The 57011-nt window shown below is 51.0% G+C and carries 53 protein-coding genes, 1 tRNA gene, 1 pseudogene, 1 riboswitch and 1 other annotated feature; of the genes and pseudogenes, 27 read left to right on the top strand and 28 right to left on the bottom strand.

What is annotated here, in order from left to right; genetic code table 11:
* The first annotated feature begins 68 nt into the window (after nt 1-68).
* Nucleotides 69-818: a MipA/OmpV family protein gene (locus tag Dpoa2040_RS18030; RefSeq protein WP_168642127.1), complete on the top strand. Its 750-nt coding sequence runs from the start codon at nt 69-71 to the stop codon at nt 816-818.
* 114 nt (nt 819-932) lie between these two features.
* Nucleotides 933-1784, top strand: a complete 852-nt coding sequence (locus Dpoa2040_RS18025; protein ID WP_168642126.1) for an aldo/keto reductase — start codon at nt 933-935, stop codon at nt 1782-1784.
* 47 nt (nt 1785-1831) lie between these two features.
* Here Dpoa2040_RS18025 and Dpoa2040_RS18020 read toward each other — a convergent pair whose 3' ends face one another.
* Together Dpoa2040_RS18020 and gapA are read right to left on the bottom strand one after the other, a co-directional pair.
* Nucleotides 1832-2704 carry a D-hexose-6-phosphate mutarotase gene (locus tag Dpoa2040_RS18020; RefSeq protein ID WP_168642125.1) on the bottom strand — a complete coding sequence of 291 codons (873 nt, stop codon included), beginning with the start codon at nt 2702-2704 and terminating at the stop codon, nt 1832-1834.
* Nucleotides 2705-2872: 168 nt separating this feature from the next.
* Nucleotides 2873-3868, bottom strand: a complete 996-nt coding sequence (gene gapA / locus Dpoa2040_RS18015; RefSeq protein WP_168642124.1) for a glyceraldehyde-3-phosphate dehydrogenase — start codon at nt 3866-3868, stop codon at nt 2873-2875.
* A 349-nt stretch (nt 3869-4217) separates the two neighbouring features.
* Between gapA and msrB the strand changes: the two genes are divergently transcribed.
* The gene (gene msrB / locus Dpoa2040_RS18010; protein ID WP_042873900.1) at nt 4218-4634 is read left to right on the top strand and encodes a peptide-methionine (R)-S-oxide reductase MsrB; all 417 of its coding nucleotides are present in this window, start codon (nt 4218-4220) and stop codon (nt 4632-4634) included.
* Between the two features lie 63 nt (nt 4635-4697).
* Nucleotides 4698-4973, top strand: a complete 276-nt coding sequence (locus Dpoa2040_RS18005; RefSeq protein ID WP_168642123.1) for a YeaC family protein — start codon at nt 4698-4700, stop codon at nt 4971-4973.
* Nucleotides 4974-5018: 45 nt separating this feature from the next.
* Here Dpoa2040_RS18005 and pncA read toward each other — a convergent pair whose 3' ends face one another.
* The 3 genes from pncA to sppA form a co-directional block, all read right to left on the bottom strand.
* Complete coding sequence (gene pncA, locus Dpoa2040_RS18000; RefSeq protein ID WP_168642122.1) at nt 5019-5660, bottom strand: bifunctional nicotinamidase/pyrazinamidase; 642 nt, start codon at nt 5658-5660, stop codon at nt 5019-5021.
* A 57-nt stretch (nt 5661-5717) separates the two neighbouring features.
* Complete coding sequence (gene ansA / locus Dpoa2040_RS17995; RefSeq protein WP_168642121.1) at nt 5718-6737, bottom strand: asparaginase; 1020 nt, start codon at nt 6735-6737, stop codon at nt 5718-5720.
* Nucleotides 6738-6890: 153 nt separating this feature from the next.
* Complete coding sequence (gene sppA, locus Dpoa2040_RS17990) at nt 6891-8741, bottom strand: signal peptide peptidase SppA (RefSeq protein WP_168642120.1); 1851 nt, start codon at nt 8739-8741, stop codon at nt 6891-6893.
* Between the two features lie 266 nt (nt 8742-9007).
* Between sppA and Dpoa2040_RS17985 the strand changes: the two genes are divergently transcribed.
* The 3 genes from Dpoa2040_RS17985 (at nt 9008) to Dpoa2040_RS18450 (ending at nt 12040) form a co-directional block, all read left to right on the top strand.
* The gene (locus Dpoa2040_RS17985) at nt 9008-9559 is read left to right on the top strand and encodes an NAD(P)H nitroreductase (RefSeq protein WP_042870423.1); all 552 of its coding nucleotides are present in this window, start codon (nt 9008-9010) and stop codon (nt 9557-9559) included.
* Between the two features lie 85 nt (nt 9560-9644).
* The gene (locus tag Dpoa2040_RS17980) at nt 9645-11570 is read left to right on the top strand and encodes a DNA topoisomerase III (RefSeq protein ID WP_168642119.1); all 1926 of its coding nucleotides are present in this window, start codon (nt 9645-9647) and stop codon (nt 11568-11570) included.
* A gap of 221 nt (nt 11571-11791) precedes the next feature.
* The gene (locus Dpoa2040_RS18450; protein WP_168642135.1) at nt 11792-12040 is read left to right on the top strand and encodes a DUF1496 domain-containing protein; all 249 of its coding nucleotides are present in this window, start codon (nt 11792-11794) and stop codon (nt 12038-12040) included.
* A gap of 51 nt (nt 12041-12091) precedes the next feature.
* Here the strand turns inward: Dpoa2040_RS18450 and xthA are convergent, their stop codons facing one another.
* Nucleotides 12092-12898: an exodeoxyribonuclease III gene (gene xthA, locus Dpoa2040_RS17970; RefSeq protein WP_168642118.1), complete on the bottom strand. Its 807-nt coding sequence runs from the start codon at nt 12896-12898 to the stop codon at nt 12092-12094.
* 231 nt (nt 12899-13129) lie between these two features.
* Nucleotides 13130-13224: riboswitch (glycine riboswitch) on the top strand.
* Nucleotides 13225-13244: 20 nt separating this feature from the next.
* Between xthA and Dpoa2040_RS17965 the strand changes: the two genes are divergently transcribed.
* Nucleotides 13245-13865: a trimeric intracellular cation channel family protein gene (locus Dpoa2040_RS17965; protein WP_042870433.1), complete on the top strand. Its 621-nt coding sequence runs from the start codon at nt 13245-13247 to the stop codon at nt 13863-13865.
* Nucleotides 13866-14047: 182 nt separating this feature from the next.
* On the opposite strand, the gene Dpoa2040_RS17960 is transcribed toward Dpoa2040_RS17965, so the two are convergent.
* The 3 genes from Dpoa2040_RS17960 to Dpoa2040_RS17950 all read right to left on the bottom strand — a co-directional run bounded on the left by Dpoa2040_RS17960 (nt 14048) and on the right by Dpoa2040_RS17950 (nt 15694).
* Nucleotides 14048-14132, bottom strand: a tRNA-Tyr gene (locus Dpoa2040_RS17960).
* 163 nt (nt 14133-14295) lie between these two features.
* Nucleotides 14296-15147: a formyltetrahydrofolate deformylase gene (gene purU / locus Dpoa2040_RS17955; RefSeq protein WP_042870435.1), complete on the bottom strand. Its 852-nt coding sequence runs from the start codon at nt 15145-15147 to the stop codon at nt 14296-14298.
* Nucleotides 15148-15226: 79 nt separating this feature from the next.
* Nucleotides 15227-15694 (bottom strand): YchJ family protein, encoded by a 468-nt coding sequence (locus Dpoa2040_RS17950; protein WP_168642117.1) that lies wholly within the window; start codon nt 15692-15694, stop codon nt 15227-15229.
* A 222-nt stretch (nt 15695-15916) separates the two neighbouring features.
* Here Dpoa2040_RS17950 and rssA point away from each other — a divergent pair, with 222 nt between their 5' ends.
* The 3 genes from rssA to galU all read left to right on the top strand — a co-directional run bounded on the left by rssA (nt 15917) and on the right by galU (nt 18995).
* Complete coding sequence (gene rssA, locus Dpoa2040_RS17945) at nt 15917-16807, top strand: patatin-like phospholipase RssA (protein WP_168642116.1); 891 nt, start codon at nt 15917-15919, stop codon at nt 16805-16807.
* Nucleotides 16808-16867: 60 nt separating this feature from the next.
* Nucleotides 16868-17884 carry a two-component system response regulator RssB gene (gene rssB, locus Dpoa2040_RS17940; RefSeq protein ID WP_168642115.1) on the top strand — a complete coding sequence of 339 codons (1017 nt, stop codon included), beginning with the start codon at nt 16868-16870 and terminating at the stop codon, nt 17882-17884.
* A 199-nt stretch (nt 17885-18083) separates the two neighbouring features.
* Nucleotides 18084-18995 carry a UTP--glucose-1-phosphate uridylyltransferase GalU gene (gene galU, locus Dpoa2040_RS17935; protein ID WP_042870442.1) on the top strand — a complete coding sequence of 304 codons (912 nt, stop codon included), beginning with the start codon at nt 18084-18086 and terminating at the stop codon, nt 18993-18995.
* Between the two features lie 98 nt (nt 18996-19093).
* On the opposite strand, the gene hns is transcribed toward galU, so the two are convergent.
* The gene (gene hns, locus Dpoa2040_RS17930; RefSeq protein ID WP_013317859.1) at nt 19094-19501 is read right to left on the bottom strand and encodes a histone-like nucleoid-structuring protein H-NS; all 408 of its coding nucleotides are present in this window, start codon (nt 19499-19501) and stop codon (nt 19094-19096) included.
* A gap of 386 nt (nt 19502-19887) precedes the next feature.
* On the opposite strand from hns, the gene Dpoa2040_RS17925 reads away from it, so the two are divergent.
* On the top strand, nt 19888-20487 hold the full coding sequence (locus Dpoa2040_RS17925) for a thymidine kinase (RefSeq protein ID WP_042873901.1): 600 nt from the start codon (nt 19888-19890) through the stop codon (nt 20485-20487).
* Nucleotides 20488-21303: 816 nt separating this feature from the next.
* Nucleotides 21304-21777, top strand: a complete 474-nt coding sequence (locus tag Dpoa2040_RS17920; RefSeq protein ID WP_042870445.1) for a DUF3757 domain-containing protein — start codon at nt 21304-21306, stop codon at nt 21775-21777.
* Between the two features lie 59 nt (nt 21778-21836).
* On the opposite strand, the gene adhE is transcribed toward Dpoa2040_RS17920, so the two are convergent.
* Nucleotides 21837-24539, bottom strand: a complete 2703-nt coding sequence (gene adhE / locus Dpoa2040_RS17915) for a bifunctional acetaldehyde-CoA/alcohol dehydrogenase (protein WP_168642114.1) — start codon at nt 24537-24539, stop codon at nt 21837-21839.
* 554 nt (nt 24540-25093) lie between these two features.
* Between adhE and Dpoa2040_RS17910 the strand changes: the two genes are divergently transcribed.
* From Dpoa2040_RS17910 to oppF, 6 genes are all read left to right on the top strand, one after another.
* The gene (locus Dpoa2040_RS17910) at nt 25094-25738 is read left to right on the top strand and encodes a YchE family NAAT transporter (protein ID WP_168642113.1); all 645 of its coding nucleotides are present in this window, start codon (nt 25094-25096) and stop codon (nt 25736-25738) included.
* A gap of 1097 nt (nt 25739-26835) precedes the next feature.
* On the top strand, nt 26836-28479 hold the full coding sequence (gene oppA / locus Dpoa2040_RS17905; protein WP_168642112.1) for an oligopeptide ABC transporter substrate-binding protein OppA: 1644 nt from the start codon (nt 26836-26838) through the stop codon (nt 28477-28479).
* 102 nt (nt 28480-28581) lie between these two features.
* Nucleotides 28582-29502 carry an oligopeptide ABC transporter permease OppB gene (oppB, locus tag Dpoa2040_RS17900; protein WP_042870455.1) on the top strand — a complete coding sequence of 307 codons (921 nt, stop codon included), beginning with the start codon at nt 28582-28584 and terminating at the stop codon, nt 29500-29502.
* A gap of 12 nt (nt 29503-29514) precedes the next feature.
* Nucleotides 29515-30423 carry an oligopeptide ABC transporter permease OppC gene (oppC, locus tag Dpoa2040_RS17895; protein WP_042870456.1) on the top strand — a complete coding sequence of 303 codons (909 nt, stop codon included), beginning with the start codon at nt 29515-29517 and terminating at the stop codon, nt 30421-30423.
* Nucleotides 30424-30439: 16 nt separating this feature from the next.
* Entirely contained in the window at nt 30440-31429 is a 990-nt protein-coding gene (locus tag Dpoa2040_RS17890; RefSeq protein ID WP_042870457.1) for an ABC transporter ATP-binding protein, read from the top strand.
* Nucleotides 31426-32430 carry a murein tripeptide/oligopeptide ABC transporter ATP binding protein OppF gene (gene oppF / locus Dpoa2040_RS17885; protein ID WP_042870459.1) on the top strand — a complete coding sequence of 335 codons (1005 nt, stop codon included), beginning with the start codon at nt 31426-31428 and terminating at the stop codon, nt 32428-32430. Before Dpoa2040_RS17890 ends, oppF begins: the two co-directional genes overlap by 4 nt.
* A gap of 114 nt (nt 32431-32544) precedes the next feature.
* On the opposite strand, the gene Dpoa2040_RS17880 is transcribed toward oppF, so the two are convergent.
* Together Dpoa2040_RS17880 and cls are read right to left on the bottom strand one after the other, a co-directional pair.
* Nucleotides 32545-32868 carry an HI1450 family dsDNA-mimic protein gene (locus Dpoa2040_RS17880; RefSeq protein WP_042870461.1) on the bottom strand — a complete coding sequence of 108 codons (324 nt, stop codon included), beginning with the start codon at nt 32866-32868 and terminating at the stop codon, nt 32545-32547.
* A gap of 53 nt (nt 32869-32921) precedes the next feature.
* The gene (cls, locus tag Dpoa2040_RS17875) at nt 32922-34382 is read right to left on the bottom strand and encodes a cardiolipin synthase (protein ID WP_168642111.1); all 1461 of its coding nucleotides are present in this window, start codon (nt 34380-34382) and stop codon (nt 32922-32924) included.
* A gap of 205 nt (nt 34383-34587) precedes the next feature.
* Here cls and Dpoa2040_RS17870 point away from each other — a divergent pair, with 205 nt between their 5' ends.
* On the top strand, nt 34588-34764 hold the full coding sequence (locus Dpoa2040_RS17870) for a YciY family protein (protein WP_128569713.1): 177 nt from the start codon (nt 34588-34590) through the stop codon (nt 34762-34764).
* A gap of 88 nt (nt 34765-34852) precedes the next feature.
* Here Dpoa2040_RS17870 and Dpoa2040_RS17865 read toward each other — a convergent pair whose 3' ends face one another.
* Together Dpoa2040_RS17865 and Dpoa2040_RS17860 are read right to left on the bottom strand one after the other, a co-directional pair.
* Nucleotides 34853-36556, bottom strand: a complete 1704-nt coding sequence (locus Dpoa2040_RS17865; RefSeq protein WP_042870464.1) for a methyl-accepting chemotaxis protein — start codon at nt 36554-36556, stop codon at nt 34853-34855.
* 127 nt (nt 36557-36683) lie between these two features.
* Nucleotides 36684-36980: a YciI family protein gene (locus Dpoa2040_RS17860; protein WP_042870465.1), complete on the bottom strand. Its 297-nt coding sequence runs from the start codon at nt 36978-36980 to the stop codon at nt 36684-36686.
* Between the two features lie 206 nt (nt 36981-37186).
* Here Dpoa2040_RS17860 and tonB point away from each other — a divergent pair, with 206 nt between their 5' ends.
* On the top strand, nt 37187-37927 hold the full coding sequence (gene tonB / locus Dpoa2040_RS17855; RefSeq protein ID WP_168642110.1) for a TonB system transport protein TonB: 741 nt from the start codon (nt 37187-37189) through the stop codon (nt 37925-37927).
* Nucleotides 37928-38023: 96 nt separating this feature from the next.
* On the opposite strand, the gene yciA is transcribed toward tonB, so the two are convergent.
* The 4 genes from yciA to Dpoa2040_RS17835 form a co-directional block, all read right to left on the bottom strand.
* Nucleotides 38024-38446 carry an acyl-CoA thioester hydrolase YciA gene (yciA, locus tag Dpoa2040_RS17850; RefSeq protein WP_168642109.1) on the bottom strand — a complete coding sequence of 141 codons (423 nt, stop codon included), beginning with the start codon at nt 38444-38446 and terminating at the stop codon, nt 38024-38026.
* A 52-nt stretch (nt 38447-38498) separates the two neighbouring features.
* Nucleotides 38499-39059: a septation protein A gene (locus Dpoa2040_RS17845; protein ID WP_168642108.1), complete on the bottom strand. Its 561-nt coding sequence runs from the start codon at nt 39057-39059 to the stop codon at nt 38499-38501.
* Between the two features lie 194 nt (nt 39060-39253).
* Nucleotides 39254-40006, bottom strand: a complete 753-nt coding sequence (locus tag Dpoa2040_RS17840) for a YciC family protein (RefSeq protein ID WP_042870471.1) — start codon at nt 40004-40006, stop codon at nt 39254-39256.
* Between the two features lie 114 nt (nt 40007-40120).
* Complete coding sequence (locus Dpoa2040_RS17835) at nt 40121-40483, bottom strand: YkgJ family cysteine cluster protein (RefSeq protein WP_042870472.1); 363 nt, start codon at nt 40481-40483, stop codon at nt 40121-40123.
* 283 nt (nt 40484-40766) lie between these two features.
* Here Dpoa2040_RS17835 and ompW point away from each other — a divergent pair, with 283 nt between their 5' ends.
* The gene (ompW, locus tag Dpoa2040_RS17830) at nt 40767-41396 is read left to right on the top strand and encodes an outer membrane protein OmpW (protein ID WP_168642107.1); all 630 of its coding nucleotides are present in this window, start codon (nt 40767-40769) and stop codon (nt 41394-41396) included.
* 72 nt (nt 41397-41468) lie between these two features.
* On the opposite strand, the gene Dpoa2040_RS17825 is transcribed toward ompW, so the two are convergent.
* The 6 genes and pseudogenes from Dpoa2040_RS17825 to Dpoa2040_RS17795 form a co-directional block, all read right to left on the bottom strand.
* Complete coding sequence (locus Dpoa2040_RS17825) at nt 41469-42209, bottom strand: oligogalacturonate-specific porin KdgM family protein (protein ID WP_168642106.1); 741 nt, start codon at nt 42207-42209, stop codon at nt 41469-41471.
* Nucleotides 42210-42742: 533 nt separating this feature from the next.
* Nucleotides 42743-43552, bottom strand: coding sequence for a tryptophan synthase subunit alpha (gene trpA / locus Dpoa2040_RS17820; protein ID WP_168642105.1), 810 nt, complete (start codon nt 43550-43552; stop codon nt 42743-42745).
* Entirely contained in the window at nt 43552-44745 is a 1194-nt protein-coding gene (gene trpB, locus Dpoa2040_RS17815; RefSeq protein ID WP_371810668.1) for a tryptophan synthase subunit beta, read from the bottom strand. Before trpB ends, trpA begins: the two co-directional genes overlap by 1 nt.
* Nucleotides 44746-44758: 13 nt before the next feature.
* Nucleotides 44759-46144, bottom strand: a complete 1386-nt coding sequence (trpCF, locus tag Dpoa2040_RS17810; protein WP_168642103.1) for a bifunctional indole-3-glycerol-phosphate synthase TrpC/phosphoribosylanthranilate isomerase TrpF — start codon at nt 46142-46144, stop codon at nt 44759-44761.
* 5 nt (nt 46145-46149) lie between these two features.
* A pseudogene (trpD, locus tag Dpoa2040_RS18445) lies at nt 46150-47746 on the bottom strand (bifunctional anthranilate synthase glutamate amidotransferase component TrpG/anthranilate phosphoribosyltransferase TrpD).
* A complete protein-coding gene (locus tag Dpoa2040_RS17795; RefSeq protein ID WP_042870481.1) occupies nt 47746-49308 on the bottom strand; it encodes an anthranilate synthase component 1 in 1563 nt (520 codons plus the stop codon). The pseudogene trpD and the gene Dpoa2040_RS17795 overlap by 1 nt, the downstream one beginning before the upstream one ends.
* A 22-nt stretch (nt 49309-49330) precedes the next feature.
* Nucleotides 49331-49429, bottom strand: a sequence feature (Trp leader region).
* A gap of 298 nt (nt 49430-49727) precedes the next feature.
* On the opposite strand from Dpoa2040_RS17795, the gene Dpoa2040_RS17790 reads away from it, so the two are divergent.
* The 3 genes from Dpoa2040_RS17790 to rluB all read left to right on the top strand — a co-directional run bounded on the left by Dpoa2040_RS17790 (nt 49728) and on the right by rluB (nt 52394).
* Nucleotides 49728-50600, top strand: a complete 873-nt coding sequence (locus Dpoa2040_RS17790; RefSeq protein ID WP_168642101.1) for a PHP domain-containing protein — start codon at nt 49728-49730, stop codon at nt 50598-50600.
* Between the two features lie 91 nt (nt 50601-50691).
* Nucleotides 50692-51312: an L-threonylcarbamoyladenylate synthase gene (locus Dpoa2040_RS17785; RefSeq protein WP_042870485.1), complete on the top strand. Its 621-nt coding sequence runs from the start codon at nt 50692-50694 to the stop codon at nt 51310-51312.
* A 191-nt stretch (nt 51313-51503) separates the two neighbouring features.
* Complete coding sequence (rluB, locus tag Dpoa2040_RS17780; protein ID WP_042870487.1) at nt 51504-52394, top strand: 23S rRNA pseudouridine(2605) synthase RluB; 891 nt, start codon at nt 51504-51506, stop codon at nt 52392-52394.
* 72 nt (nt 52395-52466) lie between these two features.
* On the opposite strand, the gene cobO is transcribed toward rluB, so the two are convergent.
* Both cobO and Dpoa2040_RS17770 read right to left on the bottom strand, forming a co-directional pair.
* Entirely contained in the window at nt 52467-53057 is a 591-nt protein-coding gene (gene cobO, locus Dpoa2040_RS17775; protein ID WP_042870488.1) for a cob(I)yrinic acid a,c-diamide adenosyltransferase, read from the bottom strand.
* A 33-nt stretch (nt 53058-53090) separates the two neighbouring features.
* On the bottom strand, nt 53091-53852 hold the full coding sequence (locus Dpoa2040_RS17770; protein WP_146411286.1) for a YciK family oxidoreductase: 762 nt from the start codon (nt 53850-53852) through the stop codon (nt 53091-53093).
* 283 nt (nt 53853-54135) lie between these two features.
* Between Dpoa2040_RS17770 and sohB the strand changes: the two genes are divergently transcribed.
* Together sohB and Dpoa2040_RS17760 are read left to right on the top strand one after the other, a co-directional pair.
* Nucleotides 54136-55182 carry a protease SohB gene (gene sohB / locus Dpoa2040_RS17765; protein WP_168642100.1) on the top strand — a complete coding sequence of 349 codons (1047 nt, stop codon included), beginning with the start codon at nt 54136-54138 and terminating at the stop codon, nt 55180-55182.
* Nucleotides 55183-55614: 432 nt separating this feature from the next.
* Nucleotides 55615-56100 carry a hypothetical protein gene (locus Dpoa2040_RS17760; RefSeq protein ID WP_168642099.1) on the top strand — a complete coding sequence of 162 codons (486 nt, stop codon included), beginning with the start codon at nt 55615-55617 and terminating at the stop codon, nt 56098-56100.
* 265 nt (nt 56101-56365) lie between these two features.
* Here Dpoa2040_RS17760 and Dpoa2040_RS17755 read toward each other — a convergent pair whose 3' ends face one another.
* A complete protein-coding gene (locus Dpoa2040_RS17755; protein WP_168642098.1) occupies nt 56366-56959 on the bottom strand; it encodes a YolA family protein in 594 nt (197 codons plus the stop codon).
* Between the last annotated feature and the right edge of the window lie 52 nt (nt 56960-57011).

The raw sequence follows: 57011 nt of genomic DNA, 5'->3' as shown, positions 1-57011 counted from the left end.
TAGGACTCCAGCACTGCTATTCTGCTGGACGTGATCAAATACGTAACATTGAATGGGAATCAACCACCGTGAAAAAACACGTATTAACTTTCTTAACGGCGACGCTGGCTGGGATGGTAGCAGCGCCAGCTGCTTTGGCCGATGAGTTTGCACTGGGGCTGGGGGCGGTAGGCGAAACATCAATATACCGCGGCGATAGCGGCCATGTTTATCCTTTCCCCATGGTGAATTATGACAGTGAGCGCTTTTACCTGCGCGGTCTGCAAGGCGGTTATTACCTGTGGAATGATGCGCAAAACAAATTGTCACTGACGGCCTATTACAACCCGTTCGGTTTCAGGCCGGGAGATAGTGATGACGATCAGATGAAGCAACTTGAGCGTCGGCGCGGCACATTGATGGCGGGGTTGGCTTACCGTTATGACGCGCAATGGGGCACGCTGCGTACGATGCTGGCGGGTGATACGCTGGATTACAGCAACGGTTTGGTGTGGGATTCCGCCTACCTTTACCGTTTCAATGACGGCAACTGGAGCCTGACGCCAGGCGTGGGGATTACCTGGTCGAGCGAAAACCAGAACCGTTACTATTATGGTGTTTCCGGCGATGAATCGGCCCGTTCCGGACTGCGTAATTACCAGCCAAATAGTGGCTGGTCGCCCTATGTCGAGTTGAACGCCGGTTATAAGATCAATTCAAGCTGGAGTACCTGGGTGAGCGGGCGCTATATCCGGCTGTCGGATGAAATCAAAGACAGCCCGATGGTTGATAAAAGTTATAACCTGATGCTGGGCGGCGGCGTGAGTTATAGCTTCTGAAGCGAAGTGCCAGAGGATTGTGCATCAGCTGCACAGAAATGGGGTGGATTCACCCCATTTGCACATTAATGAAGCAACTGAGGTTTGTTACCCTGAGTCCAGGAGGGTAAGAACATGATAAAGCAGGTGGTATTTCCGAATGGAAGAACGGTTCCCGCTATTGGTCAGGGAACCTGGTTTATGGGGGAGAATGCCCAACGGCGGAGCATCGAAGTCAAGGCCTTACAGGCGGGTATCGATCTGGGCATGTCGCTTATTGATACCGCAGAAATGTACGCTGACGGTGGAGCGGAAGAGGTAGTCGGGGAAGCGATTCGAGGCCGTCGTGACCATGTTTATCTGGTTTCCAAGGTGTATCCGCATAATGCGGGCGGCAAGCGGGCGATTGCGGCTTGTGAACGTAGCCTGAAACGCCTGCAAACCGATTGTATCGATCTGTATTTGCTGCACTGGCGTGGTGGTGTTCCGCTGGTAGATACCATCGCTGCGATGGAGAGATTGCAACAAGCGGGCAAGATTGGGCACTGGGGCGTATCTAATCTGGATACTGATGATATGAAAGAACTGTGGTCCTGCCGGGGCGGAGATCGCTGTCAGACCAATCAGGTGCTATACCACCTGGCTTCACGAGGTATTGAATATGATTTGCTGACCTGGTGTCAGCAACGCCAGCTTCCGGTGATGGCTTATTGCCCGTTGGCTCAGGCCGGGCAGTTGCGCTATGACGTGTTTGTACACCCGGCAGTTATTCGCGTGGCGCAACAACTGGCGTTGACACCAGCACAAGTGCTGTTGGCTTGGGTGATTCGCCAGTCGGGCGTCATCGCTATACCCAAAGCCAGTACGCTGGCGCATGTTAAAGAAAATGCAGTCGCGCTTCAAGTGACGTTGTCACCTGAGCATCTCGCCATACTCGATGAGGCTTATCCCGCACCGCGCCGTAAACAACCGCTGGATGTGGTGTGAGCGAAACATGGCTGGCGAAAGCCAGCCATGAGCAGAAAAAATTAAGATTATTTACGCAGGCGAATGGTGGTAATCAAGTGAGCGGGTGCGTGAGTGGTTGCCACGAGCGGTTGAGTCACTCTGGCTGTTTCAACGCACACAAAAGTCTGGTAACCGTCATCGGTGATATCGCTGATGGTTCGAGACAGTTCGGCTCCCGGATTCCAGGCAACGACATCGCTGTGGTGAGCATGATGTACTTCAATGGTACGTTGCAGTATCGGGTCTTCAATCAGGCTGACCGATGCTGGCTGGGTATAAATGCGGTCAGTACGAGTGGTGAAGGTCAGATCGCCTTGTTGGGTATTGGTTTTGCCATCGTTAACCTTATCAATAAAGGTATCCCCCAAACCGCTAATTCGAATCTTACTGATATCACCAATCTGGAAATAGGTGTGCAGGGCGCTGGTGATGCTGTAGTCGCCATGGCATTCGAGTTCTATACGGCATTCCTGTGCACTTAAATGGAAGCGCGCCAGAACGGTAAATGCATGTGGCCAGTTGGCGCGAGTCTGCTCGGAGTCACGCAATGTAAAGGCAAGGGTCACGCCATTTGTATTTTCACTGTGAGAAGTGAACTCCCATTCCAGCAAACGACCAAAGCCGTGGTTAGGCTGTGCAGCCGGGCCGAACCAGGGGAAGCAAATAGGGACGCCGCCACGAATCGCCACACCGTTTTCAAATGCCGTGTTGTCGCTCAGCCACAGTACGGGATGCTCGCCTTCAGGTTGCCAGCTAAGCAGGTGTGCCCCTTGTAGTGCGATGGCGGCGCGGACCTGTGGATGGTCCACCACAATAACCGGCAGTTGATCCAGTTGACGTTGGCTCAGATGTGCAGTGATCGCATTATTGATGGGAAGTGAATAAATATTATCGTTCATGGTATTGGACTTACCTTGATGGTGTTGTTGTCTACCCGAAATCATTCGAGTTGCAGGGCAACACGATTGCGTGTTGAACAACGAGCCTGCAACGTGAAGTATGACGGGTATATACCCAATAAAAAAGGGCGACTTACGTCGCCCTTTCATCGTCTATTCATCGCCACATTATTTGGAGATGTGAGCGATCAGATCCAGAACCTTGTTGGAGTAGCCAGTTTCGTTGTCATACCAGGAAACCAGTTTCACGAAGGTGTCGCTCAGTGCGATACCCGCTTTGGCATCAAACACAGAGGTCAGTTTTTCGCCGTTGAAGTCAGTGGATACCACGTCATCTTCGGTGTAGCCCAGAACGCCTTTCAGTTCGCCTTCAGAAGCGGCTTTGATAGCGGCACAAATTTCTTTGTAGGAGGCCGGTTTTTCCAGACGAGCGGTCAGGTCAACTACAGATACGTTTGGAGTCGGTACACGAAATGCCATACCAGTCAGTTTGCCGTTCAGTGCCGGAATAACTTTACCTACAGCTTTGGCTGCACCGGTAGAGGACGGGATGATGTTCTGAGCCGCGCCACGGCCACCACGCCAGTCTTTGTGAGACGGGCCGTCAACGGTTTTCTGAGTAGCAGTGGTAGCGTGAACGGTGGTCATCAGTGCTTCAACGATGCCGAATTTGTCGTTGATAACTTTAGCCAGCGGTGCCAGACAGTTGGTGGTACAGGAGGCATTGGAAACAATGTCCTGACCAGCGTAAGACGCGTGGTTGACACCCATAACGAACATCGGGGTATCATCTTTGGATGGGCCAGTCAGAACGACTTTCTTGGCACCAGCCTGAATGTGTTTGCGAGCAGTTTCGTCGGTCAGGAAGATACCGGTTGCTTCAGCAACAACGTCAACGCCGACTTCGTTCCACTTCAGGTTAGCCGGATCTTTCTCAGCGGTAACACGGATGGTTTTGCCGTTAACGACCAGGTGACCGTCTTTTACTTCAACAGTACCTTTGAAGCGGCCATGGGTGGAGTCATACTTCAGCATGTATGCCATGTATTCCGCATCCAGCAAATCGTTGATGGCAACGATTTCGATGTCAGAACGTTCCTGGGCAGCGCGGAAAACGATACGGCCAATGCGGCCAAACCCGTTGATACCTACTTTGATAGTCATATATTCCACCAGCTATTGGTTTGTGAATAAAAGGTTGGTTGTAAAATTACAAAAACCTTGTTGAGCGTCAAGCGGAATCGTGTCAATCGTTGCTGTAAGTCAAAAGTCAGTTCAACAGTTGCACGATAAACAGCTATCAGCCTAATTAAAGGGCATAGCCCAATCATATGAGGAATGCACGGGTATGAAAACACCCGCTATAGGTGTAATCGTGATGGTGATCACAATTAAAAGTGCCATTACTGCGTAGGACTAAGTGTAGGGCAAAATAGGCTGTAGTGGTGTTAATTTTTTGTTATAATTATAGGTTGTCGTTCTGGCGAAAAAATCGTGTTTCAGTGAGAATATGATGACCAAGACAACTGTTTTTCAACGTAATCCGGATGAATTAACCGATCTGCAGCGGCACGTTACGCAGCAATGTGGGACGGAAAGCCCATACACGGGGAAACTGCTGCATAACAAGCGTACTGGCGTCTATCATTGCTTGTGTTGCCACCAACCACTGTTTTATTCCGACCATAAGTATGATTCTGGTTGTGGCTGGCCGAGTTTTGATCGTCCGGTGAACGAGAATGCTATCCGCTATCTGGATGACCATTCTCATAACATGCACCGTATCGAAATTCGTTGTGGTCAGTGTGATGCACATCTGGGCCATGTGTTCCCTGATGGCCCTCAGGACACGACCGGCGAGCGTTATTGCGTGAATTCTGTGTCACTTAGCTTTATTGATGCGGAAAACGGGCAACAGACGGATGGTTAGACATGCTAATGTAATTTGGGATTGAAACGTTTCAGCTTAAATCTGACTTCAGGCAGAAAAAACATGCAATTAGATGATTTAATAAACAGCATGACGCCGGAAATTTATCAGCGCCTGACCACTGCGGTGGAGCTGGGAAAATGGCCGGATGGTGTGGCGTTGACGACAGAACAAAAGGAAAATGCATTACAGATGGTGATGCTATGGCAGGCGCATAATAACACCGAGGCAGATCATATGACGATCAACACGCGTGGTGAAATCGAAATGAAAAGCAAGCAGGAACTCAAGCAGCGATTTGCTGGCAATACGATTACCACACTTAAACCTCAAGATTAAACCCAGTCACGCCAGCGTTGGTTGCTGGCGTAATGAGTGTGTGAATTATTGGCTGAGTGAGGCAATAAAAGCGGGTAAATCAACCAGCGTGGCACCGTGTTTCGCCATGATTTCCAGCGCCTGTTGACTATCTTTGGGATGCAGATTAACGCCGCGACAACCCTCTTGCAGTACTTCAGTCTGGTAACCCAACGCCAGTGCATCCAGCACGGTATATTTAACGCAGTAATCAGTTGCCAGTCCCATGATGGTCAACCGGGTTACGCCTTTGGCTCTCAACCCATCGTGTAGTTCGGTGCGGGTACGATGGCCGTTATCGAAAAATGCACTATAGCTGTCGATAAAAGGGTGTGTTCCTTTGCGTACCACCCAGTTTATGGCGTGCTGGTTCAATTTAGGATGAAAATCGGCACCGGGTGATCCTTGCACGCAATGCACCGGCCACCATACCTGCGGCAAGCCGTCCAATTCTCCTTGCTCGCCCACGTGAGTGCCGGAATTGACGGCGAAACTACGATGATCCACTGGGTGCCAATCCTGACAGGCAATCACCATTACCCCGGCCTGCTGGCAGGCAGCAATAGCCTGATTCGCTATCGCAACCACGCTATCGCCGTCCGAGACGGCCAGGGCTCCACCCGCACAGAAGTCATTTTGAATGTCCACCAGCAAGAGTGCTCTGTTCACATTGTCTTCCTCTTATTGATGTTTTATGTGTTTAATGCTGAGTTCACGACAGGAGATTCAATCCTTATCACTCAGTTCTCCGCGCAGGTTCTGCTGCATTAGCTGACGAATCTGCTCAGGGGAAAGATCGTCCCTGCTCAACAGATAATGCAGTTTCGTCAATGCCGCTTCAACCGTCATGTCAAATCCGCTGATGACGCCAGCCTGCGCCAGCGCATTACCGGTGGCGTAACCGTCCATATTGACCCGCCCGGAAATACATTGTGTCAGGTTAACCACCACAATGCCGCGTTCTGAAGCGTTGCGCAACTCATCAAGTAAACCTGAACTCTGGGGTGCATTACCAACACCGTACGAACGCAGTATTAGCGCCTTGACCGGTTGGCGTAAGAAATTGCTGACCACATCGGCAGAAATACCTGGGTAGATGGTCACTACCCCTATCGGCTGCGGAGTGATGGCATGAACGATCAGCGGTCCGTCAGTTGGAGTGGGGTCGGCTGGCGTCAGGCGGCGAATGTGGATACCCGCTTCCAGTAAGGGCGGGAAGTTCGGGGAAGCAAAGGCGTCAAAACCATCAGCGTGTGCCTTGGTCGTACGGTTGCCGCGCAGCAGCTTGTTATTGAAGAACAAACTGACCTCATTGACCGGATGGTTGGCTGCCACATATAGCGCATTAAGCAGGTTGGTTTGCCCATCGGAGCGCAATTCCGCCAGCGGAATTTGTGACCCTGTCACAATAACCGGTTTGGCGAGATTCTCCAGCATGAAAGACAAGGCGGAAGCGGTAAACGCCATAGTATCGGTGCCATGCAGAATCACGAAGCCATCGTAGTGGTCGTAGTGTTGCTGAATATCGTTTGCAATCGATTGCCAGTCAGACGGCGTCATGTCGGATGAATCGATCAACGGCGTATACTCGTGGATAGTGAATGACGGCATCTCTGGACGGTGGAATTCCGGCATCTGCGCCAGTTGTTGTTGCAGGTGACCGGAAACCGGGACGTAACCGTGGTCGGAGCGTTGCATACCGATGGTGCCGCCGGTATAAGCGACATAAATAGATTTCTTTTGCATGGATGTTATAGGTCAGGACACTGTTGGTTGTAGAAAACGGTTGGTTGTAGAAAACGGTTATTTGTAGAAAAGAGTAGCTGCGAACAGGCCGGATTATAAGAATGTTTCGGCGGTAAAAACAGCCCGACCGACGTCGGGCTGTGCAAGAACGCGTTAGCGTACGTCGCCACAACTCAGGCACAGCGCGTAACGGTTTTGTGGGTCGTTCAGGGCGTCCAATACCGAAGTCTGAGCGCGAACGGTTTGTGCCAACTGAACCATGGGTGCCGGTATCATGGCTTGCAAGGCGGAAGGCAACATGGCGTAGACTGAACTTCTGACCTGGCTGAACATGACATTGAGCAAATCCTGTTCTTCTGAATACCAGCTCAACTGATAGTGTTCCAGTTTAGCCAGTTCTGCTGCTTTCTTCACGGCATCGTCAAAATCGCCCAGTTGGTCCACCAGCCCGTTGGTTTTGGCATCACTGCCGACCCAGACATGCCCCTGTGCGATTGCATCGACTTCCTGTGGCGTTTTATGGCGAGATTGTGCCACCAGTGAAATAAAGTTTTGATAACCACGCTCAATGCTGATTTGCATCAGTTGGCTGGCTTGTGGCGGTAATGCCTTGGTTTGAGACAGATCAGCCAGCGGTGAAGTGGCAACGCCATCGGTGTGCACACCAATGCTATCCAGCGCGTTTTCAAATGTGGTGATAACGCCGAAAATCCCAATCGAACCGGTCAGAGTATTGGGGCTGGCGATGATGGCGTTAGCCGGGGTGGAAATCCAGTAACCGCCGGAGGCTGCCATGCCGCCCATTGAAACGACGACGGGTTTGCCTGCCTGTCGTGCGGCCATCAGCTCCGAGCGAATCAGTTCAGAAGCTGTGACGCTACCGCCAGGGCTGTTTACCCGCAGGATAATGGCTTTAATCTTCGGGTCCAGACGAGCATCGCGGATTTGCGCAGCAGTGGTGTCGCCGCCGACATACCCCGGCGTTTCTTTACCATCAACGATAGTGCCGTTGGCGAATACTACGGCAATCTCATTGGCACTGGTTGCCGGTGGCTTCGGTGCATAATCATAGATGCTGGTAAAATTGAAGTTTTTGTTTTTTGCATCCCACCCGAATGCTTTGATGAACGACTGTTCGATCACTGAACGGGAAGCAACTTCGTCCACCAGTTTATTTTCCAGCGCATAGCGAGCCGTGTCGCCGCCCATCGTCTTCAGAGTGGCGAGAATCGTGTCGGCTCCGGGGAACAACTGTTGTGGAGTGATCTGACGGTTGGCCGCCACGGTATCGAGATAGTGTTGCCACAGCGTGGAGATCCAGCGATTATCGGCATCGCGAGCGTCGGGTGACATATCGTCACGGATAAACGGCTCAACAGCAGATTTGTATGTGCCAACGCGGAAAATGTGTGCGGTGACCTTCAGCTTGTCCAGCAGCGTTTTATAGTAAAGGTTGTTGGTGGCAAAGCCGTGCAGATCGATATTTCCCTGTGGTGTCAGGTAGATTTTGTTGGCAAAGCTGGCCAGATAATATTGTGTCTGGTTGAAGTTATCGCCGATGGCAAAAATCGGTTTGCCGGCATCACGAAATTCGCGCAATGCCTTGCCAATGTATTGCAGTGAAGGCTGATCCGCGCCGACAAAATCAGACAGGTCCATCACCATGCCGGTAATATTGCTGTCGTCTTTAGCCTGACGGATGCTGTCGACAATATCAAACACCGCATTTTCCTGATGGCGGCTCGCGGATACGCCAAAAAACTCCCGTCCAAACTGGCGCAGCTTATTATTGACGGACGGTTTATCCACCACCACCCCAGTCAGATCCAGCAGTAACGCCCCTCTGGCCGGTTCAGCCTGCGGGGTTTTTAACTGGCTGTAGACCCCGATACCGACCAGGATCAAACAAACCAGAAACAGGTTGAGGATACATTCGCGGATAAAATTCAGCAGGCGCCATCCCCATCTGAATATTCCACTGAAAATTCGCCACATTGTGCGCATGTCCACTCCGTCAAAAGAAAACTGGGTTTTAAGCTGTGCTCTGGATTGCTGAGTAAACCGGCATAGCCAACGATAGCTGCTCGATCACATCCGAATGCAGGCACTGGCGGTATCCTAATGAGCGACAGGATAAAAGTCAGCTATTTATCTTGCTGCGTGGTTGGCAGCAGGGCGCTAACTTGTAACAAATCTTCTACCTGTGCTACCGTGGCGCGCAACCGGATTTTATTCACCGACAGCAATTTTTTCATGACAGGAGAGATGTGATGGATGCTCTGGAATTGCTACTGAATCGTCGTTCGGCGTCCCGTCTGGCGGCGCCTGCTCCGTCAGGCGAGGCATTGGAAAATATTCTGCGTGCGGGTTTGCGCGCTCCGGATCATGGCGCACTTCAGCCCTGGCGTTTCTCTATTATTCAGGATGAGGGGTTATCCCGTTTTAGTGAATTGCTGGTCAAGGCGGCATTGCAGGACAACCAGGATGAGGCCGCGGTCGAAAAAGCACGTCAGGCACCATTCCGCGCTCCGATGATTATTACCGTGGTGGCACACTGTGAGGAACATCCTAAAGTTCCACACTGGGAGCAGGTTGTATCCGCTGGCTGTGCGACGCAGGCAATGCAAATGGCAGCGCTGGCGCAGGGTTTCAACGGTATCTGGCGCAGCGGCGCATGGACTCATCATCCGCTGGTGCGTGACGCGTTTGGCTGTCGTGCGCTGGATGAAATTGTCGGCTTCCTTTATTTAGGAACGCCTCAGCTTAAAGCCTCCGCCGCTATCACGCCTGTGGATAGCACGAAGTTTGTCAGCTATTTCTAATCTTTTATATCGACGATGCCTCTCCTGATTGGCGCGCCGGTTCGGGCGTGAATCAGGGGATATCCGTTCTGTCTTGCGGTGTGACATGCGACTGTTTATTGCGGAAAAACCCAGTCTTGCCAGAGCTATTGCCGATGTGCTGCCTAAACCGCAGCGGCGTGGCGATGGCTTCATTACCTGTGGCGAACAAGATGTGGTGACCTGGTGTGTGGGGCACTTGCTGGAACAGGCACAGCCAGATGTGTACGATGCCCGTTACGCGCGTTGGTCGCTGGCGGATTTACCGATCGTGCCGCAAAAATGGTTGCTCCAGCCGCGACCGTCCGTCAGCAAGCAACTGAATGCGATAAAAAAGCTGCTGACGCAAGCGGATGAAATTATTCATGCCGGTGACCCAGACCGGGAAGGGCAATTACTGGTAGACGAAGTACTGGAGTATCTGGCGCTGCCGGAAGAAAAACGTCAGCATGTGCGCCGTTGTCTGATCAACGACCTCAACCCGCAGGCCGTGGAGCGTGCGGTGTCGCGCCTGCGTGAAAACCGGGAATTCGTTCCGCTGTGTGTTTCTGCATTGGCTCGTTCGCGTGCGGACTGGCTGTACGGCATTAACATGACCCGCGCCTATACCTTGCTTGGGAAAAACGCCGGTTATGAAGGCGTGTTGTCGGTTGGTCGGGTACAAACGCCGGTGCTGGGGTTGGTGGTGCGGCGTGATGAGGAGATAGACAACTTTGTGCCCCGCGACTATTTCGAGGTTAAGGCACACATTGTCACCCCAGCCAGCGAGCGATTTATTGCCCTGTGGCAACCGAGTGAGTCCTGTGAGCAGTATCAGGACGAAGAAGGGCGCTTGCTGCATCGTCCGCTGGCCGAACATGTCGTCAAACGCATTGAAGGGCAACCTGCACGGGTCACTGCTTATAATGATAAACGGGAATCAGAAACTGCCCCGTTGCCGTATTCTCTTTCCGCCTTGCAGATTGAAGCGGCTAAACGTTTTGGTCTGAGTGCCCAGCAGGTGCTGGATGTTTGTCAACGGCTGTATGAAACGCACAAGTTGATTACCTATCCACGTTCGGATTGCCGCTATCTGCCGGAAGAGCATTTTGCCGGACGGCTGGCGGTGCTCAACGCTATTGCAACGCATCAGCCGGATTTGCTGCCACAACCGGCGGTTGATCCTGAGCGTCGCAACCGCTGCTGGGATGACAGCAAGGTTGACGCCCACCACGCGATTATTCCCACAGCGCGCACTGCCCGTACGGCGTTGACTGAACAGGAAAGCCAGGTCTATGGATTGATTGCCCGGCAATACCTGATGCAGTTCTGTGCCGATGCGGTCTTTCGTAAATGCGTGATCGAGCTGGAGATCGCCGGCGGAAAATTCATCGCTAAGGCCCGGTTTCTGGCTGAGGCGGGCTGGCGAACGCTGCTTGGTCACAAAGAGCGAGACGAGGAAAACGAAGGAATGCCATTGCCGGTTGTGACAAAAGGCGATGAACTGTTGTGTGAACGGGGCGAGGTGGTGGAACGACAGACGCAGCCCCCCCGACCGTTTACCGACGCCACTTTGCTGTCCGCCATGACAGGTATCGCTCGCTTTGTACAGGATAAGGCGCTGAAGAAAATTCTGCGTGAAACGGATGGATTGGGCACCGAAGCCACGCGGGCAGGCATTATCGAACTATTGTTTAAGCGCGCGTTTCTGATAAAGAAAGGGCGTTATATTCACGCCACTGATGCGGGTAAAGCGTTGATCCATGCACTGCCGCCGATGGCGGCACACCCTGATATGACGGCGCATTGGGAAGCGACACTGACGCAGATCAGCGAAAAGCGCTGCCGTTATCAGGATTTCATGCAGCCATTGACCCAGTCGCTGTATGAACTGATTCAGCAGGCCCGGCAAAGTGGTAATATTAACGCATTCAGGGGGTTACCACCGGTTAAACGCGCTTTGCCTGAAAAACGCAAACGTCGCCAGTCACGCTCAGCCAATAACAAGGAGTAACACAGATGAAAGCATGGGGTTCTTTCCTGATGGCAACAAGCCTGTTGTTATCTTCCGCTGCACAGGCGGCAACACAAACCACGGTGACGACACAAGGTAATCCTGTGGTATTGCCGCCTGGTAACACCGTCACCAACAGCACCAACACGACCAGCAATACCCTCACCACTAACAACGCTAACAGCAGTACTCATAGCAACACCCAAAGTGCGGTGTCCACAATGCCGGGGGGCGTCAATACAGAAGTGGTGGTGCCGGTTCCACCTCAGGTGATCTGGGGGAACGGTAATGGCGGCAACGTACAGCGTGAACCTCAGGCCAATTGCATGAGTTGCTGCATTTATCAGAACAGAAATTACTCTGAAGGTGCGGTAGTCAGGGCGGAAGGGGTATTGCTGCAATGTCAGCGCGATAAAAGCAATCTTGGCACTAATAATCTGGTGTGGCGTATCATCAAAGAGCAGCAATAAGTGTGATAACGGGGCGGTAACTGCCCCGTTTTAGTGATTCATTTTAGTGATTCAGAGTGTGAACTCCGCCCATACCGGCGCGTGGTCAGAAGGTTTCTCCATTGCCCGGATGGCATAATCGATGCCAGTGGCGGTACAACGGCTGGCGAGTGGGGGCGTCGCCATGATCAGGTCGATGCGCAGACCACGATTGTCATCAAACCCAGCTGAGCGGTAATCAAACCACGAAAACTGGTCCTGACATTCGGGATTGGCGGCGCGGAAGGTATCGACCAGTCCCCAGTTTTTTAGCCGCTCCATCCATTCGCGCTCTTCCGGCAGGAATGAGCATTTGCCGGTGCGCAGCCAGCGCTTGCGATTATCCTCGCCAATACCAATATCCAGATCGGTTGGGCTGATGTTCATGTCGCCCATGATCAGTACGGGTTGATCCGCCTGATGGCGCTGCTCAAGGTAATGCTGCAAATCCTGATAGAAACGGGTTTTAGCCGGGAATTTCACAGGGTGATCACGGCTTTCGCCTTGCGGAAAGTAGCCGTTAACTACAGTCAGCGTACCGAGCGGTGTCGCCAGATCCGCCATGATGATACGACGCTGAGCGTCTTCATCGTCGGTAGGAAAACCACGGCGGATTGCCAGCGGTTCGGTTTTGGTCAGCAGCGCAACACCGTAATGACCTTTCTGTCCGTGATAGAAAACGTGATAACCAAACTGTTTCACGTCATCGAGTGGAAACATATCGTCATGGACTTTCGTTTCCTGCAGGCCGATCACATCAGGTTGGTGTTGTTCGATGACTGCGGCCAGTTGATGGGGGCGGGCACGCAGCCCGTTGATATTGAAAGAAACAAACTTCATGTTCGCTGCCGTTGTTAAAAAAACGTGCCCCGATGTTAGCAGAAAGGCAGGAGTCGAGTCACGGTGACGATATTGCTGCATCGGCAGTCATAACTATCGATGATGGCTGGTTGAATCAGGCTGCGATAGCTCTTATACTCCGCGGCTTGCAGGAGAGCGGAAGGTCATACAACTTTCCCGCCGAAGGCGCAAACTCCCATAATCGCTCAGGCCACCTTACTGCATATCTTAATGACGCCAACTGGAGAGCGGTTGCCAGACAACCCACCGAAGGGGCAAGCGGTATTACCGCGTAAACTCTCAGGTAAAAGGACAGAGGGAGGGGCACATTCACAAAGGTATCTGTGTGCTGACCTATATCTATCTGATCGCTATTACTGCTGAAGGTATGTCCGGTGCGCTGGCTGCTGGCCGCCGCAATATGGACATCTTCGGTGTCTCTATGATCGCTTTTATTACCGCGCTGGGTGGCGGCACGGTGCGCGATATTATGCTGGGTAATTACCCCATCGTCTGGACTCAGCATCCTGCTTATATCTATCTCACCATTGGCGCTGGTTTATTTGCTGTGCTGGTGGCGCGTGTGATGCATCACCTGCATCGACTGTTTTTGGTGCTGGATGCCATGGGATTAGTGGCATTTACCATTATCGGTTGTAATGTGGCTATCGGATTGGGCTATGCGCCTACGGTAGTGGTGATGGCGGGGATTACCACCGGTATTTTTGGCGGTATTTTGCGGGATATTTTCTGCAACCGCACGCCAATGGTGCTACGCAAAGAACTGTATGCCTGTGTGTCGCTGCTGGTGGCGCTGGTGTACCTTAGCCTGCGTGAACTCGGCATCAATCACGATCTGAACCAACTGATCTCGTTCTCTGCTGGGTTAGCGCTTCGTCTGGCCGCTATTTTCTGGTCCTGGCAGTTGCCCGTGTTTAGTTATATGCCGGAACGCTGGAAAGAGTAATCACTTCATCGAACACCACGACGATGCCGGATTAGTATGTGTATCATTGTAATATCGAGTACGGGGAAACCGGGCGGCTATCGTTATTTTCTTGCTGGTTTTTTTACTACTACATTTCGCGTTGAGTGAATGAATTATCGTGAGAGTATTTTGGGGAGGAACGCAAAGATGTGTGGTGAGAATGGTGGTGGGGGAAGGATTCGAACCTTCGAAGTCTGTGACGGCAGATTTACAGTCTGCTCCCTTTGGCCGCTCGGGAACCCCACCACTGGCCTGATTGCTCTTTCGTGCTGAGCGGGGCGCATCATATCAAATGTCGCGCCCCTGTAAAGGTTGAAAAAACAAAAACAAGTCTGTTTGCCGGTTTTTTATGCCGCTCGCTGCAATTGTGGGCGAAGAATGACGGCGTACTAATCAATGTAGAATCATGTCAACGCAGAATAATGGTGCGATTGCCATAAACAAACACGCGCTGGGCCAGTACATGATACAGCGCCTGGCTGAGTACGTTTTTTTCTACATCGCGGCCAGCGCGCATCATGTCATCCGCCGTGTATGTGTGATCAACATTGATCACATCCTGCATGATGATTGGGCCTTCATCGAGATTGTCGTTCACATAATGGGCGGTCGCGCCGATGATTTTCACGCCACGCTCGTAGGCCTGGTGATAAGGGCGCGCACCAATAAATGCCGGCAGGAATGAATGATGGATATTGATGACGCGGTTGGGGTAGTGCTGGACAAACGCCGGCGTCAGTACGCGCATGTATTTTGCCAGTACCACGTAGTCTGGCTGGTATTGGTCGATTTGCGCGACCATTTTCACATCGTGCTCTTCGCGCGTCAGTCCTTCGTGGCTGACCAGATGGAACGGAATATCAAAGCGTTCTACCAGCGTGCACAGCGTTTCGTGGTTACCGATGACAGCTGCGATCTCGACATCCAGGCCACCATAGGTACTTTTCATCAGCAGATCGCCAAGACAGTGGGCTTCCTTGGTAACCAAAATCACAACGCGGCGACGCCCGGCGCTGATCAATTCACGCATAGAACCGTCTGGTAGCGCACTGTCCATATCGGCAAGCAGTGTGGTGTCGTTGAAAATACCTTCCAATTCCGTACGCATGAAGAAACGACCAGTACGGTGATCAACGTATTCCGAGTTTTGTACGATATTGAGTTCGTGCTTGTAGCAGATGTTGGTGATCTTGGCGATAAGCCCTTTTGCATCAGGGCAGATTGTCCGTAAAATTTTTCTCTGGATATTCTGGGATTGCATGGAATTGGGGTCCTGTCCAAAACATAAATCAGATATTGCCGTTACGCGATGTCGGGCTCACCGCGCTAATGTAAAAGCATTATTGTCCGCAGCACTTTTTGTATTTTTTGCCGGAACCGCACGGACAGGCGTCGTTCCTGCCGGTTGGTAAGTGGACGCCGTCAACATAGTACCAGCGATCATGATGGCGAAGGAAGCGGGAACGCTCTCTCATCAGCACCCGACGATCCGGATGCCCGATGGTGCTATAGCAGGCAGCGAACTCGACATACCCTTCGTCCGCGGTTTTCCCCGGTGCAACATCCAGTATCTGTAACCCAAGCCAGTGAGTATCGGTGCAACTGGCGGCGATGTCTGCTCGCCAGTTCTCAGCGTGGCAATCTGGATGCCAGGTAGCGACCAGATAATCAATGTCCTGTTTAACATAGGCCGTATACCGTGAACGCATCAACAGATCAGGGCGGGATGGCTGGCTATCGCGGCGCAGATAAGGCTGACAGCAGTGTTCGTAAGGCTGGGTACTGCCGCATGGGCAACATTCAGACACAATATCTCCTGCAAGATTTTGCAATAAAGTTAAATAATTGAGACGCCACGGGTAAAGCGTGCGTTATGTTACTCAATAGGGTTTGTCCGTCGCAATAATCTTGCGGTGTGAAGGTACAACAGCAAGGCTGAATTCAGGCGGTATTTCGCCATGTCATTGATATCAGCTGCTGTCACACATCATGACGTGACGTCGCCTGGAATAAAACACGGGAGGAACATCATGCGGAAAATAGGTCTGGCGTTGGGATCTGGCGCAGCTAAGGGATGGGCGCACATCGGTGTGCTGGAAGCGCTCGAAGAGCTAGGGATTGTACCTGACGTGGTGGCGGGGTGTTCGGTAGGGGCGCTGGTTGGTGCTGCCTACGCCACAAATAACCTGGACGGCATGACGCACTGGGTGAAAGATTTTCGTTACTGGGATGTGATTCGCCTGATGGATTTTTCGTGGCGCCGGGGCGGATTATTGCGAGGGGATCGCGTTTTCAACCATGTAAAGCATTTGCTACGTACGCAACATATTGAGGAGTGTGCTATCAAGTATGGAGCAGTGGTGACTAACCTGAGTACAGGAAGAGAGCTGTGGCTAACTCAGGGCGATTTACATTTGGCTATTCGCGCCTCTTGCAGTATGCCTGGGTTGATGTCCCCTGTACCATTGAATGGTTACTGGTTGGTTGATGGCGCTGTTGTTAATCCGGTTCCGATATCATTGACCCGTGCGATGGGAGCCGATGTCGTGATTGCGGTGGATTTGCAGCACGATGCCAGTTTGCAGCAGCATAATTTGCTGTCTGCTAAACCAGAGCAGACGAAAACTACGCCAGATAGCTGGCGTGAGCGTATTCGTCATCGGCTTTCTCACCGTTTTCGTAGACAGACTGAGGTGACGCCCACTGCGATGGAGATAATGAGTACCTCCATACAGGTATTGGAGAATCGGCTGAAGATGAATCGTATGGCGGGTGATCCTCCAGATATATTGATCCAACCCTATTGCCCACAAATCGCCACGTTGGATTTTCATCGGGCGCAAGAGGCCATTGAATCAGGCAGGATAGCGGTAGAAAAACAGCGGGAGTTGTTATTGCCGCTGGTTAACCGGAGTATATAGGGTAATTTCTGATTTAGGATTCGGCAACGAATGATGATAAGCGATGCTAAGGGGTCGCTGATGGCACAACCACTGATGGGAAAGCGCATTTTGGTTGTTGAGGATGAGGCTGTTTTCCGTTCTGTACTGGCTGGCTATCTGACATCCCTTGGCGCTGAGGTACATGAGGCGGATAACGGCAGGGATGCGCTGGAAAAAATGGCTTGTCAACCGCCAGACCTGATTATCTGTGATCTTAACATGCCGATGATGGGGGGGTTTGAATTCGTCGAGCGGTTGAGATTGCATGATATCTCGACGCCGGTGTTGGTCGTGTCTGCTACCAGCCATCTGGCAGACATCGCCAAAATATTACGTCTTGGCGTTCAGGATGTGCTGCTTAAACCCCTTCACGACTACACCCGCTTGCGCGAATCGGTGATGGCTTGTCTATACCCGGCGATGTTCAGTTCTCAGGCGAATGAAGTCGAACAACTCATGCATGATTTGGATTCGCTAAATCAGTCGCCGGGTGCTGCCTTGAAACTGCTGGAGCAATTGCAGCCACCAGTCCAGCAGACGCTGGCGAATTGTCGTATCAATTACCGGCAACTGATGGCGGCGGACACACCGGGGCTGGTGCTTGATATCGCGGCGTTATCCGAAGATGAACTGGCATTTTATTGTCTTGATGTCACACAGGCTGCGAATAATCATGGTGTGCTGGCGGCATTGCTGCTGAGGGCGTTGTTCAATAGTCTGTTGCAGGAACATCTGGTGCATCAGCAGCATCGGTTGCCTGAATTACCTGTACTGCTCAATCAGGTTAACCAATTACTGCGTCGGGCGAACCTACAGGGTCGATTTCCTTTGCTGGTTGGTTATTACCACCGTGGACTGGGGCGGCTTATTCTGATTTCAGCGGGGTTACATGCCAGGTTAAGTGTGGAGGACCAAAGCATTGGGTTGAGTAACGGAGTACCCTTGGGAACGCTGGAATCCGCTTACCTTAATCAGATCAGTTATCAGTGTGAGTCGTGGCAGTGTCAAATGTGGGGAAGCGGTGGTCGCCTGCGCCTGATGTTGTCTACAGACTAATCTGATAGCTGCGAATTACCCCGCACTTCGGACAGGCGTATCTATCGTTATTATTCTTTATTCCCTAGTATAGGGTCTATGATTTTTCATCACGAATCCAGATTGGACGAGCATCGTGCATTTAACCTGATATACTTTCGCGGTTTTATGCGCCGGACAAATAAAGCTCATTATTTGAACGATATATACGAGGTTGTTTATGTCAACTGTTAATAAAAAAGTAAAAAAAGCGGTCATTCCAGTGGCTGGGTTGGGGACACGTATGTTGCCTGCTACCAAGGCCATTCCCAAAGAAATGCTTCCGCTGGTCGATAAGCCGCTAATCCAGTATGTGGTTAATGAATGCATTGCTGCCGGTATCAATGAAATAATTTTAGTTACACATTCTTCTAAAAATTCAATAGAAAATCATTTTGATACTAGCTTTGAACTGGAAGCAATGCTGGAAAAACGCGTTCAGCGCCAGTTACTGAAAGAGGTTCAGGCTATTTGTCCTGAGCATGTCACTATTATGCAAGTTCGTCAGGGGCTGGCGAAAGGATTAGGTCATGCTGTGCTTTGTGCTCATCCTTTAGTAGGCGATGAGCCGGTGGCGGTTATTTTGCCTGACGTAATCATTGATGAATATGAATCTGATCTGAAGAAAGATAACCTTAGCGAAATGCTGCAACGTTTTTATAGTACAGGCTATAGCCAGATTATGGTTGAGCCAGTGGAAAACGTCAGCAGTTACGGCGTGGTGGATTGTAAGGGTGCGGAATTAAAACCGGGTGATAGCGCGCCAATGGTTGGCGTAGTGGAAAAACCTAAAGCATCGGAAGCACCATCTAATTTGGCTGTCGTTGGGCGTTATGTGCTGTCTGATCAAATCTGGGATCTATTGAAGAAAACGCAACCAGGTGCAGGCAATGAAATTCAACTGACCGATGCTATCGCCATGCTGATGGAAAAAGAAACCGTTGAAGCTTATCACCTGAAAGGGGTAAGTCATGACTGCGGTAATAAATTGGGATACATGGCTGCGTTCGTAGAATATGGTATCCGGCATGATGCACTGGGTGAAGACTTTACTCAGTGGCTGAAAGAAGCAATAGCAGAAGATGCCAATTAGTCGTTTCTCCCTGTACGTGAGTTCAATATAGGGAGAATTCAGACATAAAAAAACACCCCTTTCACAGGGGTGTTTCTATTTTATTCTTGGACTAAAAATTACAGCAGGAAATCATCCAGAGACTTGCCCTGTTCTTCGATTGCTTTTTTGATCACTGCTGGGGTACGGCCCTGGCCGGTCCAGGTTTTCAGCTCGCCGTTTTCGTCGGTATATTGATATTTAGCCGGGCGTGCTGCACGTTTGGCTTTACCGGCTACTTTGCTTGAACCCAGCGATTGCAGTAATTCGTTCGGGTCAATACCATCGGCAATTAGCATTTCACGATACTGTTGTAATTTGCGTGTGCGTTCTTCAATTTCTGCCTGAGCCTGGTTTTCTTCTTCGCGGCGTTCATTTACCACGACTTCCAGTTTTTCCAGCATTTCTTCCAGCGTTTCAAGGCTACATTCTCTTGCCTGGGCGCGCAGGGTGCGGATGTTGTTTAGAATCTTAAGTGCTTCGCTCATTGGATTAATCTCAAAATAATATTATCGGTGACAGTACAGTGATAATAGAGTGACGTTTTATTTTCTGCAATAGGTAAAATTGTCAGGTTGTTAAAATTTAGCAAACTTAAAACGAAAATCACGTGTTGGTCGGGCAATATAAATTTATAACAACCCAGCTAATACATTCTGTTAGCGTAGTCTGTAGTGGAAATAGCCATGTGATAAGCGTGTCGATAGTATCTTCGAGCCCATGATGGGGCGTTTTATATTACCAAATCACAGAATGACTCATCGCCTTCATGTGGGGCTGACGGCGTGTAACTGAACACCCGTCGGTGGTAATACCTATGTTACAATAAATTTTAATGATTACTGAGCGGTTGAATGCCGTTGAACGAGGGGCCATGGCACAGCTTTATTTTTATTATTCCGCAATGAATGCGGGGAAATCGACAGCACTATTGCAGTCTTCATATAACTATCAGGAAAGAGGAATGCGAACGCTGGTGTTTACGGCTGAAATAGATGATCGTTCGGGGCGAAGCGGCGTCGTCAGTTCTCGCATCGGACTCTCTTCACCCGCGTTATTGTTTAACGAACAGACAGATTTATTCCAGATACTTGAACAGGAGCATCGCCAGCAAACTATTCACTGTGTGTTAATTGATGAAAGTCAGTTTTTAACGCGTGAACAGGTAAATGCGTTGTGCGATGTTGTCGATCAATTAGACATTCCCGTTCTTTGTTATGGCCTGCGTACTGATTTCCGTGGGGAATTGTTTAGCGGTAGTCATTATTTATTGGCCTGGGCAGACAAACTGATAGAACTTAAAACTGTCTGCCATTGTGGTCGTAAAGCGAATCACGTATTGCGGGTAGATTCGCATGGAAAACCCGTCATTGAAGGCGAGCAAGTCGTTATTGGCGGGAATGAGAGTTATGTATCGGTATGCCGTAAACATTATAAAATGGCACTGGGATTAACCCGACTCGAAACGGAATAATTCATATAGTCTAAATAATTCGCAATGCAGGGAAACAGCCAACGTGCTGAATATGAATAATGCAATGCGTTGGCTCTTCAAGGCAATGACAGGCACTATGACGCGTCAAGCTGGGAATGCGAGAAAGCTGATTTGATCACGGCTGCTGGCCTCGTTTACAGGGGGAAAGACTGTGAAATAGGGCGAGCGTCCAGAGTGCTTGCAACGTGAAGGAAGTATGAGGCGTATCGAGTAACAGATAAACAGTTAGCCAGATTTATTAATAATTGGATAGAAAGAATGATCATCTTTTTGTGACTTTGGTAAAAATCGATAATACAAATCACGTATTTGTTACTATGTGTTAACTATCTTTTTCGTTGTTTCCGTCGAATGACATGGTTCACACATGTTAGTGCTATTGAGAGCAGTTGATTAGCCTTCCTCAAGTGAACTAGTCAGGAATAGTGGTGCGTCTATGGTTAAAACGTGGAAAAGATGCATTAGTTTCTTTCCAACGCTATGAACATAAAACTGGAACAATATATACTGTTTCAAGGGATTGCTGATGCCGACATAATGACAATATATCTATGATGAAAACGTAGAGACGGCAGGTGGCGTATCAGTTTTTGTTCAGCGCCATGAACATTTCGCCAGAGACAGGACACCCCATTATTCAGGGAATTTCTGATATGTTCAGGGAATTTCTGGTGTCATACTGCCTTGCAATGACCAGATTGGAAAATCAGCGGTATTTAAGCGAGTTATAAATTTCCTTGGTGCGAAAGTCATGTTGCATAGAGATAACCACACTTATCGAAAGAGGGGCAATTAATGGCGAATATTCACAAAATCAGTCTGTTCATCGTTGCATTAACTGCATCGTCTTGCGTGATGTCAAGTCGAGCTCAAACCCTGAGTTGCCCTACGCCAGAAAGTATAACATATAGTCAAGGTGTATTTGTTGCGCAGGAGAAGCGTGTGGGGTGGGTTGGTCGTTGGGTTTCTCAGAAGCATGACCCAGCGTTGGTCAAAGGCTTTTCTGCTGTGGAGTTCATTTCTATGAAGAATAGCCTGAAAGATGGAACATTAACTAACTGCACTTACTCGTTAAGCGGTGCTGATGGTGTAGTTGACCTCTCGTACCAAAAAAAAGGTGATGAGCGTAAATTAACGACGCTCATCGTTTCGATTAGTGGGCAGCCCAACTGGAAAAAAGAGAAGGGTTCGGTTGGTATTCAGGGATATGAATGCACAAAATCAGTGGATAAGTGCCTGTTTACCCCATTGCGGATTGACGCCAATTAAAATAAAAAGCCCTGCATATGCGATACAGGGCTTTGAGATTACCTTAGGTCAACACAACATTAGTTGGTGACTTTTTTCTCTTTTTTCTCGGTTTTTTCCGCTTTGACGGAGGTGCTGGCCACAACCGGAGCGGCTTTGGCATCAGCAACCGTGTGTTCAACAAACGGACGGCCATAGAACGAATCCAGCAGGATTTGTTTCAGCTCAGCAATCAGCGGATAACGCGGGTTAGCACCGGTACACTGGTCGTCAAACGCATCCTCAGAAAGCTTGTCCACTTTAGCCAGGAAGTCGGCCTCCTGTACTCCAGCTTCACGGATAGAGGTGGGGATACCCAGCTCTTTCTTCATGCTTTCCAACCAGGCCAACAGTTTCTCGATTTTCTGAGCCGTGCGGTCGCCGGCCGCGCTCAGGCCAAGATGGTCGGCCACTTCCGCATAACGACGGCGCGCTTGTGGGCGGTCATACTGACTGAACGCGGTCTGCTTGGTCGGGTTATCGTTGGCGTTGTAACGAATCACGTTGCTAATCAGCAACGCATTGGCCAGACCGTGCGGGATATGGAACTCAGAACCCAGTTTGTGCGCCATAGAGTGGCAGACGCCCAGGAAGGCGTTAGCAAACGCGATACCGGCAATAGTCGCAGCGTTGTGGACGCGTTCGCGGGCGACCGGGTTTTTCGCCCCTTCACGGTAACTGGTCGGTAAATTTTCTTTCAACAGCTTCAGCGCCTGCAGCGCCTGTCCATCGGAGTATTCATTCGCCAGTACGGATACATACGCTTCCAGCGAGTGGGTTACCGCATCCAGTCCACCGAACGCACACAAGGATTTCGGCATGTTCATCACCAGATTGGCGTCTACAATCGCCATATCCGGGGTCAGTGCATAGTCTGCCAGCGGATATTTCTGGCCGGTGGCATCATCGGTTACCACCGCGAACGGCGTGACTTCAGAACCCGTACCGGAAGTGGTGGTGACGGCGATCAATTTGGCTTTCACGCCCATTTTCGGGAACTTGTAGATACGTTTGCGGATATCCATGAACCGCAGCGCCAGCTCTTCAAAGTGGGTATCCGGGTGCTCGTACATGACCCACATGATCTTGGCGGCATCCATCGGCGACCCCCCACCCAGTGCGATGATAACGTCTGGTTTGAACGCATTCATCTGCTCTGCGCCTTTACGAACGATGCTGAGCGTTGGGTCGGCTTCTACTTCGAAGAAGACATCGGTATCCAGACCTTGCTGTTTCAGTACGGAGGTAATCTGATCTACGTAACCGTTATTAAACAGGAATCGGTCGGTCACGATAAAGGCGCGTTTGGCGCCGTCGCTTGCGACTTCTTCCAGCGCGATCGGCAGGGAGCCACGACGGAAATAGATGGATTTGGGAAGTTTGTGCCACAGCATGTTTTCAGCTCGCTTAGCCACCGTTTTACGGTTGATCAGGTGCTTCGGACCGACGTTTTCAGAGATGGAGTTACCGCCCCATGAGCCGCAGCCCAGCGTTAACGACGGCGCCAGCTTAAAGTTGTACAGATCGCCGATACCGCCTTGTGATGCTGGCGTATTGATCAGAATACGCGCGGTTTTCATCTTATCGCCGAAATGGTTGACGCGACGAGCCTGATTGTCCTGATCGGTGTACAGGCAAGAGGTGTGGCCGATACCCCCCATGGCGACCAGTTTTTCCGCTTTGTTGACGGCATCTTCAAAATCTTTCGCCCGATACATCGCCAGCGTCGGGGAGAGTTTCTCGTGAGCGAACGGTTCTGACTCGTCGGCATGGGTTACCTCGCCGATCAGTACTTTCGTGCTGGCAGGTACTGAGATGCCTGCCATTTCAGCGATCTTGATAGCTGGCTGACCAACAATGGCTGCATTGAGCGCACCGTTTTTCAAAATAATCGCCTGTACTGCCTGCAACTCTTTACCTTTCAGCAGGTAGCCACCATGCGTTGAGAAGCGTTCACGTACGGCATCATAGATTTCATCAACCACGATGACCGATTGTTCGGAGGCACAAATTACACCGTTGTCGAAGGTTTTGGACATCAGAATTGAGGCTACGGCACGTTTAATATCAGCCGTTTCGTCAATGACTACCGGGGTATTGCCTGCGCCTACGCCAATTGCCGGTTTACCGGAACTGTAAGCCGCTTTTACCATGCCGGGGCCACCGGTTGCCAGGATCAGGTTGATATCCGGGTGGTGCATCAGTTGGTTGGACAGCTCCACCGAGGGTTCATCAATCCAGCCGATGATATCTTTAGGGGCGCCAGCGGCAATTGCTGCCTGCAACACGATATCGGCTGCCTTGTTGGTCGCGTTTTTCGCACGTGGATGAGGAGAGAAGATAATGCCGTTACGGGTTTTCAGGCTGATCAGCGCCTTGAATATCGCTGTGGAAGTCGGGTTCGTGGTTGGAACGATACCGCAGATAAGACCGATAGGTTCGGCAATCGTAATGGTGCCAAAGGTATCATCGACGGAAAGTACACCACAGGTCTGATCATCCTTATAAGCGTTATAAATGTATTCGGAGGCAAAATGGTTTTTGATTACCTTGTCTTCGATGATACCCATACCGGATTCGGCGACTGCCATTTTCGCCAGCGGAATACGGGCATCGGCTGCCGCGAGTGCAGCAGCCCGGAATATCCGGTCAACTTGTTCCTGCGTGAAATTTGCAAATTCCTGCTGCGCTTTTTTGACGCGTTCGACCAAAGCGTTAAGTTCAGCAACGTTTGTTACGGCCATAATGCTCTCCTGTAATGTTAAGCTCTTTCAGTCAATGGTCAGCCAGATAAATAATAAGCAGTATAGATAATGGTTGAAGCACCTGATAATTTTGCTTTGGCGGTTATCCATTGACTCAAAGCGCTCCTGATGAAGACGGTTGCCTGGGTTAATAACAGAAATATGAATTTCTTAATTCTTTTCCTAAAGCCGTCGCCAACGTGACGGTATAACCTACTATTTCTGGTTTCCTGCTCTTCAGAATGAAATCAGCATACCTCGTTGCTAGCCGGTTTTTTGTGATCATTCTCGCTAAATCGCCATGCTGACACCATTCAGCATGGCTGATATTGAGATCTATTATCATTTATTTGTGCGATTTGTTAAAAATAAATGACCGGTTTATGCGTGTGTTTATATGAATTTGTATCGAGAATTGGGGGTTGGATAGAGGATAATCATACTGACCAGGGATGGAGGAGGGCAGTGCTTTACATTATTGTAGGGATGTCACGGTGTGTGGCGGCGGATCGCCAAGGATTCCTGGTGTTGACAATAATTTTCAGAGGTGGAATGTGATTCAGCCTGTCTTGGATTTCTCCAGTTACATCAAGTTTTTTATCGGGTTGTTTGCATTGATTAATCCAGTGGGTATTTTGCCCATATTTATCAGCATGACCAGCTATCAGGCTGGAGACGGGAGGAACAGAACTAACCTGACTGCGAATGTTTCCGTGGTGATCATTCTGTGGGGCGCTCTGTTTTTTGGTGATACTATTTTGCGGCTATTCAGCATCTCGATTGATTCGTTCAGAATTGCAGGCGGTATTCTGATAACGACCATTGCCATGTCGATGATAAGCGGCAAGCTGGGCGAAGATAAGCAGAATAAACAAGAGAAGACGGAAACCGCCAACCGGGAAAGTATTGGTGTGGTACCGCTGGCGTTACCATTAATGGCGGGACCAGGGGCAATCAGCTCCACTATTGTCTGGAGTTCCCGTTATCACGGCTGGCAGAATCTGTTGGGATTGTCGGTGGCGATTGCTGTTTTTGCATTCTGTTGTTGGCTGCTGTTTAGAGTCGCGCCAGCGCTGGTGCGGTTGCTTGGGCAAACAGGCATTAACGTAGTAACACGTATTATGGGGTTGTTGCTGATGTCGCTCGGCATAGAGTTTATCGTGACAGGCATTCGGGCGCTGTTTCCCGGCCTATTATAGCGGCGAAAGTGGCTACAGGTGATACGTCGCAATCTGAAGGATATTGGTTTGTTATTACTCGCCTCTTTATTGAGGCGTTTATCTCGTTGAGGAATCGTTCACTTTTTTATTCCGTCTGCTACTAATGGCGCTTATGCCAACGGTTTACTGGCCTCATCTTTCGTGGACGCCATGCGTTGCCGCGTGACGTTGTTCAATTCCCCCCACATTTTGCCCCGCAGCCTGAATTATTTTGGGTATACCTTATTTTTATTAATATTTTCTCTTCAAGCCATACCCGCTTGTTCCGTCCGGTAGAAACGAGGGCATCCCTTACTATTATTTATCGCCTGATGTGCCATGATTTATTTTTATTTTGGTTTAATTCATTAGATAAACTAATTTTTGTGGGGTGATATATGACTGTCGTTCTGCTGAAAGGATGGCGCATTTGCTGTTAATTTATTCACATGTCAAGGTGGCGTAATCGTGAAGGAGGGTGTTGGTTGCAATAGTGTTTTATCGTCCGGTTTTTGCTCTGAATTACTGTTAATTCTTTCATATTTACAAGTTATTGGACAATCTGCTGTCAGTTGAATCTTTAGCCTCTCGACAGGCAGTATGGATGCTTTTATATCCATTTAGCTACTCAGTCCTTTTTGTGACATTTCAGGATGGAAAAGAAATTTAAGTAACAGCCTGCAAAATCTGTTGGCGAAGCGGGATTCTTCTGATACGTTCGGCATCACGCTATTTCTCTTGGCTGTTACGGATAAGTTAAATTTATTAAAACGTTATCCTTAGCTGCTTTTTTGCAGGAGAGCGTAACATCAGGGAAGAGTGGAAATGGCTGCAAACTGCCGGTCCGATGAAGGGACTACGGCAGTTTTTGGGTTGCCCAAATAATGTGCTGTTTTTATCTCTGTTGATTTTTCCAACACGTCAGAGCGGCACACTGGGTATTGGCCTGGCTGCGTGGATAAAACAATTTTGATGTGATTAAGCGGCCATGTTGCCAGATTCGTTCCTCTGGTGGCGATGTTGTCTGTCCGCGTAATACGTAAAAAAGGTTATATGCCTGATTGGGTGATAACAGTAGAACAGGAGCAAGGTAAATAATGGTAAACAACACTATTAAAAAAAGACTGGCGGTCAGTATTCTCGCGGCTATCACTGCCTCTGCTGGCGTTTCTGCCTGGGCAGCCAAGGTGCCGGCTGGTGTGCAACTGGCTGAAAAGCAGGAACTGGTACGTAATAATGGTTCTGAAGTTGCCTCGCTGGACCCCCATAAAATGGAAGGCGTGCCGGAATCCAACATCGCGCGCGATTTGATGGAAGGGCTGTTGGTTACCTCTCCGGACGGCCACCCGGCTCCGGGTGTAGCAGAAAGCTGGGACAACAAAGATTTCAAAGTCTGGACCTTCCACCTGCGTAAAGACGCCAAATGGTCCAACGGCGAGCCAGTCACCGCACAGGATTTCGTCTACAGCTGGCGGCGTGTTTCTGACCCGAAAACGGCGTCACCTTATGCCAGTTACCTGCAGTTTGGCCATATCGTTAACATTGACGACGTTGTTGCAGGCAAAAAATCGCCTGATACGCTGGGCGTGAAAGCTGTTGACGACCATACGCTGGAAGTCACGCTGAGCGAGCCGGTTCCGTACTTCTATAAGCTGCTGGTGCATCCGTCTACTTTCCCGGTGAACCAAAAAGTGGTTGAGAAATTTGGCGACAAATGGACTCAACCGGCCAACTGGGTTGGCAATGGTGCCTACACGCTGAAAGAATGGATCGTGAACGAAAAAATCGTTCTGGAGCGCAACCCGAATTATTGGGATAACGCGAATACCATTATCAATAAAGTGACTTATCTGCCGATCTCCTCCGAAGTGACGGATGTGAACCGTTACCGTAGCGGTGAGATCGACATGACGTATAACAACCTGCCGATTGAGCTGTTCCAGAAACTGAAAAAAGAGATCCCCAACGAAGTGAAGGCGGATCCGTATCTGTGTACCTACTACTATGAGATCAACAACCAGAAAGCGCCGTTTACCGATGCGCGTGTGCGTCAGGCGTTGGTGTTGGGGTTGGATCAGGACATTCTGGTCAACAAGGTGAAAGGTCAGGGTGATACGCCAGCGTTTGGTTTCACGCCGCCGTATATCGATGGTCTGGAAGGTAAATTGACTCCGCCGGAGTGGGTGAGCTGGTCGCGTGAAAAACGTAACGCCGAAGCGAAAAAGCTGCTGGCTGAAGCTGGTTTCACGGCTGAAAAACCGCTGACCTTTAACCTGCTGTACAATACGTCCGATCTGCACAAAAAACTGGCTATCGCTGCATCTTCCATCTGGAAAAGCAACATTGGCGTAGATGCGAAGTTGGAAAATCAGGAGTGGAAAACGTTTCTGGATAGTCGTCACCAGGGCACATTTGACGTAGCTCGTGCTGGCTGGTGTGCGGACTATAACGAACCGACCACATTCCTGAACATCATGATCGCCAATAGCAGCAGCAACACCTCGCATTATAAGAGTGCGGATTTCGATAAGTTGATGGCGAATGCACTGGCCGCCAAAACCGAAGAAGAGCGTGTTAACGTTTACAAACAGGCCGAGATGCTGCTGGAAAAAGACGCAGTGGTGGTTCCGGTGTACTATTACGCCAATACCCGTCTGGTTAAACCTTATGTGGGTGGCATCACAGGTAAAGATCCTCTGGATAACCTGAATGTCAAAAATCTTTATATTATCAAGCATTAATGATGACGGGGCTGGGTGCTGACTGGCACTCGGCCCTTATTCGGTTTGATAAAGTTTGATAAATAGAAACGAAAATTTCAGACCGGTTTATAGGTAAGGTCAATGTTAAAATTTATTTTCCGTCGTTGCCTGGAAGCAATCCCGACGCTGTTCATCCTGATCACTATTTCGTTTTTCATGATGCGACTGGCGCCGGGAAGTCCGTTTACTGGAGAACGCAATCTTCCTCCTGAAGTGATGGCGAATATCGAAGCCAAATACCATCTGAATGATCCAATGATCAAACAGTATGGCAATTATCTGGTGCAATTACTGAAAGGCGACTTTGGTCCCTCTTTCAAGTACAAAGATTATTCGGTCAATGATTTGGTCGTTCGGGCGTTCCCGGTGTCGGCTAAATTGGGGGCCGCTGCATTTCTGTTGGCGGTACTGCTGGGGGTGACCTCCGGCGTGATAGCCGCATTAAATCAAAACAGTAAATGGGACTATACGGTAATGGGCTTTGCCATGACCGGGGTAGTGATCCCAAGTTTTGTGGTGGCTCCATTGCTGGTATTGGTTTTCGCAATCACCCTGCGTTGGTTGCCGGGCGGCGGCTGGAATGGTGGCGCGCCGAAATACATTATTCTGCCGATGGTCGCGTTATCCCTGTCTTATATTGCCAGCATCGCCCGTATTACCCGTGGCTCGATGATTGAAGTGCTGCATTCAAACTTTATTCGCACCGCACGCGCCAAAGGGCTGCCGTTGCGCCGAATTATTCTGCGCCATGCACTGAAGCCTGCACTGTTGCCGGTACTTTCCTACATGGGGCCTGCGTTCGTGGGGATTATTACTGGCTCCATGGTGATTGAAACCATTTTCGGTTTACCGGGTATTGGTCAGTTATTTGTTAACGGGGCGCTTAACCGTGACTATTCGCTGGTACTTAGCCTGACTATTTTGGTGGGGGCGCTGACCATTCTGTTTAATGCGATCATCGATGTGCTGTACGCGGTCATCGATCCGAAGATCCGTTACTAAGGTAAATCACTGATGTTCTGGAATAAACGTAACCGCGAAGCGCTGGATAACTTCAGCGAAAAACTGGAAGTGGAAGGACGCAGCCTGTGGCAGGATGCGCGTCGTCGCTTCATGCACAACCGGGCTGCGCTGGCCAGTCTGTTTGTCCTGACGCTTATTACGCTGTTTGTGGTTCTCGGCCCGATGGTGGCTCCGTTCAACTATGCCGATACCGACTGGAATATGATGTCCAGCGCGCCTGATATGCTGTCCAAACACTATTTCGGTACCGACTCTTCTGGTCGCGACCTGCTGGTGCGTGTGGCTATCGGTGGCCGCATTTCCCTGATGGTCGGTGTTGCCGCCGCGTTGGTGGCGGTCATTGTAGGAACGCTGTATGGCGCCGCGTCCGGTTATATGGGCGGTAAAGTGGACTCAGTGATGATGCGTCTGCTGGAGATTCTTAACTCCTTTCCGTTCATGTTCTTCGTTATTTTGCTGGTGACCCTGTTCGGACAAAATATCCTGCTGATCTTTGTCGCTATCGGCATGGTGTCCTGGCTGGATATGGCGCGTATTGTCCGCGGTCAGACGCTGAGCCTGAAGCGTAAAGAGTTCATTGAAGCTGCGCTGGTCTGCGGTGTATCCACCCGTAGCATCGTGTTGCGTCATGTGGTGCCGAATGTGCTGGGCGTGGTAGTGGTGTATGCCTCGCTGCTGGTGCCGAGCATGATCCTGTTCGAATCTTTTCTGAGTTTCCTTGGTCTGGGTACCCAGGAGCCGCTAAGCAGTTGGGGCGCGTTGCTAAACGATGGCGCCAACTCGATGGAAGTAGCGCCATGGTTGCTGCTGTATCCCGCCGGTTTCCTGGTGGTAACTCTGTTCTGTTTTAACTTTATCGGCGATGGCCTGCGTGATGCCCTCGACCCGAAAGACCGCTAAGGAGACGCTTCATATTATGGTGAATACGTCAGAAACCCGCGATGCGCTGCTTGATGTGAAAGATTTGCGCGTGACTTTCAGTACGCCGGATGGTGATGTCACGGCAGTGAATGATCTTAATTTTTCGCTCAGTGCTGGTGAAACGCTGGGGATTGTCGGGGAATCCGGTTCTGGTAAGTCTCAGACCGCGTTTGCGCTGATGGGCCTGCTGGCGGCCAATGGCCGTATCGGCGGCTCTGCCCGATTTAATGGTCGTGAGATTCTCAATCTGCCGGAGCGCGAACTTAATCGCCTGCGTGCGGAAGAGATCGCCATGATTTTTCAGGACCCGATGACATCGCTGAACCCCTACATGCGTGTTGGCGATCAGTTGATGGAAGTGCTGATGCAGCACAAGAAGCTTGGCAAAAGCGAAGCATTTGAAGAATCGGTACGTATGCTGGATGCGGTGAAAATGCCGGAAGCCAGAAAACGGATGCGCATGTATCCACACGAGTTTTCCGGCGGGATGCGCCAGCGTGTGATGATTGCGATGGCACTGCTGTGCCGCCCCAAACTGCTGATCGCCGACGAGCCGACCACTGCGCTTGACGTAACGGTGCAGGCGCAGATCATGACATTGCTCAATGACCTGAAACGTGAATTCAATACCGCCATTATTATGATCACCCACGACCTGGGCGTGGTGGCCGGTATTTGCGATAAAGTACTGGTGATGTACGCCGGTCGGACTATGGAGTACGGCAGTGCGCGCGAAATTTTCTATGAACCGACGCATCCGTACTCACTTGGCCTGTTGAAAGCGATTCCCCGTCTTGATGAGGAGAATGAGGTGCTGGCCACTATTCCGGGAAATCCACCCAACCTGTTGCGTTTGCCTAAAGGGTGTCCTTTCCAGCCGCGTTGCCCGTATGCACAGGAACAGTGCCACCATACGCCTGAATTGACGTCGTTTGGCGAAGGGCGTCTGCGTGCCTGTTTCCGGAGTGTGGGGGAATTAGTATGAATGAGTTGGAAAACAAAAAAGTATTGCTTGAAGTGGATGAACTGAAAGTCCACTTTGATATCCGTGATGACAAGCAGTGGTTCTGGCAGCCGGCTAAAAAGCTCAAGGCTGTGGATGGCGTTACCCTGCGTTTGTACGAAGGGGAAACGCTGGGCGTGGTCGGGGAGTCGGGGTGTGGTAAATCCACGCTGGCTCGCGCCATTATTGGTCTGGTAAAAGCGACCAGCGGGCGTATTAGCTGGCTGGGAAAAGACCTGCTGGGAATGCGTGACACTGAATGGCGTGATGTACGTAGCGATATTCAGATGATCTTCCAAGACCCGTTGGCCTCGCTCAACCCTCGCATGACCATCGGCGAAATTATCGCTGAGCCGTTGCGTACCTACCATCCGGATATGTCGCGCCAGGAAGTGAAAGATCGCGTCAAAACGATGATGATGAAGGTCGGTTTGCTGCCGAACCTCATCAACCGCTACCCACATGAATTTTCCGGTGGTCAGTGTCAGCGTATCGGTATTGCTCGTGCGTTGATTCTGGAACCGAAGCTGATTATCTGTGACGAGCCGGTTTCCGCGCTGGACGTGTCGATTCAGGCTCAGGTAGTGAATCTGCTGCAACAGTTGCAGCGGGAGATGGGGCTGTCACTGATCTTTATCGCCCATGATTTGTCGGTGGTTAAACACATTTCTGACCGCGTGCTGGTGATGTATCTGGGCCATGCGGTAGAACTGGGGACTTATGACGAGCTGTACCACAATCCGCAGCATCCTTACACGCGTGCATTGATGTCAGCGGTACCGATTCCTGATCCGGATAAAGAGCGCAACAAGCAGATTCAACTGCTGGAAGGCGATCTGCCGTCACCGATTAACCCGCCGTCGGGCTGTGTTTTCTGCACCCGTTGCCCGGTTGTCGGGCCGGAGTGCGCCAAAACCCGGCCAGTACTTGAAGGCAGCTTCCGTCACGCGGTGTCTTGCCTGAAGGTGGACCCAATATCGTAATGTGTTGTTAAGCTTATTAAGTAAAAACGCCCCGTTAATGGGGCGTTTTGCTGTTTTTAGCGTTTAGTCAGTGTGGTGAACAGCTAAACCCTGCGAGTTTTACGAAACGGTTCGTCATTCTTTCCACAGGATGTGGCACAGTTTGTGATCTTTTTCGCGGCAGATCAGGATGCGGGCGAAAATATCATTAATTTCTTCACCTTCCTGATCGGCCAAACCAATGACCACTTCGGCGAAAAAGTCCGGATTCAGGTCGAAATCCACATGCTCCTGCCAGTCTTCAGCTGGATCAAACAGTTCCGCACCGCCGCGCTCCTCAAACTGTAGATTGAACAGCAGGATGTCTGCGGGGTCCAGGTTATCCGGCGCCAGTTCCAGAAAGATATCGTAAGCCTGTTCCAGCGTTTCATCTTCTGTCAGGCGGTTATTTAAATCCATACAACATTCCTGTTAAAACGTGATGGGGTATTAGAGCATGAAGGGCAGTGTGATTACAGCAACGGACTAAAAAAGTAGAACAGCCGCTCGACAATACGTTGCCAATAAGGGCGCGTTAACCATTCTTCAGCGCTTAACAGGCGCGAACGGGACATATAATCCTCCTGTACACAGGCCAGGTCGCTGCCGAATGCGTCATCGTCAATCACCAGGGTGATTTCGAAGTTCAGCCACAGGCTGCGCATATCCAGATTGACTGTTCCGACCAGGCTAAGTTGCCCATCAACCAGTACACTCTTGGTATGCAGCAACCCACCTTCAAATTGATAAATCTTGACTCCCGCCGCCAGTAATTCAGTGAAAAAGGCTTTGCAGGCCCAGCCAACCATCATGGAGTCATTTTTGCACGGTACGATGATACTGACCTCTACGCCGCGCTGGGCGGCGGTGCAGATGGCGTGTTGCAGGTCATCGCTCGGTACAAAATAAGGGGTAGTCATGATCAACTGGTGACGGGCAGAGTAAACCGCGGTCAGTAACGCCTGATGAATCATATCTTCAGGGTAGCCGGGACCAGAAGCGATGACCTGCACTGTATGACCGCGTTCTTGCTCAAACGGCATGATGTTTACATCGGGCGGCGGTGGCGGCAGGCGCTGACCGGTTTCCATTTCCCAGTCCATACTATAGATAACACCCATCGTGGTGGTTACCGGCCCTTCGATGCGCACCATCAGATCTACCCACTGACCAACGCCGGATTCCTGCTTGAAGTAACGCGGGTCCACCATATTCATGCTGCCGGTATAGGCGATGCGATTGTCTATCAGGATCACCTTGCGGTGCTGGCGCAAATCCATTCGGCGCAGGAAAGCGCGCAACAGATTCACTTGCAACGCATCCACTACTGTAATGCCGGCGGTGCGCATCATCTCCGGATACGTGCTGTGAAAGAACTGCACGCTGCCGGCTGAGTCTAGCAGGATGCGGCATTTGACTCCGCGCCGAGATGCTGCCAGCAGGGCAGTCATCACCTGCTCTACCAGACCACCCATTTGCCAGATGTAAAACACCATTTCGATGTTGTTATGGGCTAATTCGATGTCACGGAGCAGTGTTTTGATGGTGCCGTCAAATGAGGTCAATAACTGTAGCTGATTGCCTTTGATACCGCCGATACCCTGGCGGCGTTCGCACAGCTGGAATAATGAGCGCGCCACTTCGCTATTTTCGGTGGCGAAAATACGGCGGTATTCTTTTAGCTCCCGTAACCACTGGGCGGTAACCGGCCACATTTGCCGAGCGCGCTCTGCGCGACGTTTCCCCAGGTGCAGTTCACCAAATAACAGGTAAGCGACGATCCCGACCAATGGCAGAATATAAATCACTAACAGCCAGGCCATTGCAGAAGGGACAGCACGCCTTTTCATCAGAATACGTAGCGTAATACTGGCAATAAGCAGCCAATAGCTGAAAGCCAGTAATCCGCTCAGTACAGTATAAAATGCTGTCATAGTAACAATGCACGATTCCCTGTTGCGGTAATGTTCACCTGGTCAAGTGTATGCATAGTTCCATAAAGGGGAAAGTCCTTTACTCTGAATACCATAGTGTATGGCAAATAAGGACGTGGATTCGGAAAAATCCGGTTGTCGCTCTTGGCGCGCAAGAACGGGGGGATATAATAGACAAACCTATCATGCTTATAAGAGTCGTGCCATGAAACGCAGCCGGAATGAGATCAGCCGTTGGCGTATGCAGCGTCAGGTGCAACGCCGTCGGAGTCGCTGGCTTGAGGCCCAGTCTCGCAGTTACCGACATATCCACCACATGTATTACCTGCGTCAGAAACAGCAGCGCCGTGCATTATTATATGCGGTGGCTTACGAGTGGTAATCTGTGGATATCTGCTGTAAGTAAGGCCCAATGTTCATCAGTGCGTTGGGCCTTTTCGTTTATCTGAGTATTTTGTTCGTCTGACTCATTACAGCGCTGGCGAGTGCTGCGGCAGAACGGCATAACCGTTGTTGACCTTAGCAGGTATCGCTTGTGGCGCATTGGGTTCAGCTTGTTCTTCAGCTACGCCGGGTAACTGGAACAGCGAGACTGACAGATTAAGCGCGTTGGCCTGCTCAAGCAGTTGGAGGCAGGTATGCGCAGAGGCTTCCACCTGCAAGGCGTTCTGTTTCACGGTATCGTTGAGTGAGCTGATGCGGTTGGTCACTTCATGAATGCTTTGATTCTGCTGTTGCGAAATATCGGTAATTTCACTCAGGAACGTGCTGGTGCCTTTGGCAGCCTGAATGATTTCCTGCAGGCTGTCATTGAGGTGCACAACCAGTCTGACTCCCGTGGCAACACTGTTGTCTGACTCATGAATCAGTGCATTAATGTTTTGAGCCGACTGGCTGCTCTGTGAAGCCAGCGTACCCACTTCGCGGGCGACGACTGAAAAGCCTTTACCCATTTCCCCGGCGCGTGCAGCTTCAATGGCGGCATTCAGCGACAGAATATGCGTCTGAAACGCGACGTTTTCTATCAGCGAAATGACTTCTGTCATCTCCTTGCTACGACTGGAAATATTCTGCATCGCATTGCTGACGTCGCTCATCATGGTTTCGCCTTGGGTGGCGATATGACTGGTTTCCTGCGCATGATGACTGGCTTTTTCCGTATACCGGGCGTTCTGCTCAAGGTGCTGACTAAGCTGGATAATGTGCTCGGTGGTGACTTTCAGTTCAGCGGATTGCCGGTTTGCCTGCTCAGACAATTGGCGGTTGTCGGTTGTAACGTGGCTGACTTGTTGCATCATGGTTTCCATACCCTGACGAACCTGGCTTATCAGGGTTACCAGACCGCTCTGCATCTGAACCACGCTGCTGTTCAGCAGGGCGATTTCACGCGTTGCGCGCTTTTCTATGCCGATGTTGTGTGACAAGTCCCCGGAGGCTATCAACCGCAAGTGGTCGGTAATGCGTCGAAGTGGATGAACGATCACCTTATTGACACCAATCCAGACGGCCAGCGAAATGACCAGCAACAACCCCAAAATGACGATAAACAGCGTGTGGCTGGCGTCAAGGTTATCTAATAACTGCTGGGCGTGTTGTTTCTGACGACTATCGTTTTCTTGCAGGTAATGGGCGTACTTTTGAGTAAACTGCGTTTGATAAGCCTGGATAGGAACGGCAAAGAAGATATCGATTTCATTGGTTTTTTTTATACCTTGCGCCAGTTCGAGCAACCCGTTGTAGAGCTGTTGATAGCTGTTTTTAAGATCGGTGAAGGCCGCATCGTTACGGGCAGAACCAATGTAGCGTTCCAGCTTCTGGTAATAGGCTTGTGCGTGAGTTAATGACTCTTCCGCTTCGGACATCAGGCTATTCCAACTGCCGACTGAACCGGTTTCCTTATCAAACATCAGGTAAATTCCAGCGCGATTGAGCTTATCGCTGGCGTTCATCACTTCCATGCGAGCCTGATCCATTAACGCCTGCTGCTGGCGCAGGGCTTCGTTGGCGGCGCTGTCCTGGCGCACGTCAGTCATAGTTTTCGATATCATCCCTACAGACAATACCTGTAGTAAAGAAAACAATCCGATGATCAACAGTAAACCGGAAAGAAAACTCAGGCGGTACTGGCGTATTTTGTCCAGGAAACCGGAGCGTGACGGGGCGGATGCTGACATGGCAATGACTCTCTAAAGAAAACTGCCGCCAACATAACATCGTTAAATGACTAAAATATTTCAGATAGTTAATGGGTTAACGGAGGTGTTTGTTGATGAAAATACCATGACCTCCGTCAATGTTAGATTAAAATACTTTTTTGAATGGCTTAATGCTAACCGTTTCGTAAACACCGGCGGCGACATAGGGATCGTCGTTGGCCCACTGTTGGGCATCTTCCAGTGACGGGAACTCGGCAATCACGGTAGAACCGGTAAACCCGGCTGCGCCAGGATCTTCACTGTCGATGGCTGGCAATGGTCCTGCGGTTAACAGGCGACCTTGATCTCGCAGCGTTTGCAGGCGTGCGAGATGTGCGGGGCGGGCAGCCAGGCGTTTTTCCAGCGAACCAGACACGTCGGTGGCATAAATCACATACAACATGGTAAATCCCTATCTGTCAGATGATGAGATGGAACCGTCATCATACGCGATGATGTTGATGGGGCAATCCCCATAGCGGTTAGCCCGGCGTTATAGTCTGGAAATGGAGCGGATACAGTCTGTCAGCAGCGGGAATTGATCTGCCTCTATTGAATATGATTGTCATTTGCATTTAAACTTGCGCAGTGAGAGGACATCATATAACTATGCCGCAGAAAACATTTTTCCTGACCCGCCGATATTCATGGCCTATGCTGGTTTCCGTGGGTTTTCATGGCTCATTGATTGCCGGATTGCTGTTTGCTTCATTTAATACATCAGTCAAGCTGCCACCGACCCCGCAACCGATCCAGGTGATGATGGTGAACACGGCACCGCAGGCGGTTGCTCCTGCGCCTCTGCCTGAACCTGAAAAAGCGCAGGAACCGCCGCCGGAGCCAGAGGTCCAGCCAGAACCGCCGCCATTGCCGACGCCTGTTGCTGTTCCGTTACCTGAGCCGAAACCCCGGCCCAAACCAAAGGTAAAACCAGAACCCAAGCCGGTGAAGAAGGTAGAACCACCGAAAGAAATGCCGCGTGAAACCACGCCGCAGACCGCGCCTGAACCGCAATCCAGTCAAACGGTTAGCCATAATCCGGCACCCGTGGCTCAGGCACCGGTCGCCAGTGCTCAGCCCTCTGGTCCTAGACCGTTGAATCGGGTGCAGCCAGAGTATCCGGCCAGGGCGTTCGCTTTACGAATTGAAGGGCGGGTTAAGCTACAGTTCGATGTTGATGAGTCGGGGCGGGTAGATAATGTCCGCGTGCTGGCCGCTGAACCTAACAACATGTTTGAGCGTGACATCAAGCAGGCTATGCGTAAATGGCGCTATGAACAAAACAAACCTGGGAAAGACCTGGTAGTGACGATTATCTTCCGAATCAACGGTGGCGCAGCGATGGAATAAGGGTTGCGGCTGATGTTAACAAATCGTTACTGACAATCATTACTCTGACAAATAAGGCACCGCTAGCGGTGCCTTATTGGCTTGCCATGATAACTATTATTGTTCAGGCTCGAAATTGCTTTTCCCTTTCGGTAGCTCACGCGGTCTACCGTCTTCGTCTACTGCAACATAAGTAAACAACGCTTCAGTAGCGCGGTAGCGTTGGCCGATAGGATCGGTCGACACCTTTTTCACCCATACTTCTACATTGATGGTCATTGAACTGCGGCCCGTACGAACGCAGCGGGCATAACAGCAGACCACATCGCCGACCGCAACGGGTTTGAGAAACGTCATGCCGTCAACCCGAACGGTGACAACACGGCCTTCTGCAATCTCTTTTGCCAGAATAGCGCCGCCGATATCCATCTGCGACATCAACCAGCCGCCAAAAATATCGCCGTTGGCGTTGGTATCAGCTGGCATAGCCAATGTGCGCAGCACCAGCTCGCCGTGAGGTAATACGTCTTGTTTGCTCATAAGGTCAACGAATCCGCTTGTGAGTAGTCAATAATCAGTTTGTGCCAGAAAATCATTTTTCGCCTTCATTTTCCGTCTTTTCCGTCTCAGCCGGTAGATGACGATAAATGTAAACGCCGCACAATAATGTAAATACCAGAGTCAGGCCGGTAAGGCCAAATACTTTAAAGTCAACCCAAACGTTTTGTGGCAACCAGAAAGCAATATAAATATTGGCCAGGCCGCACAACAGGAAAAATATCGCCCATGAAATGTTCAGTTTTGCCCATACTATTTCGGGTAATGACAGCTCTTTACCCAGCATACGCTGAATCAGAGGCTTCTTCATGACGAACTGGCTGAACAGCAAAGCGATAGAGAACAATGTGTAAATGATCGTGACTTTCCATTTAATGAATTGATCGTTATGGAAAACCAGCGTCAGGGTGCCAAATACCGCAACCATCAAAAAAGTCAGCAGCATCATCTTTTCGATTTTGCGATAAATAAACCAGCTAAACAGCAACGCGGCTGCCGTTGCGGCAATCAATGCACCGGAGGCGACATAAATGTCATACAGCTTATAACAGATAAAAAATACAATAAGTGGAATAAAATCAATTAGTTGCTTCATTGTGTTAATCCGTCGCTTATCCCGATGTGGGATGGGGCCGCATGTATCAAAAAGGTGGACTGTCTCTGAATTATTATCGCCGTTTGTGCAATGCGATTCCCGATTTATCGTAACAATTTGCAGAAAATTACGTTATGGCGGCGATGACGGGGCTGATAGGAGCGGCGTCGCCGCCACTCCGGGACAATCAATAATCAACCGCGCACCAGCATGTACAGACGAAATACATACACCAGCAGCATGGCGGAAAGTATGTTACTGATACCGTTTAGAATCACGGCCATAGCCGTCGGTGATACCATCGGCAAACGCGCGATCAACAATAGCAACGCGATTTTGGCCAGCAGCCACAGCATTACCGCCGGTGCCGTCTGGCGAAAATGGGAAAATGCCAGCGAACTGCTGGCGCGCATGGAGGCGAAGATCCCCCGTTTTTCGGTAACGGCGATCACCGGCGACAGACTAAAAGCGATAGAGAGCAGAATCCCTGGCACGACAACCAACAGCATACCTAGCTGAATCAGCAGGGTGCAAACCAGTATCAGTAGCAGCAGGCGAGGTAAGAGTGGCGCAGAAGCGGCAATTGCACGCAGTGCGCTGGTTTGATGACCGGCTGATACCAGCTGGATTAGCATCAACATGCCGCCGGTTAACAAAGCATTCCCCACCAGTGTGGCAAAGGTGCCAGCGGCAGAGGCTTTCAGCAGGATGAGTTGTTGCTCAGGGGAAAGTTGCTGGATGATGTCGCTGATGCCGGGCTGTTCAATTGAGGACAGATCCAGATTGCTGTTGCTGAGTTGTTGCAGTTGCTCGCTGTCGGGGGTAAAGGCATGTCCGAGCACAACGGTGATCAAGGACGTCAGCAGTGCCAGCATCAGAATGCTGAAAAACTGGTTACGCGTAAAATTCAAGGTGTCACGGTACAACCTGCTGGCCGTGATAGGCATGAAAACTCCTTGGCAAAGGTTAGCAATAAAATATTATCCGGCCATTGTAACCCGTTCGGGCGTTCCGTGGCACCCCGGCATGACTTTCTGCTATCTGCCTATTTTTGTTCTGATTTATGAACAAGGTTGCGGAACGCTGGCCGGGATAAGCGGCGGCAGGCCATAGGCTGCCCGTGCCCGATCACAGGCATCGTTGCGCTGACCGTTTTCTCCTGATTGCGAAAATTCATGGCAAGGTGTTGGCCGTTGAGCATAGATGCTGCAGCTAACCGACTCACCGATGGTACCTTCCAGCGCGCAACAGCGAACCGGTTTGCTGTTGGTGCCAGCCATACAACGCAGAAATGGTGTTACCGGTTCGGTCAGTTCGACGGGAACGGCACCACCGCCGTCATCAGCTTCCGACCAGTAAAATGATACCCGAAAATAACCGCAGCACGCGCCGCATTCCATGCAAGGGTTGATGTTATTACTCATGGCTGATTATCCACCGGCCTCACTCGGCGTTAAATCACTGGGGTAAACGCTGAATCTACGCCGAAACGTCAGCGTGTGCAGCTCGTTTTTTATGGAGTTAACAAATTTGTTCTTTGTGGGCATTTTGATTTGGATCAATTCTTTGTTTTTTAGAGAGTTGCGGTAGTTTGATGAATGTCGTTTTGTGGTAAAAATCATGTCAGGATGTGATCTGGCTTCAAACAACGATAACCCTTAGTGGGTATAGTTCGCACGGATATTAGCCTTACAAATGGAGTGGATAATGAAAAAAGTTTCTTTATTAATGATAGCGGCGGCGATGATTCCTGCACTGGCACAGGCTCATCAGGCTGGTGATGTGATTGTGCGTGCCGGAACCGCGACGGTGCGTCCGAATGCAGGTTCGGACGATGTGTTGAACTCTGGATCTTTTAATGTAAATAGCAACACTCAGCTAGGGTTGACCGCCGGCTATATGTTTACCGATAACATCGGCATGGAGTTGCTGGCGGCAACGCCGTTTAAGCATAAGGTGAGTCTGGGGCCGCTTGGCACGATTGCTGAGGTAAAACACTTACCACCCACATTAATGGCGCAATATTATTTTGGGCAGAGCGCAGATAAACTGCGTCCTTATCTGGGCGTTGGTCTGAACTACACCACATTCTTTGATGAGAAATTTACCCAGGACCTTGGCGGTCAATTAAGTGATTTGCACCTGAAAAGCTCCTGGGGCGTTGCTGCACAGGCTGGTCTGGATTACAACCTGAATAAAAACTGGTTGTTAAATATGTCGGTATGGTGGATGGATATCGATACTAAAGTGAAATTTAAGTATATGGGTCAGGATCAAAGCATTAAAACTCACCTCGACCCGTGGGTATTTATGTTTGGTGTGGGTTACAAATTCTGATAACCGACCTAAAAGACAAAAAGATAAGGCGGAACCGGGGTTCCGCCTTTTTTACAACCGCGATAACGGTTATCAGAAATTGTACTGCACACCAACGCGGTAACGAGTCTGGCGCTCGTCAGTAGTCTTGCTGCCTTCGACATTAGCGACCTGAATATACGGAGTCCAGTTCTTGTCGATCTTATAGGCCAGTTTCACGTCATGAGTGAGGTTGTCGTTGTCCTTGTCAGCAATGTAACCAAAGGAACCTGCTTTAGTGTTTTTATTGTATTCCAGCTCGTATTCAACAGTGAAATTGTTCAGGAATTTGTATCCCAGTACGCTGGTAATGGTATAGCCTTTCATATTAGTGGCTTCGGCAGCGCGACCATTTGAGTCATAAACATTAATACTGCCGCTATAACGCTTGTAGAAAGGACGATAACGCAGGGTATAGTAAAGGTTGTCAGTAAAGTTTACACCGCCTCTGATATAAGGACGATAGCTGCTGAAAGTGCTGCTGGATACCAGGTTGAGACCGCTTTCCAGGCTAAATGTCTGGTTGAATTTATACAGATAACTGGCAGTGACTTCGGTTTCGTTACTGACTGGTTCGTTATAAGGCTTGTTTGGTGTTTTGTCATTATCAGCCTGTTTCCATTTCAATTCAGAAGACAGACCAAACCCGTTGTCGAAACGGTGTGAAATCAGCAGACGATCCTGGTGGTTTGCATTTTGCGTATCTTTCATTTCATGGCGATAGTCGAATGTGACAGCCATAGAACTCATGCTTACCAGAGATGCGACCATCACTGTCAAAATTTTAAATTTCATTGTTATAAACCCTCTCAGAGATAATTTCTTATTTAGTGCCGTACGCGCATAGGGTGCTGCACGATGCCGATTCTCGTTTATCTATTCTTACAATTATGTGATCAAAAACAGTAAAGTGAAAAAAATGAAAAGTAGTTTTATTTTGTGATTTTCGTCTATTTACTTATCAAACAATCTATGTTTATAAATTGAAACTTTGTTTCAATTTATAAACAATCAAAAAACAAAAAAAGTAATAATTTTTGTTATAAAGAAACAAAAAAATTAACATCATCCCATTGGATTTTTTATTTTTTCAAAAATAAGTATTATCCTTAATAAATTCACAATTATGTTTATATTTGTCATTTTGTAATAATCGTCAGCTGAGAGAACCAGAAATCCATGAGATCGAGAATGGGGAGAACGCCTGTGTTGACACGGCAGGCATGGCTGGTCGAGGTTCGAGTGGCACAGTGTGCCCGGCTGGGTGTTGTTGACAAAAAAACGCCATAGCTGGAGAACCCGACTATGGCGGAGACGAGAGCGGGGAATCAGCGTGTGTGGGTGGCAGCTTTCATGGTGCTAACAAAATCGGCCAGTTTTGCCAGCATCACATCAGGTTGGGTGTGATACTGCTCAATGATTTTGACAATCGCTGAACCAGAGATAGCGCCGGCAGCGCCGGATTCCAGTGCCTGCTGCACCTGAGCTGGCTCGGATATGCCAAAACCCAGCAGTGGCGGAGCTGCATGGTATTCGTGCAACTTTTCCAGTAAGTGATGCAACGGTAACTGAGCGCGGGTTTCCGCACCGGTCACACCAGCCCGTGAGAGCAGATAGGTATAACCGCGACCAAAGGAGGCGACTTCACGCAACAGCTCATCATCTGCATTTGGCGGGCAGATGAATATGGGAGCAACGCCGTGCTTCATCGCTGCCGCGCGAAACGGTGCCGATTCTTCTACTGGCACGTCCGCTACCAGCACCGAATCAACGCCGGTTTCGGCACAACGCTGGTAAAAGGCATCAATACCGTTGCTAAACACCAGATTGGCATACATTAACAACCCGATAGGTAGGTCGGGATATTTCTGGCGGATAGTCGCCAGCATTTCAAAACAGTGGATTGGCGTCACACCCGCAGCGAACGCACGCAGCGTCGCGTTCTGGATAGTCGGGCCATCCGCTAGTGGGTCGGAAAAAGGAATCCCCAGCTCCAGTGCATCAGCCCCGGCGGCCACCAGCGTGTCGATAATACGTAGCGACAGTGCAGGGGACGGGTCGCCAAGCGTGACAAACGGCACAAACGCGCCTTCCTGTTTTTCCGATAGCCGTTTAAACAGAGCGTGGTAGCGTTCCATCAGATTTCTCCCTGGGATTTCAGAATATCGTGAACCGTAAAAATGTCTTTATCGCCGCGCCCGGATAGATTAACCACCAGAATTTGTTCTTTTTCCGGCTCCGCTTTGATCATTTTCAGCGCGTGAGCCAATGCGTGGGATGACTCCAGCGCCGGGATGATACCTTCGTGGCGTGACAATTCCCGAAAAGCGTGCAGCGCTTCATCGTCGGTGACAGACACATAATCCGCTCGCCCAATACTACTCAGGTGCGCGTGCTGCGGTCCGACAGAGGGGAAATCCAGCCCGGCAGAAATAGAGTACGACTCTTCAATCTGGCCGTCTTCGGTCTGCATCATCGGTGATTTCATGCCGAAGTAGATACCGACGCGGCCATGTTTCAGCGGTGCGCCGTGCTGCCCGGTTTCGATACCCAGCCCTGCCGGTTCTACACCAATTAAGCGTACGGAAGGCTCGTCAATAAAATCAGCAAACATGCCGATAGCATTCGAACCACCGCCGACACAAGCCAGCACTGCATCTGGCAGGCGACCTTCTTTTTCTTTTACCTGGGCTTTGGTTTCTTCCCCAATCATGCGCTGAAACTCCCGCACAATGGTGGGATAAGGGTGTGGGCCAGCGGCAGTGCCCAGCAGGTAATGCGCCGTTTCATAGCTGCCAGACCAGTCGCGTAATGCTTCGTTGCAGGCATCTTTCAGGGTGGCGGAGCCGCTGTGCACCGGAATCACTTCCGCGCCCATCAACCGCATACGGAATACGTTCGGCGACTGACGTTCTACGTCCTTGGCACCCATGTAGACACGGCATTTCAACCCCAGCAGGGCGCAGGCCAGCGCGCTAGCAACGCCATGCTGACCTGCTCCGGTTTCCGCGATGATTTCCGTTTTGCCCATGCGCTTTGCCAGCAAGGCCTGCCCCAGTACCTGGTTAGTCTTATGCGCGCCGCCGTGCAACAGATCTTCGCGTTTCAGATAGAGAGTGGTACGGGTGCCCGCCGTCAGGTTTTTACACTGCGTCAGCGCTGTTGGCCGACCGGCATAATTCTTCAGTAAGTCGCTGAATTCAGATTGAAATGCCGGGTCGCGCTGCGCATTGACAAATGCCTCTTCCAACTGACGCAAGGCCGGCACCAGGATCTGCGGTACATATTGACCGCCGAATTCACCAAAATAAGGGTTAAGTAACGTCATAATCAGCCTGTTGTTGTTATTCATGAGAGTTACGGCGAGGTTGCGCCGCACGCAACGTCTGGAATACCGCTGCGATTTTCTGTGGGTCCTTGATGCCGGGTTTTGATTCCACGCCAGAGTTGAAATCCAGCCCGGCGGCACCGAGTTTCGCTGCCTGAGCGACGTTGTCCGGACTTAGGCCGCCGGCCAATAGCACCTGTTTCAGCGATTGATTCTGCAACAATGACCAGTCGAACGATTGACCACTGCCGCCCTGACCGTTGTCGAGCAGCACCCGGTCAACCTGTGGCAGCGACAATGCAGGCAGGGTGTCGCCGACGCTTTGCGCTTTCCAGATCTGGCAGGTCGCAGGTAACTGCGCACGCAAGGCCGCGATAGTGGCATCATCTTCGCTGCCATGTAGCTGCACGGCTGCAAGCTGTAGTGACGACGCGGTTTCTACCATGTCGGCCAATGGCGCATCACGAAATACCCCGACATAACGCAAGGGCGCGCCTGTCATGACGGTACGCGCTTGTGACGTTGTCACACAACGCGGGGAGTTAGCGACAAAAATCAACCCGCCGTACACCGCGCCGGCCTGAAAGGCGGTGGCGGCATCTTCAGGCTGAGTCAGCCCACACACCTTGTTTTCCCCCAGGATAACCCGGCGTACTGCAAGCGCCAGGTCGTCTTCCTCCATCAGCGAACTGCCGATAAGAAAACCGTTGGCGTATTGGCTCAGTTCCTGAATATGGGCATAGCGGCTGATGCCGGATTCGCTGATCACCGTTACACCGGCTGGCAGGCGTGGCGCCAACGTGCGGGTGCGGTTCAGATCAATAGACAGATCACGCAGGTCACGGTTATTGATGCCGACTACGCGTGCTTCCAGCGCGATAGCGCGTTCCAGTTCAGCTTGATTGCTTGCTTCCGTCAAAATGCCCATATTCAGGCCGTGGGCCACCTGTGCCAATTGGCAATACTGATCATCATCCAGCACCGATAGCATCAGCAGAATTGCATCGGCCTGATAGTAACGGGCCAAGTAGATCTGGTACGGGTCGATAATGAAATCTTTGCACAGCACTGGCTGGGCTACCGCTGCGCTGACTTGTGTCAGGAAGGCAAAATCACCCTGAAAATACTTTTCATCAGTCAACACCGAAATAGCGGAGGCGTACTCCTGATAAACCTGCGCAATCGCGACGGGGTCGAAATCGGCGCGAATCAATCCCTTGGAAGGCGAGGCTTTTTTACACTCCAGAATAAACGCGGGTTTGGCCTGTTTCAGCGCCTGATAAAAATGGCGTGAACTGGGCGTTATCTGCGATTGAAAGCTCTCAAGTGGCTGTTTCTGCTTTCGTTCGGCGATCCACTGCGCTTTGTCGCGCACGATTTTGGTTAATACGGTTTCCTGCATTTTCATTATCCTCTGGTTGCCAGTTCCAGCACTCGCTGATACGCCTGACCGCTATGAATCACGTCCAGCGCCTGCCGTGCATTTTGCCGCAGATCTTCCTGGCCGAATAGTTTCAACAGTAGCGCTACATTGGCAGCGACGGCGGCGTCATGAGCCGGTTGGCCCTTACCCTGAAGTAAGCGGGCCAAGATATCACGGTTTTCTTCTGGTGTGCCTCCCAGTAAATTATCCAGTGCGAACGAATCCAGCCCAAAATCACCGGGCGTTAACAGATAGGTTTCCACCTGTCCGTCGCGCAGTTCAGCGACCTGGGTTGGCGCATGGATAGCGACTTCATCCATGCCGCCGCCATGCACCACGGCGGCGCGCTGGTATGCCAACACCTTCAGGGTGTTGGCAATCGGTTCTACCAGCTCCGGCTGATAAACGCCGATCAGCGCCAGAGGTGGGCGGGCCGGGTTGATCAACGGTCCCAGCACATTGAACAAGGTGCGGGTTTTTAACTGCTGGCGTACCGGCATTGCGTGACGAAAACCGGTGTGATATTGCGGCGCAAACAGAAAGCACACCCCAAGATCATCCAACGCCTGACGTGATGCCTGCGCCGACATATCAAGCTTGATGCCGAATGCGGACAGTAGATCCGACGATCCTGAACGGCTGGAGACGCTGCGGTTGCCGTGTTTGGCGACTTTCACCCCACAGGCCGCCGCCACAAAGGCGCTGGCGGTTGAAATATTGATGCTGTTGGAACCATCGCCGCCGGTGCCGACAATATCGGCGAATAGATAGTCCGGACGCGGGAACGGTTGGGCGTCGGCCAGCAGTGCAGTGGCGGCTCCGGCGATTTCATCCGGATGTTCGCCGCGCACCTTCATACTGATGAGCGCGGCGGCCAGTTGCGTTGGGTCCAGCTCACCCTTAATGATAGCGGCAAATAACCGCTGGCTTTCCGCCTGGCTCAGAATGTCGGCGCGATAGAGTTTTTCAAGAATCGGTTGCATCAGAGGTATCTCCTTCAATTCAGGCCAGCGCCCAGTCCAGCGTCTGATTCAGCAGACGCGCACCATGAGTGGTAAGAATAGATTCCGGGTGGAACTGGAAACCGCAGACACGATGTTCATCGTGGCGTACCGCCATCACCATGCCGTTGAAACTGGCGTTAATCACCAACCCTGCCGGGATGTTGCTTCCCACCAGAGAGTGATAGCGCGCTACCGGTAACGGGTCAGGCAGCCCAATGAACATCGCCTGATTGTCATGTTCAATACTGGAGGCTTTGCCATGCAGAATTTCACCAGCCTGGCCGACATGGCCGCCGTAGGCTTCGACAATCGCCTGATGACCCAGACAGATACCGATGATCGGCAACTGGCCGCGCAGGCGTTGCAACAGTGCTGGCATACAACCGGCTTCGGACGGCGTACCGGGACCGGGTGAGAGCATCAACACCGGTTTTTCCATCTGTTGCAGGCGTTCAACAATCACGTTGGCAGGCAACTGGTTACGATACACCACCACGTTGTGGCCGCTGGCGCGCAACTGGTCTACCAGGTTGTAGGTAAAGGAGTCGATATTATCAAGCAACAGGATATCGGCCATCAGAACACCTCCTTGGCATGATGCGCACTGGCAATCGCGCGTAGAACCGCGCGGGCTTTGTTACGCGTTTCATCGGCTTCAGCCTGCGGATGGGAGTCGAGCACCACGCCTGCACCGGCCTGTACGGTAGCGATGCCATCTTCCACATAGGCAGAGCGGATAACGATGCAAGTGTCGAGGTCGCCACGGGCGGTGAAATAACCTACCGCGCCACCGTAACTACCGCGGCGGGTTTTCTCGCTTTCCGCGATCAGTTGCATCGCGCGTACTTTGGGCGCGCCGCTCAGCGTGCCCATGTTCATGCAAGCGCGGTAAGCGTGCAGTACATCCAGATCCGCGCGCAGAGTACCGACCACGCGAGACACCAGATGCATTACGAACGAGTAGCGGTCTACTTTGGTCAGGTCTGCCACATAACGGCTGCCGGGTTCGCAGATTCGCGCCAGATCGTTGCGAGCCAGGTCTACCAGCATAAGATGTTCAGCCAGTTCTTTATGGTCGGTACGCATTTCTAGTTCGATACGGCTGTCCAGATCCCGGTCCAGCGAACCGTCGGCGCGGCGACCACGCGGACGAGTGCCGGCAATCGGGTAGATTTCGATCTGCCGGTTGACGGCGTCATACTTGAGGGAGCTTTCCGGCGATGCGCCGAACAGGGTGAAATCCTGATCCTGCATATAGAACATGTAAGGACTGGGGTTGTTGTCTTTCAGAGTCTGGTAAGCGGCCAGCGGCGACGGACATGGCAACGAGAAGCGACGGGACGGCACCACCTGGAAAATTTCACCGATGCGGATCGCCTGCTGCATCTGGCTGACTACCGCGCCGTAATCTTCATCGCTTTGGTTGCAGGTGAGCGTCATGGTCTCTACCGTCTGGCACGGTAACGCCGGAGCAGGCTGGCGCAATTGCTGCTGCAACTGTTCCAGACGTTGTTGCAGGCGCTGACGTTCTGTTTCATTGGGAGTAAACAGGCTGGCTTGCAGATGGGTCGAGCGTTGCTGATGATCGACTACCAGCAAGGTTTCGGCCAGATAGAAACAGTAATCCGGGCAGCGTTGCTGCTGGCTGAGCGGCGGCAAACGTTCAAAACCGGCGACCAGATCGTAGGCGAACAGCCCGCCAAAGAACATGGCTTCGCGTTCGTTTTCCGGGCACGTCACCAGCGTCAGCAGTTGTCGCAGTGCGTCAAATACCGACAGAGAACGCAGGCGAGCATCTTCATCCTGCATCACATCAATTTCTGGAAAGGTCAGTTCACGGCTGTTCGGGTGTGCATCAACGATGACATCAGCAGGCAAGGCATTATCCAATAGCGGCAGCAGCGTTGCGCCGTTAGCAGTCAGTGCCTGAATCGACACCTGTGAACCGAGGGCAGTAATGCGCAGGGCGCTGTCAACGATAAGCAGGCTTTGCAGATTCAGTTTGCTGTCTATCTCTGCTGACTCCAGCAGCAGGGTTGCCGGGCGGGTGCCGCACAGCTGGTGGAACATGGCGCTGGGGTCGTTGCGATATTCGGCTTCGACTCGCAGCAGCTCAAGTTCAGGTTGTGGTGTTTGCATGATCTCTACTCGTATTTTGTCCATAAAAAAGCCCGCTATCAGCGGGCTTCAGGATAGGCATGTCAGAAATGGCTATGCGTTATCACTTCACCCGCAACAAGGAGAAGCGCCACCAACCAGCATGATTTTTCAGGAGCAGGGTTGTTACCGTCATCGCCATTATCCTCGGTTAGCGTTGTTCTTGAACTCTCGTACTAGTTAACTGGAACACTTAGGGGAAGTCAATAAGATTCCATACGATTTTTTCGGGGAGATATCCTGCGGTGGGGGGCTGATGACGAGTTGGCTGACAGCGGACGGTATTGAATCAATCGATCTCTGAATCAAGCGTTCGGTGAATCAACTGATCTTTTTTCCTTTTTGACCAGGTTGATGGCATCATGCCGCCTGAAATTTTCTGAAACAGAGAGACACCTGACGTGCCAGATGAGTTGCCGGTATCAACGACGTTTCCCTTGTATGACTTGCATAGTCATACCACCGCGTCCGATGGTTTGCTGACGCCAACTGAACTGGTGCAGCGAGCGGTGAACATGCGCGTTAGCGTGCTGGCGATCACCGATCATGACACTACGGCGGCGTTAGATGAGGCGCATGACGCTATTGCCCGGCAGGCGTTGCCGTTGCGGTTGGTTTCCGGCGTTGAGATTTCCACCGTATGGGAAAATCATGAGATCCATATCGTCGGGTTGGGACTGGATTGTCAACATCCGGCGCTAACCTTGTTACTGCAACAGCAAGCGCAGTACCGTCGGCAACGGGCTGAGCAGATCGCGCAGCGGCTGGAAAAAGCGCTGATCCCCGATGCGCTGGCAGGCGCGTCGCGACTGGCTGAAGGCGGTATGATCACTCGCGGGCATTTTGCGCGCTACCTGGTGGAACTGGGGAAAGCGGATACGGTCGCTCAGGTATTTAAAAAATATCTGGGTAAAGGGAAAACCGGCTATGTGCCGCCGCAGTGGTGTACAATACAGCAAGCAGTGGACGCTATCCGCCAGTCAGGCGGGGTTGCGGTGCTGGCACATCCCGGTCGCTACGACCTGACCACCAAGTGGCTGAAACGGTTGATCGGGCATGTTGCTGATTGTGGCGCAGAGGCGATGGAAATCGCCCAGTGTCAACAGGCGCCAGACGAGCGTTCACAACTGGCGCGCTATGCGCGCGACTATCATTTGCTGGGGTCGCAAGGGTCGGATTTTCATCAACCCTGCGCCTGGATAGAACTGGGACGAAAATTATGGTTGCCTTCCGGTGTGGAGCCGGTCTGGCAGCATCCGGCGTTGGCCGTCTGAGTTCCGGTTACCTATCATGACAGCATTCGTATAGCCTGCTGTGGCGATCTGCCCGGCAGACTGTGCGTGTTCAGGAGGCAGAGGACGTAGTATGAGTCAGTTTTTCTATATTCATCCGCAGAACCCGCAACAGCGCCTGATTAACCAAACGGTGGAAATCCTGCGTAAAAGTGGAGTGATTGTCTATCCTACCGATTCGGGGTACGCGCTTGGGTGCCTGTTGGAAGATAAAGCCGCGATGGAGCGGATTTGTCGCATCCGCGATCTGGATCAGAATCATAACTTCACCCTGATGTGCCGCGATTTGTCGGAGTTGTCTTCTTACGCTTATGTGGATAATGCTGCATTCCGGTTGATTAAGAATAACACCCCCGGCAATTACACCTTTATTCTCAAGGCGACCAAAGAAGTGCCGCGTCGCCTGATGAATGATAAACGCAAAACCATCGGTATGCGTGTGCCGTCCAACCCGATTGCGCTGGCGTTGCTGGCGGCGCTGAATGAGCCGTTGATGTCAACTACGCTGATGTTGCCAGGCAACGATTTTGCCGAGTCCGATCCGGAAGAAATTCAGGAGCAACTGGGTAAACGGGTTGATTTGGTTATTCATGGCGGGTTTTTGGGCCAACAGCCCACCACCGTTATCGATTTGACGGAGTCCGTACCCGTGGTCGTGCGTGAAGGGACCGGCGATGTCGCGCCGTTTCTGTAATGCCGAAACATCAGCAATGGCGCTGCTAAGGTGCATTTATCCGTGCCAACATTTGGCATACAAACGTCTTGAATCAAGGTATAATCGCGGCATTATGCGTTAACTCGTTATTTTTCATGAGTTAACGCGATTCCTGGTCATCATGACATTCCCCCCCCCGACGCCTGTGAAGGCGACACAGAGGTTGCTCAATGAGCGAAAAGCTACAGAAAGTACTGGCGCGTGCAGGACACGGTTCACGCCGCGAAATTGAAAGTATGATTGAAGCCGGTCGCATTAGTGTTGACGGCAAGATTGCTACGCTGGGGGACCGCGTCGAGGTTACCCGTGCGACCAAAATTCGTATTGATGGGCATGTGGTGTCGGTGCGTGAAACCGAAGAAGCTGTCTGCCGTGTATTGATGTATTACAAACCCGAAGGGGAACTTTGTACCCGCAGCGACCCGGAAGGGCGACCAACGGTGTTTGATCGTCTGCCGCGTATTCAGGGATACCGTTGGGTGGCAGTCGGGCGTCTTGATGTGAATACCTCCGGCTTGTTGCTGTTCACGACGGACGGTGAGCTGGCGAATCGCCTGATGCACCCCAGCCGTGAAGTGGAGCGTGAGTATGCCGTGCGTGTATTCGGCGAGGTGGACGACGACAAAATTCGTCAACTGAGCAAAGGCGTACAGCTGGAAGACGGCCCGGCAGCCTTTCGTGCTATCCGCTATCAAGGGGGGGAAGGGCTGAATCAGTGGTATAACGTCACCCTGACCGAAGGCCGCAACCGTGAGGTTCGCCGTTTGTGGGAAGCCGTCGGCGTGCAGGTCAGCCGGCTGATTCGTGTTCGCTATGGCGACATTCAATTGCCGAAAGGGTTGCCGCGCGGTGGCTGGATGGAGATGAGCCTGGCCGACGTCAACTACCTGCGTGAACTGGTGCAATTGGCGCCGGAAACGGTCAGCAAGCTGCCGGTAGAGCGTGAGCGTCGTCGGGTGAAAGCTAACCAGATCCGTCGTGCGGTGAAACGACATGGCCAGGTCGGGGTTAATAATCGCCCGGCTGGCAGCCGTCGCAGTGCACCAAAGCGTAACGGCTGAATTGCCTGATTGCCTGATAAACGTCTGCGCCTGTGGGCGCAGCGTTATCCTTTCGTTGCTATCGCTTACCGGTTACCAGTCGATACCTTGCTGAGCTTGAATACCCGCATCAAAGGCGTGCTTCACGGGTCTCATCTCCGTTACGGTATCCGCAAGCTCCAGCAAATCGCGGTGGCAACCGCGGCCAGTAATGATCACGCTCTGGTGCATTGGGCGCTGTCGCAGCGCGGTAATTACTTCGTCCAGCGGTAAATAATCGTAGCTGAGCATATAGGTCAACTCGTCAAGTACTACCAGGTCGAGCGAATCATCGGCCAGCATACGTAACCCATGCTGCCAAACGTGTCTGGCTGCGTCGGTGTCGGTCTGGCGATTTTGGGTATCCCAGGTAAAGCCGGTCGCCATCACTTGAAATTCCACCCCATGCTGTTGCAACAGATTTTTCTCGCCGTTCGGCCATTCGCCTTTGATAAACTGAATTACCCCCGCCTTCAGTCCGTGGCCTACAGCCCGGCTCACTGTGCCAAAGGCGGCAGTGGTTTTGCCTTTGCCATTGCCGGTAAACACCATCAGAATGCCGCGCACCTCAGTGGCGGCGGCAATACGGGCGTCTACTTTTTCTTTGAGTCGCTGCTGGCGTTGCTGATGACGATCATCGCTCATGTATGGGTATCCTTTGTTCAACGCTTCGTTTAGTCACTCGACGGGACCAGGTTTGCGACCGGGTTGGGCATCAAAACTCATGCCGGTCTTGCGACGGCTGTCGTCTCCCATCAGGTACAGATAAAGCGGCATGATATCGGCTGGGGTTTTGAGCTTATTCGGGTCTTCATCAGGAAATGCGGCAGCGCGCATCGACGTACGGGTACCACCTGGGTTGATACAATTGACCCGCAAATTGTGGTTGCGGTATTCCTCAGCCAGCACCTGCATCATGCCTTCGGTGGCGAATTTGGATACCGAGTAAGCCCCCCAGTTTGCTCGTCCCTGACGGCCAACGCTAGAGCTGGTGAAAACCAGCGACGGACTGGCTGATTTCAGCAATAACGGTAACAGCGCCTGCGTTAACATAAACGTCGCGTTAACATTGACCTGCATAACCTGATGCCAGACGGTAGCCGATTGTTCTGCCATTGGCACGATGTCACCCAGCACGCTGGCATTGTGCAGTACGCCGTCCAGACGCGGCAGCACCTGACCGATCTGCCCGGCGATTTGTATGAAATCATGATGACTGGCAGTCAGCATGTCACAGGGAATCAGATAACTGTGGGTACCACATTCCTGAAGGATCTGTTGTTCTACGTCCTTCAGTTTGCGTTCGGTTCGCCCCAGCAACACCAGCCGAGCGCCATAGCGCGCGTAGGTCAGTGCAGCCTCGCGGCCAATGCCGTCACCGGCACCCGTGACCAGAATAATACGGTGTTGCAGCAGATCGTGTTTAGGTTGGTAATGCAAAACGGTGTCCTCTGGCTGTCATCATTCGGGAATGATGAGGTGTTTCCGAAAGAGCCATAATGGGAGTTTTATGCCTGAAACAATAGGTGTTTTCAATCAGAAGGACCGGCTTTCTCACAGCCGGTGCGGTAAAAAGCAGCGGAAAGTACAATTTCTCTATGAAGATCATCGCTATCGTGCCCGTCATACGTTAGGTTAGAAGATTAGCGCACCGCGCTGAAAGCCGTAATGGTTGTTGAAGAATCAACGTCATGTATCACATTGGTCAATGAAGGCGGTATTTGTGGAATTACTTTCTCAGTATGGTTTATTCCTGGCAAAAGTCGTCACCCTTGTCGTCGCTATCGGCGCATTGGTGGTGCTGACAGTCGGTATGACACAGCGTAAACGTCATCGAAAAGGTGAGCTGCAGGTCATTAATCTGGGGGAACAATACCGCGAAATGCGGCAGGAGATGCGGTCCGCTGCTATGAGCGATACCGAGCGCGGCCTGCTGGAAAAGCAACAGAAAAAAGAAGACAAGGAAACCGCCAAACAAGCGAAAAAACGCGCCAAACGCGGGGAGGAAAAATCTGTCCGCCCGTGTTTGTATGTGCTCGATTTCAACGGCAGCATGGATGCGGGGGAAGTAAGCTCGCTGCGTGAAGAGGTGTCTGCCGTGCTGGCGGTGGCCCGGCCAGAAGATGAAGTGTTACTGCGCCTGGAAAGCCCTGGCGGCGTGGTGCATGGCTACGGTCTGGCGGCGTCCCAGTTGCAGCGTTTCCGCCAACGTGGTATTCGCCTGACGGTGGCGGTGGATAAGGTAGCTGCCAGCGGCGGTTATATGATGGCCTGTGTGGCGGATCGCATCGTTGCGGCGCCGTTTGCCATCGTTGGATCAATTGGCGTGGTGGCACAAATTCCCAATTTTAACCGGTTGTTGAAAAGCAAAGATATTGATGTGGAACTGCATACTGCCGGCCAATATAAACGTACTCTGACACTGTTCGGTGAAAATACCGATGAAGGGCGGGAGAAGTTCCGTCAGGAATTAAATGAAACGCACCTGCTGTTTAAACAGTTTGTCAGTGAGATGCGCCCGTCGCTGGATATTGAATTGGTTGCTACCGGTGAGCACTGGTTCGGTACGCAGGCCAGGGATATGGGGTTGGTGGATGCTATCGGCACCAGTGACGACCTGCTGATTGCAGAAATGGAAAACCACGAGGTGCTGGCGGTTCGCTACACTCGCCGCAAACGCCTGCTGGACCGACTGACCGGAAGCACCGGTGAGGCGCTGGAGCGTCTGATGTTGCGCTGGTGGCAACGGGGCAATCATCCTCAGCTGTAAATTTTTTTAACGTTCACTCTTGCCTGTCCGTGTCGCGGTTTGTTGAACAATACCATCCACGTATTGTCGTTGGCCGGACAGGTGGGTAAACCGGTCCCCCAGCGGTTTACTGACGACTTTCCATCTTCTCTATCTTCCCTGAGCGCTGCGTCTCTATCCATGCCTATCGCATCCTGCTAATTCATTACGATTTCTAACCATATTAATGGTTCGCTTTACACAATTAATTGATTTTCTGTTGAAATTAACGGGGGGAACTGGTTTTTTCACCAAAACTAGATAAAATGAGTATGATTGTTTATGCTTATTTACTAATTCTGATTTCGGTTTGCATCGGCAATCAGTTCTAAACCGACAATCTACGTGTCTGCAAAGCGCTGCCTATAGGTCGGGCTATCTTTGCTTCCCAAATGACAGACGTAAGGATATGCGATGAAAATTGATACTGGAGAATACAGCCTGTTGGTCAATCAGCGCTCGCAGGCAAATGACGCGACTCACCGTAAGGAAGAGATGTCGGCATTTGCTGCGTTACTGGCCGCGAATATTAGCGCGACGTCCCCGACTAGCCAATCCACCACAGTTCAGCCCGCTCAGACTGAGACTTATGATTTTACCCGCATGACGCCAACTACGCTGCATGAATCCGTCGGTCGTCTGATTCGCAGCGGTCAACTGGATCTTGATCAAACAACACCGCTGCTTAGTATGATGGGTTCTACTCCATTGTCTTATGCTGGTGTAATGGGAACCTCTTCTCTGGCTTATTCACATTCAGAACAACCGATGAATGTGTTTAATAACTTGCAACAGAACATGGCCGTCGCGTTGTCGCGCAATGATTATCAAAGTGCGGATGGCCTACAGCGCACAATTGATGCGTTACGCCGCTTACAAGGGCAGAGTGTAATCTCTTAATCAGAGTATAACGACCAATGGTGGTATGTAAGCAGGTGAATAAGCGTTCAGAGCAATTCCATCATTAAGCTTATTTTTGCCGCCATTTCTATCCATAGCCATGCAGACGGTAGGCTATGGATTTTTTATTTTTATAGTTTCTGATAATTGAGCTATGTATTTATATTATAACTTTGGCTGATAGCTCTTGGGGGAGTCAGTATAGTAGATAGGTGACAGGTATGTATTAGATAGAACAGCCCGACAGGGCTGTTCAGATGGCGTGTTATTTAATATAAGTTTGTGTGAATAGGGTATTTCTCGGCGCGTTGGTAGATGTGTCCTGGAATTTGAATTGACCGTTATCCGTTCCATCCAGGTTATAATAGTACATCCAACCAACAACAGTATATCCAGCTGGGCAAGGGAAAGTATATTGGTTCCCAACAATACAAATGCTATCCGTTTGATAATTGGCTGAACGGGGCAATAAGCCGCTATTCATCCAGGCAATGGGGTTGTTGCCGTAACCAATTTCCTGTACTGCTACTCTTAGCTGAGCACCGCCGTGGTCACAAGTGGTTGATAGCTGACCAACAGTCGTCATGTATTCCCAGTCGCAGTTTGTTGAACCAACCGCATACACGGTGACTCTGGACAGCGCCGGAGCGGGTGCCCGTAAAGGACCCGATTTTGAGGCGTGTGATGTATCTCTGGCCACAGACAGCGGACCGGTACTTTCCAGTGTATCAAATGCCGTCAGACCTAATTCAATAGGCGGGCCTGCCTCATCAGTATTATTAATGGTTTGCGAATAGCTGCCATGACTAAAAACTGCTGCGACTGACAATAGCAAAGGCAATCCAAATTGCTTTTTCATAACACGCTCCATAAATGGTTTTTTTTATTGATGCCGTTAAAGCATCGCTGGA

Origin of the sequence: Dickeya sp. CFBP 2040 (assembly GCF_012273755.1) — a bacterium.
Classification (GTDB): domain Bacteria; phylum Pseudomonadota; class Gammaproteobacteria; order Enterobacterales; family Enterobacteriaceae; genus Dickeya; species Dickeya poaceiphila.
The sequence above is the reverse complement of the archived record's forward strand: the minus strand, read 5'-3'. Positions and strand labels throughout refer to the sequence as shown.

What these genes read in the sequence shown, in the direction of transcription:
- Dpoa2040_RS18025 (WP_168642126.1), top strand. Translation starts at nt 933, where the DNA reads ATGATAAAGCAGGTGGTATTTCCGAATGGAAGAACGGTTCCCGCTATT.
- Dpoa2040_RS18020 (WP_168642125.1), bottom strand. Translation starts at nt 2,704, where the DNA reads ATGAACGATAATATTTATTCACTTCCCATCAATAATGCGATCACTGCA.
- gapA (WP_168642124.1), bottom strand. Translation starts at nt 3,868, where the DNA reads ATGACTATCAAAGTAGGTATCAACGGGTTTGGCCGCATTGGCCGTATC.
- msrB (WP_042873900.1), top strand. Translation starts at nt 4,218, where the DNA reads ATGACCAAGACAACTGTTTTTCAACGTAATCCGGATGAATTAACCGAT.
- Dpoa2040_RS18005 (WP_168642123.1), top strand. Translation starts at nt 4,698, where the DNA reads ATGCAATTAGATGATTTAATAAACAGCATGACGCCGGAAATTTATCAG.
- ansA (WP_168642121.1), bottom strand. Translation starts at nt 6,737, where the DNA reads ATGCAAAAGAAATCTATTTATGTCGCTTATACCGGCGGCACCATCGGT.
- sppA (WP_168642120.1), bottom strand. Translation starts at nt 8,741, where the DNA reads ATGCGCACAATGTGGCGAATTTTCAGTGGAATATTCAGATGGGGATGG.
- Dpoa2040_RS17985 (WP_042870423.1), top strand. Translation starts at nt 9,008, where the DNA reads ATGGATGCTCTGGAATTGCTACTGAATCGTCGTTCGGCGTCCCGTCTG.
- Dpoa2040_RS17980 (WP_168642119.1), top strand. Translation starts at nt 9,645, where the DNA reads ATGCGACTGTTTATTGCGGAAAAACCCAGTCTTGCCAGAGCTATTGCC.
- Dpoa2040_RS18450 (WP_168642135.1), top strand. Translation starts at nt 11,792, where the DNA reads ATGCCGGGGGGCGTCAATACAGAAGTGGTGGTGCCGGTTCCACCTCAG.
- xthA (WP_168642118.1), bottom strand. Translation starts at nt 12,898, where the DNA reads ATGAAGTTTGTTTCTTTCAATATCAACGGGCTGCGTGCCCGCCCCCAT.
- purU (WP_042870435.1), bottom strand. Translation starts at nt 15,147, where the DNA reads ATGCAATCCCAGAATATCCAGAGAAAAATTTTACGGACAATCTGCCCT.
- rssA (WP_168642116.1), top strand. Translation starts at nt 15,917, where the DNA reads ATGCGGAAAATAGGTCTGGCGTTGGGATCTGGCGCAGCTAAGGGATGG.
- rssB (WP_168642115.1), top strand. Translation starts at nt 16,868, where the DNA reads ATGGCACAACCACTGATGGGAAAGCGCATTTTGGTTGTTGAGGATGAG.
- galU (WP_042870442.1), top strand. Translation starts at nt 18,084, where the DNA reads ATGTCAACTGTTAATAAAAAAGTAAAAAAAGCGGTCATTCCAGTGGCT.
- hns (WP_013317859.1), bottom strand. Translation starts at nt 19,501, where the DNA reads ATGAGCGAAGCACTTAAGATTCTAAACAACATCCGCACCCTGCGCGCC.
- Dpoa2040_RS17925 (WP_042873901.1), top strand. Translation starts at nt 19,888, where the DNA reads ATGGCACAGCTTTATTTTTATTATTCCGCAATGAATGCGGGGAAATCG.
- Dpoa2040_RS17920 (WP_042870445.1), top strand. Translation starts at nt 21,304, where the DNA reads ATGGCGAATATTCACAAAATCAGTCTGTTCATCGTTGCATTAACTGCA.
- adhE (WP_168642114.1), bottom strand. Translation starts at nt 24,539, where the DNA reads ATGGCCGTAACAAACGTTGCTGAACTTAACGCTTTGGTCGAACGCGTC.
- oppA (WP_168642112.1), top strand. Translation starts at nt 26,836, where the DNA reads ATGGTAAACAACACTATTAAAAAAAGACTGGCGGTCAGTATTCTCGCG.
- oppB (WP_042870455.1), top strand. Translation starts at nt 28,582, where the DNA reads ATGTTAAAATTTATTTTCCGTCGTTGCCTGGAAGCAATCCCGACGCTG.
- oppC (WP_042870456.1), top strand. Translation starts at nt 29,515, where the DNA reads ATGTTCTGGAATAAACGTAACCGCGAAGCGCTGGATAACTTCAGCGAA.
- Dpoa2040_RS17890 (WP_042870457.1), top strand. Translation starts at nt 30,440, where the DNA reads ATGGTGAATACGTCAGAAACCCGCGATGCGCTGCTTGATGTGAAAGAT.
- oppF (WP_042870459.1), top strand. Translation starts at nt 31,426, where the DNA reads ATGAATGAGTTGGAAAACAAAAAAGTATTGCTTGAAGTGGATGAACTG.
- Dpoa2040_RS17880 (WP_042870461.1), bottom strand. Translation starts at nt 32,868, where the DNA reads ATGGATTTAAATAACCGCCTGACAGAAGATGAAACGCTGGAACAGGCT.
- cls (WP_168642111.1), bottom strand. Translation starts at nt 34,382, where the DNA reads ATGACAGCATTTTATACTGTACTGAGCGGATTACTGGCTTTCAGCTAT.
- Dpoa2040_RS17870 (WP_128569713.1), top strand. Translation starts at nt 34,588, where the DNA reads ATGAAACGCAGCCGGAATGAGATCAGCCGTTGGCGTATGCAGCGTCAG.
- Dpoa2040_RS17865 (WP_042870464.1), bottom strand. Translation starts at nt 36,556, where the DNA reads ATGTCAGCATCCGCCCCGTCACGCTCCGGTTTCCTGGACAAAATACGC.
- Dpoa2040_RS17860 (WP_042870465.1), bottom strand. Translation starts at nt 36,980, where the DNA reads ATGTTGTATGTGATTTATGCCACCGACGTGTCTGGTTCGCTGGAAAAA.
- tonB (WP_168642110.1), top strand. Translation starts at nt 37,187, where the DNA reads ATGCCGCAGAAAACATTTTTCCTGACCCGCCGATATTCATGGCCTATG.
- yciA (WP_168642109.1), bottom strand. Translation starts at nt 38,446, where the DNA reads ATGAGCAAACAAGACGTATTACCTCACGGCGAGCTGGTGCTGCGCACA.
- Dpoa2040_RS17845 (WP_168642108.1), bottom strand. Translation starts at nt 39,059, where the DNA reads ATGAAGCAACTAATTGATTTTATTCCACTTATTGTATTTTTTATCTGT.
- Dpoa2040_RS17840 (WP_042870471.1), bottom strand. Translation starts at nt 40,006, where the DNA reads ATGCCTATCACGGCCAGCAGGTTGTACCGTGACACCTTGAATTTTACG.
- Dpoa2040_RS17835 (WP_042870472.1), bottom strand. Translation starts at nt 40,483, where the DNA reads ATGAGTAATAACATCAACCCTTGCATGGAATGCGGCGCGTGCTGCGGT.
- ompW (WP_168642107.1), top strand. Translation starts at nt 40,767, where the DNA reads ATGAAAAAAGTTTCTTTATTAATGATAGCGGCGGCGATGATTCCTGCA.
- Dpoa2040_RS17825 (WP_168642106.1), bottom strand. Translation starts at nt 42,209, where the DNA reads ATGAAATTTAAAATTTTGACAGTGATGGTCGCATCTCTGGTAAGCATG.
- trpA (WP_168642105.1), bottom strand. Translation starts at nt 43,552, where the DNA reads ATGGAACGCTACCACGCTCTGTTTAAACGGCTATCGGAAAAACAGGAA.
- trpCF (WP_168642103.1), bottom strand. Translation starts at nt 46,144, where the DNA reads ATGCAGGAAACCGTATTAACCAAAATCGTGCGCGACAAAGCGCAGTGG.
- Dpoa2040_RS17795 (WP_042870481.1), bottom strand. Translation starts at nt 49,308, where the DNA reads ATGCAAACACCACAACCTGAACTTGAGCTGCTGCGAGTCGAAGCCGAA.
- Dpoa2040_RS17785 (WP_042870485.1), top strand. Translation starts at nt 50,692, where the DNA reads ATGAGTCAGTTTTTCTATATTCATCCGCAGAACCCGCAACAGCGCCTG.
- rluB (WP_042870487.1), top strand. Translation starts at nt 51,504, where the DNA reads ATGAGCGAAAAGCTACAGAAAGTACTGGCGCGTGCAGGACACGGTTCA.
- cobO (WP_042870488.1), bottom strand. Translation starts at nt 53,057, where the DNA reads ATGAGCGATGATCGTCATCAGCAACGCCAGCAGCGACTCAAAGAAAAA.
- Dpoa2040_RS17760 (WP_168642099.1), top strand. Translation starts at nt 55,615, where the DNA reads ATGAAAATTGATACTGGAGAATACAGCCTGTTGGTCAATCAGCGCTCG.
- Dpoa2040_RS17755 (WP_168642098.1), bottom strand. Translation starts at nt 56,959, where the DNA reads ATGAAAAAGCAATTTGGATTGCCTTTGCTATTGTCAGTCGCAGCAGTT.